31 protein-coding genes are annotated in these 42,805 nt (G+C 38.9%); 26 read left to right on the top strand and 5 right to left on the bottom strand.

Going from position 1 to position 42,805, the window contains the following annotated elements; all coding sequences use genetic code 11:
• Positions 1-346: 346 nt before the first annotated feature.
• Positions 347-895: a helix-turn-helix domain-containing protein gene (locus G7Y56_RS15245; protein WP_165044816.1), complete on the bottom strand. Its 549-nt coding sequence runs from the start codon at positions 893-895 to the stop codon at positions 347-349.
• A gap of 702 nt (positions 896-1,597) precedes the next feature.
• Between G7Y56_RS15245 and G7Y56_RS15250 the strand changes: the two genes are divergently transcribed.
• The 13 genes from G7Y56_RS15250 to G7Y56_RS15310 all read left to right on the top strand — a co-directional run bounded on the left by G7Y56_RS15250 (position 1,598) and on the right by G7Y56_RS15310 (position 21,058).
• Complete coding sequence (locus G7Y56_RS15250) at positions 1,598-2,179, top strand: RNA polymerase sigma factor (protein WP_165044818.1); 582 nt, start codon at positions 1,598-1,600, stop codon at positions 2,177-2,179.
• 256 nt (positions 2,180-2,435) lie between these two features.
• Entirely contained in the window at positions 2,436-3,425 is a 990-nt protein-coding gene (locus G7Y56_RS15255) for a FecR family protein (protein ID WP_165044820.1), read from the top strand.
• Between the two features lie 207 nt (positions 3,426-3,632).
• Positions 3,633-7,088, top strand: coding sequence for a TonB-dependent receptor (locus G7Y56_RS15260; protein WP_165044822.1), 3,456 nt, complete (start codon positions 3,633-3,635; stop codon positions 7,086-7,088).
• 111 nt (positions 7,089-7,199) lie between these two features.
• Positions 7,200-8,588: a RagB/SusD family nutrient uptake outer membrane protein gene (locus G7Y56_RS15265; protein ID WP_165044824.1), complete on the top strand. Its 1,389-nt coding sequence runs from the start codon at positions 7,200-7,202 to the stop codon at positions 8,586-8,588.
• A gap of 19 nt (positions 8,589-8,607) precedes the next feature.
• A complete protein-coding gene (locus tag G7Y56_RS15270; protein WP_165044826.1) occupies positions 8,608-10,587 on the top strand; it encodes a PQQ-binding-like beta-propeller repeat protein in 1,980 nt (659 codons plus the stop codon).
• A 129-nt stretch (positions 10,588-10,716) separates the two neighbouring features.
• Positions 10,717-11,625, top strand: a complete 909-nt coding sequence (locus G7Y56_RS15275; RefSeq protein WP_165044828.1) for a sugar phosphate isomerase/epimerase — start codon at positions 10,717-10,719, stop codon at positions 11,623-11,625.
• A 3-nt stretch (positions 11,626-11,628) separates the two neighbouring features.
• On the top strand, positions 11,629-12,669 hold the full coding sequence (locus G7Y56_RS15280; protein ID WP_165044830.1) for an MBL fold metallo-hydrolase: 1,041 nt from the start codon (positions 11,629-11,631) through the stop codon (positions 12,667-12,669).
• A gap of 18 nt (positions 12,670-12,687) precedes the next feature.
• Positions 12,688-13,584: a glycerophosphodiester phosphodiesterase family protein gene (locus G7Y56_RS15285; protein WP_165044832.1), complete on the top strand. Its 897-nt coding sequence runs from the start codon at positions 12,688-12,690 to the stop codon at positions 13,582-13,584.
• The gene (locus G7Y56_RS15290) at positions 13,577-14,899 is read left to right on the top strand and encodes an MFS transporter (protein WP_165044835.1); all 1,323 of its coding nucleotides are present in this window, start codon (positions 13,577-13,579) and stop codon (positions 14,897-14,899) included. Before G7Y56_RS15285 ends, G7Y56_RS15290 begins: the two co-directional genes overlap by 8 nt.
• A gap of 76 nt (positions 14,900-14,975) precedes the next feature.
• On the top strand, positions 14,976-16,250 hold the full coding sequence (locus G7Y56_RS15295) for a hypothetical protein (protein WP_165044837.1): 1,275 nt from the start codon (positions 14,976-14,978) through the stop codon (positions 16,248-16,250).
• Between the two features lie 357 nt (positions 16,251-16,607).
• Positions 16,608-17,162 (top strand): RNA polymerase sigma-70 factor, encoded by a 555-nt coding sequence (locus G7Y56_RS15300; RefSeq protein WP_165044839.1) that lies wholly within the window; start codon positions 16,608-16,610, stop codon positions 17,160-17,162.
• A 122-nt stretch (positions 17,163-17,284) separates the two neighbouring features.
• Entirely contained in the window at positions 17,285-18,310 is a 1,026-nt protein-coding gene (locus tag G7Y56_RS15305) for a glycerophosphodiester phosphodiesterase family protein (RefSeq protein ID WP_165044841.1), read from the top strand.
• Positions 18,311-18,322: 12 nt separating this feature from the next.
• Positions 18,323-21,058, top strand: a complete 2,736-nt coding sequence (locus G7Y56_RS15310; protein ID WP_165044843.1) for a hypothetical protein — start codon at positions 18,323-18,325, stop codon at positions 21,056-21,058.
• Positions 21,059-21,251: 193 nt separating this feature from the next.
• Here the strand turns inward: G7Y56_RS15310 and G7Y56_RS15315 are convergent, their stop codons facing one another.
• Both G7Y56_RS15315 and G7Y56_RS15320 read right to left on the bottom strand, forming a co-directional pair.
• Positions 21,252-22,955, bottom strand: coding sequence for a M48 family metallopeptidase (locus G7Y56_RS15315; RefSeq protein WP_165044845.1), 1,704 nt, complete (start codon positions 22,953-22,955; stop codon positions 21,252-21,254).
• Positions 22,956-23,029: 74 nt separating this feature from the next.
• Entirely contained in the window at positions 23,030-23,239 is a 210-nt protein-coding gene (locus G7Y56_RS15320; RefSeq protein ID WP_165044847.1) for a hypothetical protein, read from the bottom strand.
• Positions 23,240-23,751: 512 nt separating this feature from the next.
• Here G7Y56_RS15320 and G7Y56_RS15325 point away from each other — a divergent pair.
• The 8 genes from G7Y56_RS15325 to G7Y56_RS15360 all read left to right on the top strand — a co-directional run bounded on the left by G7Y56_RS15325 (position 23,752) and on the right by G7Y56_RS15360 (position 31,980).
• Positions 23,752-24,027, top strand: coding sequence for a hypothetical protein (locus G7Y56_RS15325; RefSeq protein ID WP_165044849.1), 276 nt, complete (start codon positions 23,752-23,754; stop codon positions 24,025-24,027).
• 103 nt (positions 24,028-24,130) lie between these two features.
• A complete protein-coding gene (locus tag G7Y56_RS15330) occupies positions 24,131-25,795 on the top strand; it encodes a tetratricopeptide repeat protein (protein ID WP_165044851.1) in 1,665 nt (554 codons plus the stop codon).
• A 139-nt stretch (positions 25,796-25,934) separates the two neighbouring features.
• Complete coding sequence (gene tssD, locus G7Y56_RS15335) at positions 25,935-27,617, top strand: type VI secretion system tube protein TssD (RefSeq protein WP_165044853.1); 1,683 nt, start codon at positions 25,935-25,937, stop codon at positions 27,615-27,617.
• Positions 27,618-27,620: 3 nt separating this feature from the next.
• A complete protein-coding gene (locus tag G7Y56_RS15340) occupies positions 27,621-28,151 on the top strand; it encodes a hypothetical protein (protein WP_165044855.1) in 531 nt (176 codons plus the stop codon).
• A gap of 95 nt (positions 28,152-28,246) precedes the next feature.
• The gene (locus tag G7Y56_RS15345; RefSeq protein WP_165044857.1) at positions 28,247-29,590 is read left to right on the top strand and encodes a hypothetical protein; all 1,344 of its coding nucleotides are present in this window, start codon (positions 28,247-28,249) and stop codon (positions 29,588-29,590) included.
• 20 nt (positions 29,591-29,610) lie between these two features.
• On the top strand, positions 29,611-30,489 hold the full coding sequence (locus G7Y56_RS15350) for a DUF4329 domain-containing protein (protein WP_165044859.1): 879 nt from the start codon (positions 29,611-29,613) through the stop codon (positions 30,487-30,489).
• Between the two features lie 16 nt (positions 30,490-30,505).
• On the top strand, positions 30,506-30,889 hold the full coding sequence (locus tag G7Y56_RS15355; RefSeq protein ID WP_165044861.1) for an NTF2 fold immunity protein: 384 nt from the start codon (positions 30,506-30,508) through the stop codon (positions 30,887-30,889).
• 5 nt (positions 30,890-30,894) lie between these two features.
• Positions 30,895-31,980, top strand: a complete 1,086-nt coding sequence (locus G7Y56_RS15360; protein ID WP_165044863.1) for a hypothetical protein — start codon at positions 30,895-30,897, stop codon at positions 31,978-31,980.
• 79 nt (positions 31,981-32,059) lie between these two features.
• Here G7Y56_RS15360 and G7Y56_RS15365 read toward each other — a convergent pair whose 3' ends face one another.
• Positions 32,060-33,418, bottom strand: a complete 1,359-nt coding sequence (locus G7Y56_RS15365; protein WP_165044865.1) for a lipopolysaccharide assembly protein LapB — start codon at positions 33,416-33,418, stop codon at positions 32,060-32,062.
• A 69-nt stretch (positions 33,419-33,487) separates the two neighbouring features.
• Positions 33,488-33,706, bottom strand: coding sequence for a hypothetical protein (locus G7Y56_RS15370; RefSeq protein ID WP_165044867.1), 219 nt, complete (start codon positions 33,704-33,706; stop codon positions 33,488-33,490).
• A 417-nt stretch (positions 33,707-34,123) separates the two neighbouring features.
• On the opposite strand from G7Y56_RS15370, the gene G7Y56_RS15375 reads away from it, so the two are divergent.
• From G7Y56_RS15375 to G7Y56_RS15395, 5 genes are all read left to right on the top strand, one after another.
• Positions 34,124-35,890 carry a DUF3945 domain-containing protein gene (locus G7Y56_RS15375; protein ID WP_165044869.1) on the top strand — a complete coding sequence of 589 codons (1,767 nt, stop codon included), beginning with the start codon at positions 34,124-34,126 and terminating at the stop codon, positions 35,888-35,890.
• Between the two features lie 27 nt (positions 35,891-35,917).
• On the top strand, positions 35,918-36,175 hold the full coding sequence (locus tag G7Y56_RS15380; RefSeq protein ID WP_165044872.1) for a DUF4099 domain-containing protein: 258 nt from the start codon (positions 35,918-35,920) through the stop codon (positions 36,173-36,175).
• 70 nt (positions 36,176-36,245) lie between these two features.
• Positions 36,246-38,354 carry a type IA DNA topoisomerase gene (locus tag G7Y56_RS15385; protein ID WP_165044874.1) on the top strand — a complete coding sequence of 703 codons (2,109 nt, stop codon included), beginning with the start codon at positions 36,246-36,248 and terminating at the stop codon, positions 38,352-38,354.
• Positions 38,332-38,766: a DUF1896 family protein gene (locus G7Y56_RS15390; RefSeq protein WP_165044876.1), complete on the top strand. Its 435-nt coding sequence runs from the start codon at positions 38,332-38,334 to the stop codon at positions 38,764-38,766. Before G7Y56_RS15385 ends, G7Y56_RS15390 begins: the two co-directional genes overlap by 23 nt.
• A complete protein-coding gene (locus G7Y56_RS15395) occupies positions 38,753-42,709 on the top strand; it encodes an N-6 DNA methylase (protein ID WP_165044878.1) in 3,957 nt (1,318 codons plus the stop codon). The genes G7Y56_RS15390 and G7Y56_RS15395 overlap by 14 nt, the downstream gene beginning before the upstream one ends.
• Positions 42,710-42,805 lie beyond the last annotated feature (96 nt).

Here is a 42,805-nt window from a genome sequence, read left to right on the forward strand (position 1 = left end):
AGGAATTTATAATGTTAATATTTGTTAGTAAAATGCAGGGCTTTATTAGAAGCTCTAGCGGATTTTACTTAACCGGTGGTATACTTTTCAATTATTTTAGTGGACTACTTTTCAATTATATTATACATGCTGACTGAAGGGATGATCGGTTACAGCGGTTTTTACCTGAATCTGAAAGCAAAATGTACAAATCCGATGCCGCTTGAAAAACAGATGTCTCGAAAAAAGGAGAAAGTAGCCTAGTGAATAAGCATTTATAAATAGTAATAACTTCGTGAATTTAGAGTAATAAAAAAGACAGACATTATGAAGTGTCTGTCTTTTTTAAGGTTATATTTGGTTGTATCTATAAATTTTTGCCTGATTTTAACTTATCGAGTTCTTTTTGAACACGGGCTAAATCAGATTCTAGCATTTTGTTTTTCGTAATTTCGAAATTTAAATCTTTGGTAACTAATTTAATAACCTTCTCATGAACCTTACTTAAATCCTCACAAAGCTTTGAATATTTAGGATCAATACTATAATTATATGTGTTGTTGTTTTCTTGATTGTTCGCAATATAGTCATTTAAATTATGATTATTGTTACTTGCTGTATCGCTATTAGTCATTGACGGAGAAAATGTATTATTCTCCAAAACATATTTTTCTACCATATCATCAGGTTGCACTTTTTTGAAAAATTCAATAGGAAGCTGAAATATATTAGCTATCTGCACAAGAGTTTTATCATCTATCGTTTCTTCCTGCTCCAGAATATGAATACCTTTTATGGTTGTATTTAACAAGATGGCAAGTTCATCTTGATTTTTACCAAAAAATGTTCTTGCTCTTCTTACATTCTGTCCGTGATGAGCTTTTTTTTCTTTTCTTTTTACTGTATCTGTTTCCATGGCGTTGTCTTTTTTGTTCAATTCGAGTTGATCATTTCAAATTGCTATAAAAATAGCATATTTTATTTCAACGTTTATTATTAATCCTACAAATTTAATTAAAAAAAGTGATAAAATAATAGGATGCTGCAATTAAAAAGCTGATAATCAACGAAAATAATTTACCGAAAAAGCTAATAATTTACCGAAACATATACATAGATTTGTTTCAGATAAATCATAACCATTATCAAAATACATATATAAACCTAATATATAGAAAACACTATTTATATCAAGAGAAGAGAACAACTATACCAACTTAAACTTACCTAGAGGCGTAGCTAAATTCGGGTTTCATACACATTGTGATATAAACAGAATCTATATTACTTAATTTCGATCAATATTTAAGTTGAAGAATATATTCCCAATTATTTATTAATTTGAAAACTGAATAGTTAGGGTGCAAACAAAGATGATAATGAATGGTATTACAATCCATACTTTATAAGTCTGGGTTTTCCCAATACGCATAAAATAAGAGTATAAATTTATTTGATTACGATGTTCACTATATTCACGGATGTTACAACCGGACACGAAGTGAGAAGATCAGCCTTATTAAGTATTCATAAAAACATAACAAAACCTTTATTAACCTGTAATAATTACTGATTTTCTTCGCAGCTTACTATTAGACGAAATTTGAGAATAGAACTCATGCAAAATGATAAAACAACATATGAACGGGAACTGATCCTCCGTCTGATGAATGACGATCAGGCAGCATTTCAGGGATTATACCTTCTTTACCGGAAGCGTATATTTTCTACGGTCTATGGTTTTATCCGCAATAAAGAATTTGCCGAAGACATCTATCAGGAGACCTTTACTACCATCTGGCAAAACAGGAATTCTTTGAATCCCGATACCAATTTCTCCTCGTTTATTTATACTATCGTGCGTAATAAGGTATTCGACTATCTTAGAAGTATTTCAAAATACGAGCGTTTACCCGAAAGCTTTCTATCTCACACGGCAGATGACAGTGCAGATATACTGGAACAGTTAAAAGCTACTGAATTACAGGATTTGCTTAACGAAGAATTAAAAAAGCTGAACAAACAGCAACGCTGTGTATTTAATATGAGCAGAGAGCAAAATCTTTCATATATTGAAATAGCCGATCATTTAGGCATTTCGGTTTATCGCGTAAATTACCTGCTCAGCGGAGCATTAAAATCCATCCGTTATAATTTAAGCAGGTACGGCATACTGTCAGTTCTTTGGTTATTATTCTAATTTCCTGTATGTTTATTCTCAACATATAATCTTTTTCAGCCTTTCCTCCCCCTGACAACTTCAATTAATAATATGTTGACAAAACATAGTATAATTCTGGCATTTCTTTTTTAATTTGTATTCTGATATATAATTGATAAATGAAGTAAAGTAACAACTTGAATTGTTAAAACAGGTTAATGTTTCACTTGTTACCCTGAACCCTTCGTATATCTTATAAGCAGGGCTATTAAATCTAAAACTGAAAGAATGAATTATGAATGATAAGGAACTACCCGAATACATCAAACGTTTTTTGAGCGGCCAATGTTCGGAAGAAGATTTACGACAAGTTATGCAGGATGTGCAGGAAAACAAAAATCTGGAGATCTATAACGATTATCTCAAAAAGAATTGGCTGGACAGCCTCGATCTTGAAAATACCGCAGAAGAAGAGCAAATCTATAATGAAGAATCCACCCGGTTACTGCAAAAATTAACCCGTAAGCGAACAGTTTTTCAACGACTTAAACCTGTTATAGCCATTGCCGCTTCCATTCTGGTTTTATTGGGAGTGGTTTATGGCAGTCTCAAATATAAGTCGTTCAATCAAATCTGGCAGGTTGACTATGCTGAAATACAAACAGGTGTAGGCGAAACACGTACTGTTACTCTTGCTGACGGAACTCAGGTAACACTCAATGCCTGTTCAAAACTTGTATATCCCGGACAGTTTTTAGAAGACGAGCGCAAGGTTGAGTTAACCGGACAAGCGTTTTTCAAAGTGGCAAGAAACGAAGACAAACCGTTTATAGTGCATACCGACAGGTTTAATGTTAAGGTGCTTGGTACGGAGTTTGATGTCAGAGCGTACACCGAAGATGAAATCCTTTCTGTAAATGTCGAAAGCGGCAAGGTACAGGTCGATATGCCGGAAGCAATGACACGTCTTGTCGCCAATGAAAAACTAATTATAAATACCCTGAATAACAATTACTATAAAGAAACGGGGTCGGGTAATGTAGCCGTCTGGCGTTCCGGAAATCTGCTATTTAAAAAGACTCCGCTAAAGGAAGTCGCCAAAGAACTGGAACGGGTTTACAAATGTAAGATTACATTCAAAGAAGGACAGTCATTCGATAATCTCATTTCAGGGGAGCACAGCAACAAGAGCCTCGAATCGGTGCTTGAATCCCTCGAATACACATCAGCAATATATTATACACGGAAGACTGATACAGATGAGATCATGCTCTATAAAAAATAAAATTCTTTTATCCCAAATCTAAATAACTGAACCATGAAAACAATCAAAAAAAACCCACCCACATAGCCGGAAACAAAGAAGGAGCATTCCCGAAAGAACGCTCCCCGTTTTTTGTCGCAGATCATTTGTTACCAAATCGCAAAAAAAGGCTAAATGAACTGTAACCGTATCTTAATAATTTTTCAATTATCAAAACATCATAAAAATATGAATTTTTATTTAACAATCAAGACAAAAAGTTTACCAAAGTGTAAATTTTTATTCCTGCTGCTTGTTTTCTTATTCTGCAATATATGCCCCCATGCCTATGCACAGCAGGTTAAAAGCGGCAAAATTACCTTAAATGCCAAAAACGAATCCGTTACGACTGTCTTCAATAAAATCTCCCAATCTTCCGGTTATACGTTTTTCTATGATGAAAGCGTTCTTGAAAATATACCTACGTTAACCATTAGTTTTTCAAATGCTGATGTACAAGAAGCACTTAAGAAGCTTACTAGTATAACGGGTCTGGAGTTTGTAATCAAAGAGAAAACAATTTCAGTTATCAAAAAGAAAACTACGGTTGCCAACGAGGTCAAACAATCAAAAAAAACAGTCACCGGAGTTATTACCGATGCAGGCGGAGAACCCATTATCGGAGCATCCGTTACAGTCAAAGGAGAAAAGACAGGAACTGTCACCGATGTAGACGGTAAATTCAACCTTTCAGTACCATCCGAGGGTGTACTTGTTATTACCTATATCGGCTTCTTACCACAGGAAATCACGATAGGAAACAGAACCCGATTGGATATTACATTGCTCGAAGATAATAAACTGCTGAATGAAGTGGTAGTGATCGGTTATGGAGTGCAAAACCGCAGGGACGTTTCCACATCCATATCTTCAGTCAAAGCCGAACAGCTTGAAAATATGCCTGTAACCGATTTCAGACAATCACTAGCCGGAACAATGGCGGGAGTACAGGTATTGCAAACCAGCGGCGATCCCGAAGGCAAGGTCAGCATCCGTGTACGTGGTATCAGTACGGCAACCGCAGGTAATGAACCATTGTATGTCATTGACGGTGTACCTGTGGAACGGGGATTTATGAATATGAATAACAACGATATCGAATCCATAGAAGTACTTAAAGACGCTTCTTCCGCAGCCATCTATGGTAGCCGTGGAGCGAACGGTGTTATCCTGATCACCACAAAAAAAGGGCAATCCGAAAAACTGACAGTGCAGTACGATACCTTTTTGGGAACACAGCGTGTTTCGAGAAAAATACCGATGCTGAACGCTTACCAATACGCAGAACTATCGAGGGACGCACACAACAATGCCTATCTGGATGAAGTACCCGGAGCATCGCCCGATGATCCCAACAGTAAGAGGCCACAGCCTTACCACCGTATACCGCCTGAACTCTTTCCTTATCTGAACGGCGAACAGGGATTAACCGATACCGACTGGCAGGATGCTATTTTCCGTACCGCACCCATGATCAATCACAATATCTCTTTTTCAGGAAAAGGCAAAAATGTCAATTATTTCACTTCCGCCAATTATTACAAACAGGAAGGTGTGGTCATCAATTCCGATTTTGAACGTTACAGTATGCGACTTAATCTGGACGGCAAATTCAATAAATTCAGGTTCGGAGTCAACTTTGCCCCCACCTATTCCCATTCCAACAGGGTAAATACTTCGGGTCAATACACAGATGAAGGAGTTGTGGCATCCGCTTTATCAATGAGTCCCACCTGGCCTGTCTATAATCCCGACGGCAGCTATAACTTTCAGGGTAACGGCTATTGGCGGATAGGTACGGATTATCAGCACAATGAGGTATTAAACCCTGTGGCAATCGCCAACCTCCAGAAAGATCAGGTAGACCGTATTTCCTTACTGGGCAAGACATTCGTCGAATACGAATTCTTTAAAGGATTTACCTATAATATATCGTTAGGGGGAGATTTTTACGGAGCTTATAATGAGAAATTCCGTTCGTCGGAACTACCGCTTCGAGGCTATCAGTATCTGGATGCCAAATCAAACCCTGTAGGCAGCAGCAGTTCTTCGTTTTACTACAATTGGGTATTCGAGAATAAATTCAACTATAATACTGTAATCAAAGAAAACCACAGTATCAATGCCGTTTTTGTACAGTCGGCACAAAAAGAAACCTTCAAGGGTAATTTTGTGGAAGCTACCGATTACCCGAACGACTATATCCAGACTGTTTCGGGCGGTACGGTCAGTAAAGGAAGCTCACAAACCGAACAATGGTCGCTGGCATCTTATCTGGCAAGGGTACAATACAGCTATAAAGGCAGATATATGGCTTCCGCTGCTCTCAGGACTGACGGATCATCACGCTTCGGTAAGAATAATCGTTGGGGCTATTTCCCATCGGCATCTGCCGCTTGGCGTATCAGTGACGAAGGATTCTTCAAAAAAGTTAAATTTCTCAGCAAGGTGGAGGATTTTAAATTAAGAACCAGTTACGGAGTTACAGGTAATTTCCAGATCGGCAATTACGAACACATGGCAACCCTCAAATCGGACGATTATATACTGGGTTCAGGTAACGGAATCCTGTCACCGGGTTATACCCCTTCCAATATCGAGAATCCCGATCTGGGATGGGAACAGACATCAATGGTCAATATAGGCTTCGATGTGACCATGTTCAAAGGATTACTCGGTCTATCAGTGGAATACTATAACAGTGATACCAAAGATTTATTGCTTAATGTACCTGTTCCACATATCACAGGACACAGCACCGCATTGATGAATATAGGAAAAGTAAATAACCGGGGTTGGGAAATTTTGCTGACCTCGCAAAAACAGTTTAAAGATTTCCGTTACAGCGTCTCGGCAAACTACGCTAAAAATACGAATGAGGTTAAAGCACTCGGACCGGGTAATGCTCCGATCATAGCAACAGGAAGTGTCAACCATGCTTATTATATCACTCAAGTCGGTCAACCTATCGGTAGCTACTATTTACTTGTACAGGACGGTATTTTTTCAAATAGCCAGCAACTGAAAGAATACCCGCATTTCGATTCCACACGCCCCGGAGATTTCCGCTTTGTGGATGTGGACGGCGACGGTGTTCTGGATGTCGATAAAGACCGCACCATTGTAGGTAACTATATGCCGGATTTCACCTATGGGTTTAACGGCACACTTGGGTATAAGAGCTTTGATCTGTCTTTTAATTTCCAAGGGGTTTACGGCAACGAGATACTGAACCTGAGCCGCCGCTACAATGATAATATGGAAGGAAATTTCAACGGAACGGTACTGGCTTTGGACAGATGGCAAAGTGAAGAGAATCCCGGTTCGGGAGAGGTCAACAGGGCTAACCGCAAGACAAAAGGCAATAACGGACGTACCTCCACATGGCATATAGAAGACGGTTCATATTTACGCCTTCAGAATCTGGCAATCGGTTATACTCTCCCCCGAAAACTAATTAACCGTATTTCAGCGGATAAACTACGGTTTTATGTTTCAGCTCAAAACTTGTTTACAATAACAAACTATTCGGGTTACAATCCGGAGGTAAGTAACCGTCCGGACAATGCGTTAACACCGGGAGAAGATTACGGAACATATCCGCTTGCCCGTACTTTTACCTTTGGGCTGAACCTTACTTTTTAAGGTCGCAGACCTTTTTGTTGCTTTGGTTGGGCATAACAACGCAAGACAGTTATGTTGATAAAACATCGCATTAAATATTTAACGCTACTTAAATCATAAAAGATTATCACAATGAAAAAGTATAGTATATTATTTGTAACACTATTGCTGCTGGCAACTTCCTGCTCAGACAGTTTTTTCGACCTGAATCCGAGCAATAGTATCGTCAAGAAAGAATTTTATATAACCGCATCCGATTTTAATCTGGCGACAGTCGCCTGTTACTCCAAATTACAGTCGCAGGTGCATTTTTATACCGAATGCAGTGAGTACCGCAGCGATAACCTCGCCCTGAGTGCCCCGACAACAGGAACACAGGACAGGTATGATATCGACCAGTTTCTGGTAACGGCATCCAACGGCATACTGGAGGATTACTGGGCTAACTTTAACAACGGTGTTTTCCGCTGCAACTCGGTATTAGACCAGATAGACGGTGCTGATTTTGATGAAAAACTCAAAAAGCAATACAAGGGAGAAGCCCTGTTTATACGGGCACTTACCTATTTTAATATGTACCGGACATGGGGTGGTGTACCCACAACAACGAAAGTAGTATCTGTCAGTGAATCGCTTCAGATCGGACGTAGTTCCGATGAGCAGATGTATGAGCTTATCGCAGGCGATCTGAAAAATATTATTGACGGACAACTCTTACCCGATTCTTATACAGGGAATGATATCGGGCGTGCAACTTCGGGTGCTGCACTGACCTTATTGGGCAAAGTACACCTGACATTCAGCAAATGGGATGAAGCAAGGAATACGCTTAGTCAGGTCATCGGTAAATACGAACTGCTTACCGATCCTGCAAAAGTATTCGATGTGAATAACAAGATGAACAGGGAAATTATCTTTGCCGTTCGTTTCAACAAGGATATAGTCGGCGAAGGCCATACTATGTGGCACACGACCAATAATCCGCTGGAAGCAGAAAATCCTTCACCCATTTTAATTAAGGCCTATGCGGATAATGATTTAAGAAAACCGCTTATCTCGTATGTCAAATCGGGGAATCAGTATGTTATCAAGAAGTTTTTTGATGAGATAAACCCGTCTACCAATACAGTCGGTAACGACCAGATTCTGCTTCGTTATGCCGATGTGCTGTTAATGTATGCAGAGGCTTTGAATGAGATTGCTTATAATTCATCTGTAACATCTCCGGCTTTCGAATCGTTGAATCAGGTACGTAAACGTGCGGGGCTGTCCCCTGTCGATAATACGGTAGTAACCGATAAGACAAGTTTCCGTAAGGCTGTTATGGCAGAACGCCAGTTAGAGTTTCCTTACGAGGGACACCGCTGGTTTGACATCGTGCGTATGGGCTTTGCAAAAGAAGTAATGCTCAAAGCCGGGCACACCGTTCAGGATTACCAATACCTGTACCCGATACCAAAAACTGCACTGGAGCGTATCAACAACACTTCGCTTTTGTGGCAGAACACGGGATATAAATAATCATAATAAGTAAACATCTATGAAAAAAATAGTATATGCTGTAATAATTACAGTACTCACACTGCTGTGTGCCTGTGAGAACGATTTACCGAAAGCAAATTTCGATATGAAGGAACTTTCCGAACTCAATGCGACAGCCACAGACATGGAGGTCAGCCTCAGTTGGAAGCCTATGGAGGGTACAACACCGACAGGTTACTATATATCGTGGGAGTCCGGCAGTGCGACCGTTAGCGGGGGAGAGAAGAATGTCGGTTCCGATCTACAGAATGTATTAATCGACGGACTGACAAACGGTATATCCTACAAATTTTCGGTACAGCCTGTATACGCAGATCAGGGACGGGGTGGAAAGATATCAGCGATAGCCAAACCCACTTCGACAAGAATAGCGGCAACTAACTTTATTGCCGCAGCAGGGGATAAAAAAGTAAGGCTCAAATGGACAAAACCCGACAGCGAAAACCTGACCGGATATAAACTCCTTGCTTCGCCCGGAACCGAGCCTGTTACCATATCTAAAGATGTAACATCTTATGAAGTTACCGATCTGACAAATGATACTGAATACAGTTTTTCTCTTGTCTGTGTCTATGCTCACGGACTATCGGATGTAGTGGAAGCAAAAGCCACACCCGGTATTGTCCTGCCTGTCATAGTAGCAAATACTACTTTGACTCTGAATGAAACCTGTACTTTTAATTACAATGAAATGTATTTTGTGATGGGTACGGTACAGTCGGTTAAGTGGGATTTTGGCGATGGGAATACCTCGAATGAGAATCAGCCGCAGCATTCCTTTTCAGCATCAGGTAGCTATACCGTAAAAGTAACTGTCACCTATACAGACGGCACATCGGAAAGCGGGACTATTGTTATGACAGTTTCGGGTTACGGCTGGTCTGTAACCGAGATTAAATTCGGGGAATTTTCGGGTTATGTCAAAGTTTCAAATGTAGTGTTCTCTCCCGATGGAAAAACCGCTTATATACCTACCTCTACTCCTAACGGGCACTTATTTGCGATAGATGTCGCCGGCGGAAATGTAAAATGGGCATCCCGGATTGCAACTGTCACCTACGCAGGCGGTGCTTTGGTCGATGCAAACGGTATTATCTACCAATGCGGTACGGATAAGAAGGTGTATGCCATTAATCCTACCGACGGGAGCAAGAAATGGACGTGCGATGTGGACGGTGTAATCGGTGCTTTCCCCGCTTTAGGGGATGGTGTTATCTATTGTGCCACCAACAGCGGAACGGTCTATGCAATCAATACGGCTTCGGGATCGGTAAGCTGGAGCAAATCGGTCGATGGTACGGGCAGTGCAGTAGCTGCCGATGCTTCGGGTAATGTGTATGTCGGAACAAGCAGTGCCGTCTACAAGTTCAATACCACAGGAACACAGCAATGGAAAACAGGATCAGCCCTGAATGTAACCGAGCGTGGAGCTTTTGCCATCAACGGCACAACACTTTATGCTACCTTGAAATCAGGTGCAGGGCTTACAGCCATAGATATGAATAGCGGCACTATAAAATGGACGTATGCCAATGCAGGAGGCAGTGATGCCTACTTCCCGATAATCGGAACAGACGGAACGATATATTTCAATGAAAAAGGAGGTACTTATAAAAAGGTATATGCCATAAATGCCAACGGTTCATTGAAATGGGATAAGGATTTGGGAGCGGCAATGACTTATTGCGGACTAGTCCTTGCCGATAACGGTATGATTTATTGTGCCACACAAGCTAAAACAGGGAATGTATATAAGGTCTACGGATTAAACACCATGAATGGAAACATCGGTTTTACCTATGACAGCGAACAGCAGATTATGGCAGGGGCAACCATCGGTAACGATAAGCGGCTTTATATAGGCACTATCGGAGCGAACAATATCGGATCGTTGATGGCTATACCTATTGAAGCCGGACCTCAAACCTCTTCATGGAGTGTCAGAGGCGGTAATATCTACGGAACCAACAGGAAATAAAGCCTTAGCCCCTCTTAATCTCCCCTAAGGGGAGAAATAGCTCCCGAAGCCAAGGTTTGGGGATGCTTAATGTGTATCATTAATAAGTGGATAGTTTAATCTATCCACTTATTTAAAACAAATTCCATCATGCTAAATAAGATATTATATTTAGGCTATATTTTTATAGCCCTTCCCTTTGTATTATCCGCTCAGGAAATTTCGATAGGCACAACGACAGCCTTATGGCAGAACCCGACAGCGACATCTATGGCAGAAGCAAAGCAAGCCGGTTTCGATTATATTGAAGTCGCCATAAACCAATTCTACCGCAATCTACCGCCACAAGAAGTAAAACCCCGGATATATGAATTTAAAGAGAGAATAGACAGTGCAGGTATAAAAGTCTGGTCTGTTCATTTACCGTTTTCAAAGACACTGGATATTTCAGTGCCTGATGATTCATTGCGAAAAAAGAACATTGAATTTATGGCCGGAATTATAGAGTTGTGTGCCGGTTTTAAACCGGAAAAACTCGTTCTTCATCCAAGTTCCGAACCTATTGAGGATAATCAGAGGGAACAGCGGATAGCAAACTCGATTCAATCCATCAATTACTTACGAGCCTATGCCGACAAAATCGGGGCACAACTGTGTATCGAGAACTTGCCCCGTACCTGTCTGGGAAATACCCCCGATGAGTTGCTGCGTATAGTCTGTGACTTTCCCGAAGTGGGTATTTGTTTTGATACCAACCATTATCTGACAGGTAGCCCTTTTGAATTTATTGAAAAAGCAGGTAGCAGGATTTCAACGATACACGTTTCAGACTATGACGGTATTAACGAGTGCCACTGGATTCCCAGGCAGGGAGTGATCGATTGGGGTAAGATGCTTTTTGATCTGAAAAAAAGCGGATACCGGGGTGTGTTTATGTTTGAAACCACTAAAGACCATGAACTGGGTCAGCGTGCTACATCTGAACGCTTAATCGAAAGTTATAAGTTGATAAAAGAACAGTATACCGATTATGAAAAAACATCAAATTTTAAAAAGTAAATTATGAAAAAGAAGATAACTTATATGTTGTTCCTCTTTGTCTTTTCCATAACCCTATTTAGTTGTGGAGATAAAAACGAAGAACCGGATGATCCGAATCCGGGAGGAAAGAATATTCAAAAAGAAGTGCAGGATTTAGCAAACAGTCTTTGGAGCACATCCTCCGTAAATCCGTCAGATAGCAAACGAAAGTCTTGTTTCGATAAGGTTCAGGGCTATGCCGATCTGTGTCAGGCAAGCTATTTTAAAAACTATCTCAGCAGCCTGTCTGCTGCTGCCGACAACTCTGAGAAATACGATCCTATCCTTGCATTCTACCGGATATCGTTCGATAAGGTTTTGGAAGAAATAAAAACAACACAGGTGTCCGAAGGAAGTGCCGTTATCTGGCAGGTTTATAATATGGGTTACGTTGTTAAAACACCTTCGGGTTGTTTTGCAATCGATATTTCACATAAGTATGCCGCTAAATTAGCTCCATATATTGACTTCCTGTGTGTAACCCATAACCATTCGGATCATTACAGTGCCGAACTTAATCAGGCGATGTTCGATGCGGGTAAACCTGTATTGTCTAATTATCTGAAAGCGGGAGAAAATTACCTGTATACATCGACAAGGGCAACAGATTATACCATCGGTAAATTTCGTATTACTACCAATATGAACGATCATAACAGTACACTGACCAATTTTGTAACCACTTATCAGATAAACTGCGGAGACGACACGGGAAATTTCGTTCTGATGCACGTCGGGGATTCCAATTACAAGGCTTCTCAATATTCCATTAAAGAAAATGTGGATGTAATGATTATCCGTTATGCACCGAATGCTGAAACGGAAAACAATGTAATCGGTAAAACATTGACTCCCATAAATGTACTGATGTCGCATATTATGGAACTGGCTCATGCCGGGGTTGATGAATCCCGTTGGACGCTTGAACAGGGTTTGGAACGTGCATCTAAAATTAATTACGAACAAACGTATATGCCTTTCTGGGGAGAAAAACTAGTCTGGAGTAAAAGTAAACTACACTAATTAAAAGTAAAACAAATTATGAAACGATTAAATATATTTATTCTGTGCATATTCCTTTTTCAAACAATTATAGCACAGGACAAAGCCACAGAAATCAGAAATAAGCTACTCACCAGAGATCAGTCTACGGTACTTGTAGTTGCCCACCGTGGCGACTGGCGAAATGCTCCCGAAAACTCATTACCCGCTATTGATAATGCCATAAAAATGGGTGTGGATTTAGTGGAACTCGATGTACAACGTACAAAAGACGGTATAATTATTCTGATGCACGATCCGACTTTAGACCGTACAACTACCGGAAAAGGTAAGGTTAGCGATTGGACGCTGGATTCTATACAAACCCTTAAGCTGAAAAACGGTTGTGCCATTCGGACGAAAGAGGTTATACCCACACTTGAGGAAGCATTACTTCACGCCAAAGGCAAAATAATGATTAATCTCGATAAAGCAGACCGCTACTTTGATGAAGTTTACCTGTTGATGCAAAAAACAGGTACTACAAAACAAATTGTGATGAAAGGCTCTAAATCGCCGGAGGAAGTAAAGGCACAATTCGGAAAGTATCTGGAGGATGTGATTTATATGCCTGTGGTCGATTTGGATAAAGAAGGTGCGGAAAAGCAGATAGTCACATTTATGGAAGAATTGAATCCCGTTGCTTTTGAATTGCTATACAAGAATGATTCAACCGCTTTACCATTAAAAATGAAAAACTTACTGGAAGGTAAGCACCTTATCTGGTACAATACACTTTGGGATACCTTATGCGGAGGGCATGATGATGACCTTTCACTCGAAGACCCGGATAAAGGTTATGGCTATCTGATCGACACTCTTGGAGCACGTATTATCCAAACGGATCGCCCTGCATATTTAATCGACTATTTAAGAAAGCGAGGTCAGCATGATTAAACAGCTAATAGCTTTCTTCTCACCTGTACCGGAAAAAGAAGAACTTGCAGAAGACAAAAAGTACCTCAAAAAACTACAATGGTCGGTCTTTTTATCAGCTACCATCGGATATGGTTTATATTATGTCTGTAGGCTTAGCTTAAGTGTTGTCAAGAAACCTCTGGTCGATGGTGGTATTCTTACCGAAAATGAACTGGGAATCGTAGGCTCTGCCCTTTTCTTTGCCTATGCCGTGGGAAAATTCGCCAATGGATTTATGGCGGACAGGGTAAATATTAAACGCTTTATGGCTATCGGATTACTTATCTCGGCTTTGGTAAATATCACACTCGGCTTTTCACATTCGTTCTGGGCGTTTGTTATCCTGTGGGGTGTAAACGGATGGGCACAAAGTATGGGTGCTCCGGCAAGCGTTGTCGGTTTATCAAGGTGGTTCACCGATAAAGAAAGAGGTTCATATTACGGGTTTTGGTCTGCCAGTCATAATATAGGTGAAGCATTGACCTTTATAGCTACCGCTTTTGTTGTCAGTATTGCCGGATGGCGATGGGGATTTGAAGCGGCTGGGATTGCCGGATTAATCGGAGCTGTAGTTATCATGCTGTTTATGCATGACAGTCCTACGAGTAAAGGTTTACCTCCGATAATGCCACCCAAAGAGTTGGGTAAATCAGTTGGGGCAACTCAACTCGAAGTTTTGAAGAATCCCTTTATATGGATACTTGCATTATCAAGTGCGTGTATGTATATCAGCCGATATGCCATTAACAGTTGGGGAATCTTCTTTTTAGAGAACGAGAAATCTTATACTTCTGTCGAAGCTAGTAGCATCATTGCAGTATCTTCTGTGTGCGGTATTATCGGTACTGTCTTGTCAGGAATTCTCTCCGATAAATTATTTAAAGGGAATCGGAATGTTCCGGCTTTGATATTCGGTATAGGAAATACCATTGCTATCGCTTTATTTGTGCTTGTTCCAAAAGGTTATTTTGCTATTGATATTTTCAGTATGGTTTTATTTGGACTTTCTATTGGTGTGTTGATTTGTTATCTGGGCGGATTGATGGCTGTGGATATTGCACCCAAGAAAGCTTCGGGTGCTGCATTAGGAGTAATCGGTATTGCCAGCTATATCGGTGCAGGTTTGCAGGATATACTCAGCGGTAGTTTAATCGGAGACAGTAAAACAATGACAGACGGCATTGCCAGCTATGATTTTTCTTCTATCCGCTACTTTTGGATAGGGGCGGCGGCATTGTCGTTTATGTTGTGTGCTACGCTTTGGAAAGTAAAGAAAAAGGATGTAAATGCGTAATACCTAAAAACAAGGTGGCTAATTATAAATTTCCCCTGCTTTAAATAATCATAACCCGAATGACTCAATTCTATCTATGAAATTCTTAGAAAAAGGCTTTCTATCTATTTTCCTTCTGCTTTCTGTTGCAAATAGCCACGCACAAACAACCGATACGCTTCAAGCCGGTTACAGAGTGATTCAGAATCAATCGGATACACTCGAAAACTATATTAAAAAGTCCGGAAATTTTAAAATAAGCGGATATTTTCAGGGGCAATATATTTATGCCGAAAGGGATGCTCCGGTTAAGATTGGCAGTGCGAATGAAAATACGAAGGGAAGTTTCAGCCGTATCGGTATCAGACGTTCACGTTTGAAAGTTACCTATGAAGAGGGTATTGGTTCAGGAACTTTTCAGATTGATATGAGTGAAAGAGGCATTGTTGTACGTGATGCTTTTTTAAGCCTTAAAGACCCCTGGCTAAAAACAGGTGCTTTTCAGGCAGGAATTTACCTGCGTCCTTTCGGATATGAAGTACGCCACTCATCATCCCGACGCGAAACTCCCGAACGTGCAAGAATCTTCACTACATTATTTCCGAACGAACGTGATCTGGGTTTTGGAGTTCAGTTACGTACAAAAGAGTCGTCACCGTTAAGTTTTTTATTGCTTGAAGCTTCTTTAGTCGCAGGTAACGGCGTAATGCCCGAAATCGACAGTAAAAGGGATTTGATCACCCGTTTAAGTGCCTTCCCCCGATTTGGTAAGCATATAACAGTTAATGCAGGTATTTCTTATTACAAGGGTAGTGTTTATCAGGGAACTGAAAATGTGTATCGTATGACTGGAAACGGATTTGTTGTAAACAATAATTCAGGGAATTCAGGAAGTTATGCAAAACGTGAGTATTATGGTTTTGATATCCAGATGGCATATAATCTGGGAATAGGCAGAAGCCAAATCAGGTTCGAATACCTTTTCGGGCAGCAACCAGCTACCCTATTATCTTCCGGAAGTCCTAATAAAGCAGTACGTCCGGCTGAAGATACTTATATCCGTAATTTTACAGGAGGTAGCTTTATTGTAGTCCAGGATATAGGAAAATTGCCAATCTCTATTTTTAGCCGGATTGACTGGTATGATCCTAATAATCAAGTAGAGGGGAACAATATTGGACTAAATGGCACATCAAAAACCGATATTGCTTACAAAACCTTCGGGATAGGAACTCTCTGGAAATATAACAGGGACTTGGAACTAAATGTCTATTACGAGTGGATAAGGAACGAAACCTCACTGAATTTATTGGAGTATAAGGATGATCGAAAAGATAATGTCTTTACTTTTTCAATTTTATACCGATACTGAAAATAAATAATCAGGTATCAGTATTTATTATTAATAAGGGTGTGCTCCTCTTGGGCACGCCTTTCTTAATGCATATTTTGTTCGAGTCTGTGAAGATTTAAAATTAATTTTGGTACGCATCGTTAGTATCTTGAATAGCTTCATATTGGGGCTAATACTTGGATGTATTGTTGGTCTTATCCCTACCATTTAAAAAATAATTCCACAATATTAATCTTAACAAATTCTTTATGAATAAAATAGCACCTTTATTTGGAAAATATATTTAATTTATAGTAATTTACTTTTTCATAAATAATGAATAAAATTCAAGAATTTTATCTATACTGAAAATAGATAATACAAATATCTTTGACCATGGATAAAGAACTTGAAATACAATGTTTAGCCAGTCTTGCTTTGGGTGATCATAAGGCATTTAAAATTTTATTCTTGTTTTATTTTCCGAAAGTCAAATATTTTATAACCAAACTAATAAAGTCAGAAATTGAAGCCGAAGATTTGGCACAGGACATATTTGAAAAAATATGGCTGTTACGAAAAGATCTTTCAGCAATCGATTCCTTTAGTTCATATCTCTACCGTATGGCTGTAAATTCGGTATTGAACTCACTCAAAAAGAAAAAACACCACAAAATCTATTTAGAACATTTACAGCATAATAAGAATAATCAGTTAACTGCCGAAGAGGCAATCTACGCCCGTGAAATTGAACTGTTAATATTACTGGCTGTAAGTAATATGCCGATTCAACGCAGAAAAATTTTTGAAATGAGCCGCTTTCATGGATTAAAAAATATAGAGATCGCTAACCTTAAAAACATCTCTAAAAGAACGGTAGAGGTTCATATCAGTTTAGCTTTAAAAGAAATCCGCAAAATAATCCCTTCTTCTTTATCCTTCTTTTTTTAAACATTTATTATATTATTACATATAATCGTTAAGTGCGTTTAACGGTTTGATTGTCTTATTATATATAAAATCCGGCAACTAATTGCTATGGGTTAAATTTTTATAATTAAAAGTACAAGCTTATGAGACAGTTTATTTTAAAATTCTTAGCTGCCATTCTTCTGTTAATGGCCACTCAAACTGATGTCTTTGCACAGCAAAGATTGAGTATAAACCAAATCGTTCACATTATTAAAAACCAAAGGCTGTATCCGAATTATAATTTGGTTGCGGCACACAGGGGGTATTGGGCGGATTCACCTGAAAATTCACTGGGAGCCTATCAGAAAGCAATTGAGATCGGTGCGGATATAGTAGAAATGGATGTCCGTTTGACCAAAGACAATGAAATGGTAATTTTTCATGATGCCTGCCTTGACAGAGTTACAAATGGTTATGGAAAGTTAAGAGACGAGAACTGGAGTTATGTGTCAAGCCTGAACCTGATAATGCCGGACGGTACAGTTACTACAGAGAGGGTACTTAGACTCTCCGATGCACTTGATGCTCTCAATGGAAAAGCTGTAGCATCTATCGATATCAAGGAAGGAGGAGCTGCTTTCAATGAAACTATGATTAGAGTTATAACAATGGTTAGACAGAAAAATATGCTGAATCAGACGCTGATAAAAGGTAAACTTTCACTTGCTGATTTACAGTCACAGGTTCTGGCGCCAGCAGGGGTTACGCTTTCAGATTTTATTTATACTCCGATTGCTTTTTCCAATACAACTAATCTTGAAAATTATATAAATAGTTTTGCAGCCAATCCTAATATATATGCCTTTGAACTGGTATATAAACAGTCTGACGATTTTATTCTTAATTTTATTTCTATACTACAACAAAGCGGAATTTGGATCGGACAATATTCTTTCTGGCCTGAAACTAGTTTTGGAGTTTTTGCTGAGAAAATACCACTTACCGATTGCGATGTGATTACCCGGGATTATAATTTTCTGGATAATCCGAATAGTCCACCTAACGCATGGGATGATGGTCGTGGAGATTGGGACTGGCTTTTATCTAAAGGTGCTAATTATATAATAACCGATAGAGGCGAACTAATGATTGATTATCTAAATGAAATTGGAAAAAGAACCAGATAATAAAACAGAGTTATGAAAAAGAATTTATTCATTTATATATGCTTATTACTGGCAGGTTTTTTTACTCAAATAGTTGGACAAACATTACCGAATCCTATACGGAATTATCCACTGAATAATGGGAGTCCTGTAGACATTGCCAGAGGTAGAAACGGTACGATCCAAGGAAATATAAGTGCTATTGCCGACCGTTTTGGTATAGCGGCAGGAGCTATGCGCTTTGAAAACAATACTCATATAGACACACCTCCATTTTTCATAGGAACAGATCCAACTGAAAATTATAAAAATGGTTTTACCATTTCATTCTGGACATTTATTGATGAGAATATTTCCAAAAATCAGGGGATAAGACCTTGGTCTGATAATGATGTGACTTTTCAGGCATTTTATGCCAGAAGCGGATCTGCTTTGGTTAACAATACGCTGTTAGGTTTTCAACGAATTCGTGACCGTGCAGTTATAAACCGACATACTGCCGATCAAAATAATACTATAAGAGATTGGAGGCTATGGTTGTGGGATCCGGTAAATTTCACAAACCGAATTGGGTGGTATCAAGTAGTTTTGGTATATGAGAGGGCAAAAATGACAACCTATATTTTCTATCCCAACGGACAATCTGAAAGTATGTCGCATTATTTCAGCTTACAGGATTTATCTAATGTAACATCTTGGGGGCTAGGGAATATTAATCAAGGCAATAATTTGCCATTTAGGAATCTTGATGATTTCAGAGTCTTTGCCCAGCCTCTGACAAGGGAACAGGTACGCGTTTTATACTCACGGGAAGCTGTTCCAGGAGGAATGTACAGGGTCTCAAATGCAGCTAATGAATCGCAGTTTATACACACAGTAGGTAGGAATGTAAATCCGGGAGCAAGACTTGAATTATTAAATACCTCAAATACAGAATTAACAGCACCATATCAATGGGTTTTCGAACCTGTTAGCGGACAGCCGAATGTATTTAGAATTCGGATGGGTTATACAGAAGACTCATATGTCCATTTAGTTGGAAGATCCACAGGGAATGGAACACGAATTGAAACACTAGCTTTAAACTCTTCATTTCCAGATTTCTATCAATGGTTCGTGGAACCCGCCGCAAATGGTACGTTTTACATACGTTCCAATGCTAATCAAAGTATGTATTTGCATCCGGCAGGAAGGTCCACAGTCAACGGCACGCCTCTTGAAATACTTAATTTGAATACATCTTTTGATCAGTTTTATCGTTGGCGTTTAAATCTTTCAAAAACACAATTTGAATTAAGTGATGCTTCATTACAAGCTACAACTCACTTGATTGTTCCATCATTCAATACATTCCTTGAAAACCAGCCGCAGAATACGAATGTCACTAATGCTGATCCAATTAAAATTGGTAGAGAAAGTAATCCGAATCCGTTTTTTTCAAGTTGGCTAGTTACTAAATCAAAAGATGACAGTTATCTGGTACGAACTGCCAATACTAATGATAGGTTCTGGCATCTTTTTCAGGGGAATGTATCAAATGGAAACTCTGTACAGGTATTGAATATGGGTGGTAATAATCCGAATATCTTCAGATGGGTGTTTGATCGGGATGTCATCAATCGTTTTGGACGTCGCTATGAAGTACGACCGGCTCTAAATCAGAACTTAGCATTACAGTCAGATGCAAATGCACCTTTAAGGCAAAACAGTAACTTATTTATTAGACAAAGACCAACTCAAAATCAGGATGGATTATCATGGCAATTATTTCCATTTCGAAATTCGCCTCCGGTCAATAAACAGGTCTATCGGATAGAGCCGGGTATATATAGAATAAGTAGCCAGGCTAACCAGTCATTATTCCTTGCCACTCAAAGCTTTTCAGCCAATAATTCGGCTAGATTAAGTATACAGAATTTTTCAGAGGAAAGATTTACCAACTTTTATTGGGATATTGATTATGAAAGAGACGCTCAAAATAATCCCGTCAGAGATGGAGCATATTTAATAAAACTCTTCGGAACTGATAACAGGTGTATTCATACGGTTGGAAATAGTTTGAATAATTCTACTGATCTTGAAATCTTTGGGCTGAACACAGTACATATGGGAACATATAAGATGTTTATTGAACCTGCCGGAGGTGGAAATTACAGGTTGAGACTGGCAGGTAACAGAGATTTGTATATGCATTTATGGGGTAATAATACAGGAGCAAATACAACAGTCGAAGTATTGCAGTTCAACTCTCAGTTTGCTAGCACCTATGGGTGGAGGTTTGATAGAATAAACATAGAAGCTCCCCTTGCTACCGGTAGATATAGATTAGCCCTGGCAGCAACTACAAATCCTCAAAGGTTCTTACATACCAGAGGTCGTTCTAACAATAATGGAGCAAGGCTTGAAATCTTAAATTTCGAACAATCCTTTGCCTCTCATTATTTATGGCTTATCGAAAAACAGACTGATAATACCTATATTTTACAGCGTAGTAGTGTCAACAACAGATATGTTCATCCGGTTGGACGATCGGTTGGAGATGGAACTAGATTGGAGATATTAGAGCTTAATAATGATCATGCACGCTTGTATAAATGGATTATAGAGAGAGGAGTAACTCCTAATTCTTTTAGATTCAGGTTAGTCGATTTTCCGGGACGGTTTATGCACACTTCGGGAAATTCTACAGGAAATTCTGCTGAAGTGGAGATATTAAATTTTAATAATAATTTCCGGCAAACTTATGAATGGATACCAATAACACCTTAATTCATTAAAGTTAAATACTAAGAAGTGAATATCCACTTCTTAGTATTTATTATTTTATATAATTGTAAATGAAATCTATACGGTGTTTGTAGATAATATTTTTTAGTTACATTATCCTTAAGTGATAAATATACCATTTAAAGTATAACAGCATTTCAAGAAAGGAAACGGTGCTGGCATGAGCAGATACAATTTACATTTCATTTTCACTAGAATCTACCAATTCTTTCAAATATATGCTACTTTGTCTAAGGTTCTTTCTTATAGCTTTTAATTGGTTATCAAATAATTCTTCGTCTTTCGATTCATCCAAACCCAATATTGCGAATATGTCAGCCTTGCTGTATTCATATTCAATAAGAATAAATATTAGCAGTTGCATTTCGGGAATCTGACTTATTTTAGAAGTACTGACACTTAATTTTCTTAAATAATCCTTTGCATATTGAACCAGACTTTGATTCGACTTATATTTAATATCTGCGACCATCTTCTTGATTCGTTGATACAATTCAGGTTCTTGCTCTGCACCTAAATCTTCCACCAGTTCTTGTACATCCCTGTCTATTCCCGCCCAATCATGGATTAAATGCTGGTGAATATTTTTCATCAAAGAAAATCTTTCTAACTTTTGTTTCAATATCTCATTTTCCGAATTAAGCAATTTGTTTTCAGCGTCAACTAATTGACTTTGTTTTAGCTCCTTCTCAAATTTCAGACGTTTGTTCCTTAATAATAAAGCAGCTATAAAACAAAGAAAGAAAGCCAAGCCGAAAGTTATCCCTAATATTGTTATCAGTTTTTGGTGTGCTTCGGCAGATTCTTTTTCTATAACATATCGCTGATACCTTTTTTCTGTGATGAATAACTTCTCTAACCAGCTTTCGTCAATGATCTTCTCAATTACCTTTTCTTTTAATTTAGTATAATAGAATGCTTCCTCATATTCTCCGTTCAATTTATAGAAATCTATCAACGAAGAGTATATGTTCCGTAATGCAATATTGTCATTGATCTTTGACAGACCGCTTTTTATTATATCAATGTGAGTTTGGGCAATATCAGGTTTGTTAATTTGAGTATTTAACCTTGCCAAGTTAAGATGAATACTGAAAACTTCTTCTTGATTTTTTGTTTCATCCAAAGCCTTATACAAATATTCTTCCGATTTGCCATAATCCCCTTTTTCCCATAAGACCATACCCTTTAAAAAAGTGAAAGTGGTTTCATAGTCGGAGTCATTAAGCTGCATTGACAGTACTGATCCTTTTTCGAAATATACTAAAGCACTGTCTAAATTAGTCATATCGTCGTATGTACGTCCGATCTGCTGATAGGATAAAAGGCGATATTTTTCTGAGCCTTCTGTTTTAGTATAATACTTGTACGCCTCTTTATAACGGACTAATGCCGTATCTTTTATTTCTTGTATATAATATAAATTACCGATGCAGTGAAGGCTTTTAGCAATCATCAAATCGTCGTTAGTTTTCCGTGCGTAGTATTCAGCCAGTAGATACGATTCGAGTGCTTTATCATCATTTAACCTATCGTATGATACCTTGCCAGCACTAAAATTTGCCAACGCTGCTTTATGAGGATCGCTCTTTGCATTAAAATATTCCTGTGCTTTGAATATCAATGTATCGCTGGTAATATCTTGCTTACTTCTGATTTTAGCATCTGTTTTGGTAAGAATATAAAGCATATAATTTTCTTCGTCCATTGTTTCAGGATTAGGAATAGACTCCAGCAAGATCATTGCATCTTCTGGTTTGTCATTTATGATATTGCGAGCCTGATTTAATATTTCTGCTTGACTATTTTCTCGGCATGACGAGAGCAGCATACTTAACATCAGGAATATTAAGTAATTAATTTTACCTTGTTTTTGCATAAAAAGGGTATGTTTATTTTGAAGAATAGTTTGCTGAAAATATTATTGTTAAAAAGGATTATCCAGCCATAGTATTAATTTATATTCTGTTTTAATTCTTGGTTATCATATAAAATACTGTCTCGGCAAATGATTGTTGAATCTATCCTATATTCTTTATATACCGGAGTAACTGGTCTTCCACCACTTCCAATCCCATCCGATTCATCGTCACCTAATTTATCACAGGATGCTAAACAGAATACAGCCCCGCATAACATTAGGGCGAAAAATAATCTTTTCATTTCAGGCATTTTAGTATTATAGATTTAGTGTATTTGTGCAATAAAAGTATTACAATAACACCACCAAATCAATATCCTCTCATAAGTGTGAGAAGCATTGGAATATAGTTTATTGGAAATTAGATTATTAATGTGCCCTTAGTTGTAAATTGTGATAGTCATGTGGTAGCAGATTAAGCTAAATCCCGCATTTATTTAGCAGGAAATGCACCATAATACAAATTCATACACCAACTTTTTCACGAAAAAATGGCAAGTCAACGAGGGAAAATTGTAGTTTTTATTGACTTTTCGGAAAAACCGATTAAGAAAAATCTGTATGATAAGCACACTTGCTATCTGGTATATATTTTAATATAAGTTATTTAGATTGCTTTGGTTTTAACAAAAATCTATATAGGGTAGTTGGAGTATTGTTTTTTGCGTTATAGCGTACTAAATTTGCAAGATCGAAGACTAACTAAACTAAGCCTAAATTAATAAATAATTCCAAATTCCCAAAATTCTTTATTATGAAAAATAAGTACCTGTTAATTTCTATTTGTACACTTTTTTTTGTGACCGTACTATTTTGTTCCTGCTCCGATTATGATTATGATAATATGGGTGACGGAAACACAAGTGGCGATGGGATGCCAAATATACAAAGTAAAAAAAATATCGAAACCGAAACCGATATTTCACTGCAATCAAACAGCGATACTATTGCAAGCCCGATAGCCATACCATTTACCACAATCCCTGACGATGGTAATACAGGTGGTGACGGTATGCCTAATAGAAAATGATAAAATTAGCTATTATCAGCTAAACTATTTACAAATCTGACAGTATTAAACATTAATAGGTTTGGGGATTTCCCCTTACCCTAGAAGTTAATATCCTTACCTTATGATAATTTCAGTAAAAAAATATATCCTTTTCCTATTTACTCTGTTCTATCTGATTTCTTGCAAAGAAACTACGCCATCTTCCGATTTGTTAAAACAAGCTGAGGACATTGCATTTACACACCCAGCCGATGCGGTAAAACTACTTGAATCCGTAGACAATCCCAGTGGAATGGATAAAGAAAATTACATGCAGTATATTGTAACAATGGTACAGGCTAAATACAATAATAAACAGAATATCACATCTGATACATTGATTTTTGAAGCCCAAAAATATTTCAACGAAAAAAATAATACAGAAAGAGCCGCTAATGCTAATTTTTATACGGGTATAGTATATTGGGCGAAGGATATGCCCGATAAAGCCCTGAAATATTTTCTATTTGCGGAAAGAAATTCACGTCAAGTTAAAAACAAAGAACTTGAAGCCAAGTGCCTTCACTCTCTTGGGTATATCTATTACCAGCAGAATATGGTGGATAGTGCAATTGTTCATTATAAAAAAGCCCTTCAATGCTATGGCGACGACAAGGAATCAGCTATTAATAGAATAAAGCTCAACTCAGGATTGGGGCGTTCCTTTGACTTAAAAAACAATCTCGATTCAGCACTCCACTATTTCACAAGAGCAATCGAGGTAGCTAATATAATAGATAATAAAAAATATCAGGGAATCGAAGCGTACAACATAGGATTTATTTTATTCCGACAAAAACAATACGGGAAAGCTAAAGAGTATTTTAACGAAGCCATACAAGAATCATCCAGTACAGTTGATAGCCTTAAAATATTTCTGAACTACTCCCTACTATATAACCAGACACAACAATTGGATTCGGCAAAGTATTATATTGACCTGATAAATAATCGGTTGCCAAACATAAAAGACAATCAGCTATTAGTAAGTATTTACGGCTCAATGTCCGACTATTATTTACAGACAGGAGATTTCACGAAAGCCCTTCATTTTAAAGATTTGCAGATGTCAACCGATCAGAAGATTGCAGCAGCAAGAAGTACTGAAAAAATTCTCGATGCGGAAAATAAATATAATCTATATCTCAAAGAGCAGGAACACAAAGCAGAAAGAAAGTTCTTTGTATTGCTGCAATTCACTGTATTTATTTTGATGGCACTAGCTTTTGTTTTCTGCCGAAAACGAAAATACAAACGGCTAAAAAAGCTGGAAGAAAAAGTTCACTCTTTGACGCAGGACAGACTATTTGAAAATAGTATCGCGAGTAAAAGTTACCTTGAAAACGTATATGAACATTTCATCATCGGGTGGTCTGACATAGAAGCCAAAGTCAAACAAATATTATCGACAGGCAGGGAAGAAATAGACATAGAAATTTATGTTGAAATCAAGGCAATGGTTGACGTTTTGAAAAAACAAACCAACGAGCAACTTCTCAATGTAGCAAAAGATTATCTTTCAAGTGACCTTTATCTCGGTAAAAAATTATCAACTACGTTAACCGATAACGAATTAATTATATTGATGTTATGTCACCTTCAATATTCGGAAGAAGCCATTGCATTTATAATAGAAAGCAAAAGAAATACATTCAATCTTGCTGACATCAAATGGAATATTGAGCGAAAGTTAAATAAGGCGGGAATGAACGGTTTTAATATAAAAGCACTGTTATATCCTGAGTAGATTTTTTATTTATTCTATTTGGGTAGAATAAATATTTAACAGAAAAGGTTAATTTACAACCAATCTTTATATATTTGTTTGTGGAGTGTTGTATATGCTTCACAAACAATTTCTTCTAACACAATTAATAAAACACACTATGGCATTTAAAGCAATATTGAAAGTAGGAGGAGAAGAACGTACCTTGCTAACTTATCACAATTACCTTTTTGACATGTGGGGTGTCGACTTTTCAAAAGTCAAAGAACTAAATCCTACATATCCTACGCTTTACGATTATATGGCGGTAGCTAAAGCATCGCCCTATGCTTTCAGACGTTACGGCGAACCATTGGGCGGACTATTCGACTTTACAATGGAATCGACCGACGACGACGAGTTTTTCTATCACTGGTTCAAATCAAATCTAAAAGAGGGGCGTACATACCTAAATCATGGTGTCATAGAGCTATACGACTCATGGGACGAATTTATGCCTATGCGACGTATTGAGTTTTGGGATGCGTGGATAACTGAAATTTCGGAACACCATATTGCGTATTCTAACGTACCTATGATACTGGGATTTACACTCTCACCAGCGACTATACGTGTCAATAAACAACTCGTGTTCCAAAAGAACTGGAAGCAGACCGATATAAACCAACAAGGGGGACAAACCCAGCAACAAACAGAACTGTTCGTATCTGAGATCAAATGGCGGGGAAAAAAAGACAATTACGTTTCCCCCGTTTATCGCAAAGACCTAATGCTGAATCATGGAATAGATTTGGAAGTAATTACCAAAGATTACAACGAAGGCGAAAGTTTTGAACTGACAGTAAAACAGAGCAACGGAAGGAGAATCAAAGGACAATCGACGGAGTTTTCTGTAAGTGGTTCGGTAGATGCCGACGGATTGGCGACTATTTCGAATTTCCAAGTAGAATGCGATTTCCAAGATGATAACCAAAATTTCGGAGATATTATTTTCTACCACAAAGACAGAGAAGTAGCACGGTTCAAAGAGAACTTCGGTTGGACGTACATAAAAGAGGGTGGCATTACGAAAGTATTTGTAAATATGGAGTTGCTTGTGGATTATCTTCCTTTTGGTTGTTTAGAATCAGACATTAAAGATGCGATGGACAGTTGTTTCAGAAGAACATTGGAAAATTCGTCAGGAGGGATTATAACAGGTAAGTTATTTTACAGTGGAACAAAAACAAACGAACTACCTCAATTTGTACCCAATGTATATATTATTAAAGGAAATCCTAATGGAGGCTCTCAGGGTGGTTGTTTTAAAGGAAATGTAACGGTATTCTCTGATTTGGAGGAAACCCCTGATTTTTTACAGGAATTTTCTGAAACAATCGTCCATGAGCTTTTCCACGTCACAAGAATCGACCATCCTTTCGAACGAACACAATCAGAAGATACAAAGCTATTTAGCGAAGGCTGGGCGAGGTATTCTACCGCATTATCGACAGACCCAATGATTTATTATAATATTATGAACTATAATTATTGTATTATCAATGGCAAACTACTAAAAAAATTATGGGCAAATAAAAGACCTGAATATCTAACTAAAGGTCAGTTACAACTTATGCTAAGAGAAATTGATTTGCAAAAAACGGGAGAAGGTACGAAACAAAATCTGAATGTAGGCAGTATGATAAAATCGGGTCAATTAAGTGGGGCAGGAATAGATATTCTTCATCAAAACAATCAAAATCCTGACGATTATTCATATTTGGATTACTACTGGACGGTAGGTGTTCCCGGTAAAGTGATAGATGGCTATATGCATAGAGAAACAAGAAATAAACCCAGATAAATTATGAATTATTTGTTTATTATACTGCTTAGTCTAATTTCATTAGGAGCTTACGCACAAAAAGACACGGACAGCTATACTCAAAAAAATGGCTGTACATATTATTTTGATAAAAAGCTAAATAAAAATATTTATACAACTCCGACCCTTAACCCCGAATACAAGAAGGGGGAACACATATTTATAGTCGACTTAATAAATAATATCAATATTCCGCTAGAAGAAATTCACAACATCTTTTGGGAAGAAGGCATAAATACATTACTGTGCAAACTGATAATAAATAGTAACGGCAGTATTTTATCTATGGAAATTATTACCGAAGGAAAGAATAAAGATGAAGATAATCATACAGAACTGGAGAAATTAAAGAAAAGCATTATCAGATCAGCAAAAAAACTACCCAGATGGAAGCCAGCACAATGTAATGGTAAGAATGTAGTATATAGCACTTATTTCGAGATTCGCCAGTCTGCTTTTAAAATGCCTAACTCATTATTGAATAAAAATACTGTAATTCAACACCCAGATTAAAATAATGAATGTATAATGCAAAATAAAATTAAAAACACTTTGCCATTTAAACAAATTTTAATACATTTCGCAGATATTGCCTTTATAGAAATCACATGATACCAAGCAGATACATAATCATTTTATCTTTGCTCGTGTCAATTAATACAATTGCCATATTCGGGCAAGTAGTTGTGAGAACACCACAACCTGCTACACTTTCAAACGGTATCATTATCGGAAATCCCAGCAATAGAAATAATCCGTCCGTACCCAATATCCCGAATTTCCCGACCATTACTAACAATACTCAACGCCAGCAACAGGAAATGTACGAAAGGGACAGGCTGACAGTACAACGCATGAATGCTGAACTCATGGCTGATAATGATTTATCAGGCTTTTCCTCCATACAATACGATTTACCCTCTTTTGCTGGAGAACAAGGAACGGAACAGTACCACCAGACAGCCACCAAGCTACTCGATATGCTGCAAGGTAAAACACCACTTAACCTCAAAGAAGCAGTATTCTCCGTAGAGAACGCCTTCTTTGAAGGAATGCTAGACCGCAGCAAGTACGAAGAAAATATTTCCCGAATGGCTACCATTGCCCAATTAAAAGCCAAGCAGGACGGTTACAACTGGAACAATCCCGAAGCAAAAAACATCATGCTCTTTCGTGTGATGTCCGATACACTCAAAGTCAAACTCCACATGCACGAAAAGGCTTCCACATCCTTTCCCATGCAATATGACTTTGACGATTACAGGGGAGAAAAAGATTATTCAAAAATGTTTGTCACAAAGCTAATCAACAGCCATACGGGACAATGCCATTCCCTGCCATTGCTCTACCTTATCCTTTGCGAAAAAGTCGGAGCAGAAGCAAGCCTCGCCTTCTCGCCCCATCACTCCTACATCAAATTCAAAGACAGGCGAAATAACTGGCATAACCTCGAACTCACACAAGGCAGAATGACAACAGATGCCTTTATAGTCGGTTCGGGATTTATTAACGCAGTAGCCATAAAGAACAAGGTATATATGGAAGCTCAGACAAAAAAGCAAGTTATAGCACACTGTTTGTCGGATTTGGCAGCAGGATATGTACACAAATACGGATATGACCCGTTTGTCATTCAGTGTGTAGATTCTGTATTGGCGTATGCTCCGGGCAACACATCGGCTTTAGCGATGAAATCCAATTATCATTCAATACGTTTGACATTTACGGCAAGTCAGGTCGGAAGTCCGCCCCCGGATATACTAAAAACGCAATATCCGCAAATCTATAAACTGTTTGAAGAACGGAACGCCTTTTACCACCGTTTGGATGAAATAGGCTATGTTGAAATGCCGAAGGAAGTGTATGAGACTTGGCTCAACTCGGTAAACCAAGAAAAAGAAAGAAGGGAACACGATATAAGGTACAAAAATGCGTTACGAATGATTGAATGATAACTTAAACAGAACGATACATGAAAAGGACAGTATTATTTTTAAGTATTTTGTTTATTTTCGGCTCTGCTATCCATGCACAGAAGGACATCTTTAAAAAGCATGGTTTCAATAAAGAACCGCTTACACTCAGTAAAGGCAAATACAAAGAAACCTTTACCAATGAAGATGTGATGCAGATAGGTACAGTACTAATTGATACCCGCACGGAAAAGATAGTTGAATTTCTGGAAGAAGATACGACCATGTTTGCCTATAAAGCGGAAACAACAAGCCGTTTTCTGACGATTGATCCACATGCCGAACGGTATTATAATTGGTCGCCCTATGTTTATTGCTATAATAATCCAATGAGATTTATTGACCCTGACGGGAGAGATCCGGGTGATAAATTTAAGACTAAAAGAGAAGCAGCGAAAGATTGGGGGAAATATTATAATGGAGCTTCAATAATAAGAGGAAATGAAATGTCATCAACAATATATAAAACCGGGTCTGGTAAAAGTACTGTTTATAGTTATACAGAAGCAATTGAAGGAAAAGCTAGTAAAACAAAGAGTGGAGGTTCAGGAACTCCTAATGGGACAGAGAAAGCAGCGATCATACATTCTCATGGCAATTATGATGAAAAGTATGAAAATAACAAATTTTCTAATACTGATAAGCGGAATAGTTATAATCAAGAAGTAAATAGTTACGTAGCTACGCCCAATGGGACATTACAAGAATACGATCCATACACAACAAAAGTTAATGTTGTTTCCACTGACTTACCAAGCGACCCTAAAGATCCTGACCGAAAGAATGATGTCAAACCCGTGGATATTCCAAAACAGAAGGCGGATGAAGAAGCTAAGAAAAAAGCACCCCCAGTATATAGAGGATATCATGGAGAATAATATAAAAACTTACATTATGAAAAGAATATTTGCAGTACATATAATTATTATTTTGTTTCTAATATCTTGTGAGGGAAATAGAAATAATGAAAACGAAATTAAAAATAGTGTCAAAATAGAAAATGAAGATAAGGCAATACCTGCTAATACTGAAACAAAAGGCTATTGTCCCAAAGATGGATTTATCCCAGATAAAGAGACAGCCGTTAGTGTTGCAGAGATAGTTTTAGTAAAAATATATGGAAAAGAAGTTCTTAGCCAAAGACCATTTTTAGTTACCCTTAAAGATAATATTTGGATAATAGAAGGACATCTGGAGGAAGATATGGATGGAGGCGTTGCATATATTGAGATTGACAAACAAACGGGTCAAATTAGAAAAGTTGTACATACAAAATAAGTAATATGAGAATAAAGATATTTCTTTTATTGATGTATCTCCTTTCAAGTAGCAGTATCTTGAAAAGTCAGGAAATAACCCCTCCCGATAGTATCTTCGGGCAAGCGTATAATTACATCAATGGCATGTTGAACGATGATATACCATTGAGTTTTAAAGATGCGGTTTTTAGCACGGAAACAGCTTATTATGGAAGGACATTAAATCTTGAAGCGTTGAATGAAGAATATAGTTTATTACTGAATTTGGTAGAGAATATATCCAATTCCAATTTAATTACCTATACAGGAAAAGATGCGGGAGCAGTAACAAAATACGCAGCTATATTTAAGGTTTTGACAGATACGGTTTTAGTACCCGTTAACTCCACACTTGTTTATGAACATACACCCTATACCTACGATTTCGACGACCCTCTGGGACAAAGAGACTGGAGTAAAATGTTTATTTGCAATCTTCTGGAAACAGGAAAAGGCAACTGCCATTCATTACCCTATTTATATAAGATACTTGCGGAAGAACTGAATGTACCCTGCAACCTAGCCTTTGCCCCCAACCACATTTATATAAAACTGTTCTCCGAAACAACTGGATGGTATAATACAGAGCTTACAAGTGCCACATTTCCCATTGACGCTTGGCTTATGGCTTCGGGCTATATAACCATAGATGCCATACGCAACGGACTATACATGGACACCCTTAGTAATAAGCAAGCCGTAGCCAATTGTCTGATAGACTTGGCACATGGTTATCAGCACAAATACGGAAAAGAAAACCCCGAATTTGTAATACAGTGCTGCAATACCGCCTTAGAATATCATCCCGCAAATATAAACGCTTTGCTGACAAAAGCCGAAGCACAAAAGTTTTATATTCATTCCCTGATGAAAGCTAAAAACCTGAAAAAGCCCGAACAGCTTTTTGCAGACCAGACCATAAAAGATATGTATTCAGAAATGGAGTCGATTTATATTGAATTACATAAATCGGGCTATCGCCGTATGCCCGAAGAAATGTATTCGAAATGGATAGACCTACTCAGGACTGAATCAAAAACATACACCAATAAGAAGATGAAAACGATTTGAAACTTCGTAAAGAGTAGTAAAAAGAAGCACCGCAGAAAAAAAATCCCTGCGGTGCTAAAAAAATAATTGATTGTAGTATTTATTTCTCTCCTTCTTCTTTTTCTTCTTTTTCTTTTTCAATCTCGTCTAAAATAGCTTTGAGTTCCGCTTCGGAATCAAATCTTGCCTCTTTAGAATGTAACGCACCTAAGAGAATATCATATTTCTCTGTAAATCTCCTTATTTCCTCTTTCCCTTTTTGGGTATCTCTATAATTTAGATATACGAAAAATAGAATAATTAGCAATATAATCAGCACTCCTAAAATAATCCAAAGTCTCTGTTCCCTTAACGTCTGAGCCTCTATTTCTTTTTGTGTAAGATAGTAGTTTTTATCAGCTTCCAATAGTGCGGGAGCATTAGCCTCCTTCTCAATCTGATCTTTAGTAACTTTTTCCAGATTACTATACCCTAATGCTTGTTCGAAGTTCCCTGCTTGTTTATAGTACTCAGAGAGGGCAGCATACATTTCTTTTATTGTATGTAAGTTTGTAACGCTGGGTAGGCTCGCCATAACCAAATCAGTGTATTGTTTGGCTGACTTAGCGTCCTTTATCTCATTGTATATATTCAACAAATACAAATTTATCTTTTGTATCTGTCTTTCGCCCGTAATATCCATATTCAAGGCTGATTGATAATATTCGATAGCCTTTTCATACTCTCGTTTGCCGTAACAGGTTGCACCTAAATTAAGGTAAAGCTGACTTTCTTCAATCGTATTTTTTTGTTTTTTTGCAAGAATCAAGCCTTTCTGAAAGTATAAGTATGCACTATCTAATTTATTAGCACCTTCAAAGGTACGACCTATATTAGTTAACGTTGTTATAAGCATTTGGGAAGTCAGGGGAGTACCCTTATTTGACTTTTCTATGTTATTGTTTATAGATAATGCTTTCTGATAATTTACAATAGCACTATCCAACATATCCCTCTCAAAGTATATATAGCCTATATTATTCAGGCTCTTTACAACAAGTAAATCATTACTCGCTCTTTGTGCTTCATCTGCCGAGTACATAAAAAACTCCAGAGCCTTTGGCTGCATACCGTTGAGATAATAAATCTGTCCCACATAATAATTAGCTAAAGCCAATTTTCCGATATTTCCTTTCTGTTCGAAATATCGTTGTACTCCAAATATAAGTGTGTCCCCCGATATATCTTTTCGAGCCTCCGATTTCGCTCTTATATAAGATAAAACATATTCCATGTAATCATCTTTATCCATTTTTTCGGGATTCTTGATGGAATCAAGCAGGGAAAGTACTCTATTAGGATTCGTCTCAAAACTATCTTGGGCTAATTTTAATAAGGCTGCCGATTCATTATTCTTGTTGCATGAGAAAAGTAATAAGCCAATGAATAGATAAAAAAAGAGTTTTGTGTTTGGTTTCATATTATGAATGAGTTTGGCAAAGGATGAAAAACGGTTTCAGTAAATATTAACTGAAACCGCTATTATATATTATGGTCGTAGATACTCTTTATTCGAAATACTATCGGTTTGTGTAATTTCATTTTCCAAAGATTCAATAGAAGTTGTTTCTATTGTTCTTACTTCCATATTCGCATCCGGTAATACTCCACCGCCATCTGTACCACCAACACCCATCTCATCTTTTTGGCAGGAAGTAAATAAAAATGCTGCAAGGCTAATTACAGTTAGTATTGTTTTAGTTTTCATTATTATATAATTGTGCGTTAAAGGTTAATTTAATCTATTAAGAATTGAGAATAAATTACGCAAATAAAAACTATTGTTTTTGAATAGCCGCATCAAATTGTAGGTTTAATATTTAAAATCTCAATTTTGAGGAAATGGTTAGAAAAAAAAGAGAAAACTATCCCCACCAGCACATCACCGCTAAAAATAATTGTAAACATAGTATAGCCCTACTGCTAATTAAGACTAATCATTTTGCATATTTCTAATTCTCTAACCTATCAATCGCAATTATACCTCTCCTATTTATTATCCCTAGTGAAATCTGATGAAATCTGATGAAACGTGAAGTCATTAATCTGAAATACAGAATATTAAATACATAAGTCTATTATATTTGGTTTGTCAAAATATTTTTAACACTTAAAAAATGTGCGTATGGCAAATCAACAAAACAAGGCAAAAGCCCTCAAAAACGAACCGGCAGAAACTCCGGGTAAAAATCACATCTTCATCGCAGATAACCAGAAACAAACGGTTGATGCCGTTAGTGGCGTCGATGAGAAAGGCAAGCTCAAAACCGTTCCTGCCCAAAAGAAGAATCAAAAGGATTTTCTGGAAATAGGAAACAACTCTGATGTGATCGATCTTGTAATAACGGCACTGAAAAACTTTCAACGACAAGCCAAAGACCCTAATCGTTTTAATTTATTCAAGTTGCCAACAGAAATCTTTAAGGAAGCAAAGGCAAACCTGAAAGAAATTTTCTCCGGATTCTTCTCCAAAGACGCAGAAAAATCCCGTATAGACCCGGAAGACCTGCGTGGCGCCGCAAATCAAAACAACAGTAAACAATCAAAAGAAAAGGAAATGGCAAAAACAAATCAAACCAATCAGCAAGAGCCTATCGGCGATGTGAATACCGACAAGAAGTATCGCATTATGCCGGGTATGGTAGACTGGAATGCCCTCAAACAAATGGGTATCTCCAAAGAACTTTTAGAAAAGAAAGGATTCCTGGATTCTATGTTGCAAGGGCGTAAAAGTCCGGATACGATGTATCTGAATATCAACATGGGCAAAATGACTTTCCAGGGAGATGCCAAGCTATCACTCCAAAAGCAGGATAACGGCACATACAGTCTGAGGCTGCACCCTGTCAAACTCGAACCGGAGTTCAATACGCCTTACAGGGGACACGCTTTTACTGCGCAGGATAAGCAAAACCTGCTGTCTACCGGTAATATGGGCCGGGTCGTGGATCTGATCGGTAATGATTTTCAGATGACACCTTCGGTTATAAGTCTGGACAGAAAAACAAATGAGATACATTCTTTAGCCGCCGCCCATATTTATGTGCCCGATAAAATTGCAGGGGTAGAACTTCAAAAGCATGAAATCGAAACATTAAAAGCCGGAGAAGCAGTAAAAATCGAAGGATTTGTCTCCAAAGCCGGAAAGCCGTTCGATGCTGTAATCCAGGCGGATGCCGTAGACAGAAGGGTTGCTTTCCAATTTGACAATGAACCGGGAATTTACAATAAACTTGGTGGGGTGGAACTGAGCAAGCAACAACAGCAAGATTTGCAAGCAGGTAAGGTCATCCGTATGGAGGATATGACACGCAAAGGTACAGGTGAGCAGTACGATGCATATGTGAAACTCGATCCGGTTGGCCGTCGCCCTGTTTTTACCAGTTATAACCCCGATACTCCGGAAGGAGCCAGAGAGATAATTATTCCCAAATATGTCGGCAGCGTAAAGCTGGAAGCTGATGACCGTAAAGATCTGGCCAAAGGCGGAGTCGTTTTTGTAAAAGACATGACTGATTATTCGGGCAATATAACAGATAAATTCATCAAGATGCACCCTGAATCAGGGAAAGTAATGATGAGTAATTTCCCCGATGGCTTTGACGAGAACCAAAAACCAAAACTCGATATTCCCAAAGAATTGTTCGGTGTAAAAATCTCATCGGGTATGCGGGCAAAAATCCAGGACGGAAAAGCTGTAGAAATAAAAGGTGCTGTCGGTACCGATGGAAAGCCAATGCCATTGTGGGTAAAAGCCAACAGAAGCAATACGGCGATCAATACGTTTCACTCCGATCCGGATGCCAAGAGGAATCAGACACAGACGGCTGTCATACCGCGGACTCCGGAACAATCCGAAACAAACAAGAAGGCTTCGGGACAAAGAATGTAATAATCACAATTCTAAATCAACTAATTTATGAATAAGAAAAAGTTTAAATCCGAAGATATAGACTGGGCTGAAATGAATGCTATAGGCATCAGTTCTGAGTTTCTGACTGCGAACGGAGCAATGGATAATTTCCTTGCAGGGGAAATGACGCAGCCGCTGAATATGGATATCATACTCTTGGGCAATGAACTGAATATCGATGCGACCCTCCAGCTCATCGAAAAGGGGAATAGTCCTATCGTAAGTATTGTATGTATCAACAAAGACGAATTCGAAATAGAATAAAAGAGTATTAACCAACTGTAGCACAAGGGGAGGTTTGAAAACACTCCCCTTGCTATAAAAACAATAAACCATGATAGTCATATTAGCAGAAAAACCATCGGTAGGAAAAGATATCGCCCGTGTCTTAGGGGTTACACATAGCAAAAAAGGACATATGGAAGGCGGCGGTTATATCGTTACCTGGGCTTACGGGCATCTTGTGTCACTGGCAATGCCGGAAGATTACAGGGCGGAAAAATATTCACGTGAAGACCTGCCTATCCTGCCTGAACCCTTCAGGCTGATCCCCCGTAAAATCAAAAGTAAAACCGGATACCAAACGGATGAAACAGCGTTAGAACAACTAAAATTAATCGGAAAACTGTTTGACAAGTGCGAGCATATCGTTGTAGCCACTGATGCCGGACGGGAGGGCGAACTCATATTCAGGTTTATTTACCACTACCTTAAATGCAGCAAGCCTTTCTCACGACTGTGGATCAGTTCTTTGACAGATACAGCTATCCGTGAAGGATTAAACAATTTGAAAGACGGTAAAGAGTATAACAGTCTTTTTCTGGCGGCAGAAGCCCGAAGCAAAGCAGACTGGATGGTCGGCATCAACGCCAGCCGTGCCCTTAGTTTTAGTACCGGGGATAATAATAACTCTTTAGGACGTGTCCAGACACCTACACTGGCTATGATCTGTAAGCGATACTCGGAACATTCGAACTTTAAGCCGCAACCTTTCTGGGAACTTCTCATACATATCGTATCAGAAAAACAATTCTATGTGACAGGTACAACCCAGTATTTTGACTTGCATGACGCTGAAGATATGTACCAACTTTTGAAATTACATGATCATGCAAAAGTTGTGAAAGTGGAGAAAAAAAATGTGTCTGAACAGGCTCCTTTGCTGCACGATCTGGCCAGCCTTCAAAAAGCGGCAAACACCAAATACGGATACAGTGCCGACAAGACCCTCTCTGTTGCACAACGCTTATACGAGCAAAAATACATTACCTATCCGCGTACCGGCAGCCGCTATATTCCGGATGATGTCTTTGAAACCATTCCCGCCTTGCTGGAAGCATTGAGGACTTATTCTGTATATAGTAAACAAGCGGAGAGCCTGTCGAATAACGAGTTAAATAACAAAAGTGTCAACGGCGAAAAAGTGACGGATCACCATGCCCTGCTTATAACAGGGATTATCCCCGATAACCTGAACGAAACGGACAAACATATTTATGACCTGATTGCCGGCAGGACTATCGAGGCCTTTAGCAAGCCTTGCCTTAAGGACACAACGGTTATTGATTTGGATTGCGGAGGAATTGAATTCCGTACAAAAGGCTCGGTTATCGTAGAGAAAGGATGGCGGTCTGTATGTGATGAACCGGAAGAACAGAACGAAAAAGAAGAGAATCAAATTCTGCCCGATATTGGGGAAGGAGATACAGTATCGGTTCAGAACCACAACATGATACAGAAAAAGACAAAACCCAAACCCCTGTATACCGATGCGAGCCTGCTCACGGCGATGGAAACCGCAGGAAAGGAGTTGGAAGACCAGCAGGCGCGTGAGGTATTAAAAGGATTGGGAATAGGTACACCTGCTACCCGTGCCGCTACAATCGAAGTGTTGCTTTCAAGAGGCTACATTACCCGGGAGAAGAAAAACCTGATACCAACCAATAAAGGCATGGAAATCCATAAAGCGGTCAAAAGTATGCGTATAGCCGATGTGGAAATGACAGGTAGTTGGGAGCTGGCTATTAACAGGATCGAAGCCCATCCCGATTACTATGATACATTTCTTGAAGGTATGAAAATCCATACCAAACAAATGACCGATGAAATTATCAGTGTCAATCTAAACAAAGAGAATTACCTGGAGTCTCCATATATCTGCCCGAAGTGTAAATTAGGAAAGATGGTTTTTTACCCTAAGATCGTCAGGTGCAACAACTCGGTTTGTAAACACATCCTGTACCGGAAGAAAAATGAAGTGGTGCTTAGCGACGAGCAACTTTCCCAGTTATTCAAAAAGGGTCGTACAGGTCGTATTAGCGGGTTTAAAAACAGGCACGGGCAGCTATTCGAGGCTTCACTGACATTTGATGAAGCACATAACCTGATGTTTGATTTCTCGGACCCTAAAACCAAAGGAAATGGCAAGAGGAAAAAAACGTGAGTTATCCTATTTCCGTGCCGCCCTGCTTCGCTTTCTAAGGGAGTATCATCCGCTTATCGCCATGAACTCACAGCTTGTCGAAATGCGGGCACAGACAGCGGAGGATATATTCTATAAGCTTGTACATGAAGGAAAAGATCAGCATACAGCACATTCGATAGCTCTTGAAGAGCTGTATGCCGGGCTGGAATTTTCGCTGTATTACCTGATTAACGACATTATTTGTCTGGACAGAACAATCCCTGCGAACAAACGCAGGGCATTGTCCGCCAGGCTGCTGCCGATATGTGACCCGATATTGGAAAAGTACGCCGATACGGATTTCTATGAAGATGAGTTTGCTTTGCGCATGCTGGAAGCAGAGGTTAAAGAAACAATCATACAATACCTGAAAACGTATGGCATTCAATAAGAAAACACACCTGTTGAACAATATCACTGCGATTGAAACCGCATTTGAGATTGAAAGAAGCGGAAAACCCGCTACCCCGGCACAAAGAGAGCTACTAAAAAGATTCTCCGGATTCGGAGGGCTTAAATGTATATTAAAACCATGTGAATCTGAGCAGGACAGGCAAAAGTGGAATGATTCCGAAAAAGACCTGTTTGCACTGACAAACTATCTTTACCATGTTATCCGGCAGGTAAGTACCACTCAGCAAGAATATAAACAGTATACAGACAGTATGCGTTCATCCATCCTGTCTGCTTTTTATACTCCGCCTGAAATCGTAAAAGCCATTGCGGATTCATTGAGCCATACAGGTATTAAAATCAATACCTTCCTTGATCCGAGTGCAGGTACAGGGAAGTTTACCGAAGCATTTGCAGACAAAGGAGTCGGTACATCCGTATCTTTCGAACTAGACCTGCTGACAGCCAAGGTACTCAAAGCCCTGCACCCGGATAAGAAAATAATCAATGACGGCTTTGAGAAACTGCCTGCCGACTATGAAAATTACTTTGACATCATATCTTCCAATATACCCTTTGGCGATTATGCCACCTTCGATCCGGCGTTTGGCAAAGAAAATAAAGCCAGGCACAATGCCTCGAGGTCCATCCATAATTATTTTTTTGTAAAAGCCATAGACGCTGCCCGTGAGGGAGGAATCATCGCCTTTATTACTTCGCAGGGAGTGATGGACTCACCGGGGAATGAAGATGTGCGCAGACTGATGATGGAAAACTGCAACCTGGTATCAGCCATACGCCTGCCTAATAACCTGTTTACAGACAGTTCGGGTATACGCGTGGGCAGTGATCTGATCGTCCTTCAGAAAAATACATCCAAGCAGGAGTTAAATGCAAGGGAGCAGGCATTCATCGCTACACGCAGCTTCTCAAACGGGATCAAAGTCAATAATTACTTTATGGATTTCAGCCATATTGTGCACACTGAGCCGAAGGTCGGCAAGAATCCGTATAATGGTCAGCCTGCTATGGAGTTTTACCACGATGGTAGTATGGCGGCAATAGCCGCTGACCTTTCAGGCAAGCTGACAAAAGACTGTAACCTGTTTCTAAATCAGGACTTGTATAATAAGAACCAGAAAAATAATATTGATGAGGAACTGACAAGCCAAAATAGTAATCGGGTCGAAGAAGAACCACTTATCAGCCTCTATGACCTGTTTGGCATACCCGAAGAAGAACGCACACAGATAGATGAGAAACAACGCAGGCGGGTGGTACAGTCAGTTAATGATGAATCCAAACCTCTGACCTATGAGGAGCTGGACGATCCGATGTCTACCGTCATTATGACAAAAGATGCCCGTCCCTACTCAGGTGATGTGGAGTCATTTTATAAAAAAAATACGCTTATAACCGATAAGGGACAGATCGGGTATATCAGTTATAAGGACAATCCAGATGAGGATCGTAAAACCGTAACGTTCAACCCTATCGATGTGCCGGCATCACAGATTGCCCGTATCAGGGATTATATACCATTGCGGGACGCATATCTACAGCTTTACGCTTTTGAGTCGTCCTACGAAAAAGAAAGCGAGGGACTTAGAAAAGACCTGAATGATGGCTACCAGGCCTTCGTTAAAAAGCACGGAGACCTGAATGCAAAAGAGAATATGCGTTTTATTTTACTCGATACGCATGGCAGGGAAGTATTAGCCCTGGAATCTTTTCAGAACGGACAAAAACAGTTAGCCGATATCTTTAGCCGTCCCGTGGGCTTTATGACCGATAAAAATCTACTGACTGAAAAACCGGACGAAGCCCTTGCTTCTTCGCTTAATAAATTCGGGGCAATCGATCTCGGTTATATGGCCTCTGTCAGTGTTATGAGTGAAAAAGAACTCATTGATAATCTGGAAGGCAAGATATTCTATAACCCGCTGATAAGCAATTATGAATTTTCGACTTCTTTTGTTTCGGGCGATGTCCGGGAAAAAGCAGATGATATAGAAGAATACATCAAGGCAAATCCCGGCGATCAGCAGATGGAGCATTGTCTTAAATCACTGAAAGTCCTGCGGGATGCCATCCCCGAACAGATACCCTTTGCCGAACTGGATTTTAACTTCGGCGAAAGGTGGATACCCGCCGGATATTTTGGCCAGTATGCAGGAGAACTCTTAGGAACGAAGATAGGTATCGATTATGTAGCCGATCTGGATAACTTTTTTGTTGAAGCTGATGATGAACACACCATTGAAATCAAGGAAAGGTATTCATTGGTTACAACAGACAAGATGAAATACGACGGGCTTGACCTGCTCGGTTATGCCCTTATCAATACCTGTCCGAGTATTACCAGAAAAGCAAAAATAGACGGGCAGGAAGTCAAGGTTCCCGATACGGAAGCTATCCAGCTTGCCAATTCTAAAATAGATGAAATCCGAAACGGCTTTATGGACTGGCTTACCCGCCAATCACCTGAAGTAAAAAATGATTTACAGGATTTATACAACAAAAAGTTTAATTCACGGGTAAAACCCCTGTATGACGGTAAGTTTCAGACCTTCCCGGACTTACAACTAAGGCCATTGGGTATTCCCGGGTTATACGACTCCCAGTATGATGCCACCTGGATGCTCAAATCCAATGACGGGGGCATCGTCGACCACGAGGTAGGCACAGGCAAAACCTTGACAATCTGCATCACAGACTATGAAATGAAACGCCTGAAGATGGCAAATAAACCCATGGTCATCGGTCTTAAATCCAATGTCCATGAAATTGCCGATACCTTCTCGAAAGCCTATCCGAACGCAAAAATACTGTTTCCTACCGAAAAAGATTTTGAACCGGAGAACCGCAAACGGCTCTTTAATAACATCAAGAACAACAACTGGGATGCTATAATCCTTACCCACGACCAGTTTATTAAAATACCGCAATCTTACGAAATCCAACGAAGCATATTGCAACAGGAACTGGACTCCGTGACTGAAAACCTGAAGGTATATGAACGCCAGAGCGGGCACGCTGCAACAGGCGCACAGATAAAAGGACTCGAAAAACGCAAAAAAAATCTGACTGCCAAACTCCAAGAAGTTCAATACAGGATCGACAGGCGTAAGGACGATCATGTTGTGGATTTCAAACAAATGGGTATCGACCACCTGTTTGTCGATGAATCGCATATTTTTAAGAATCTTCAGTTTACCACCCGCTATGACCGTGTGGCAGGCCTGGGTACACCCGAAGGCAGTCAGAGAGCTTTGAACCTGCTCTTTGCTATACGCACCATACAGGAGAAGAAAGGTAAAGACCTGTGTGCCACTTTCCTTAGTGGAACGACCATCAGTAATTCTCTGGTTGAATTATACCTTATCTTTAAATACTTACGTCCACGGGCTCTTGAAAAAATGGGTATCCGCACCTTCGATGCCTGGGCAGCTATTTTTGCCAAGAAAACCACAGACTTTGAATTTACCGTTACCAATGAAATCAAACAGAAAGAACGCTTCCGGTATTTTAAAAACGTGCCGGAGCTCGGAAATTTCTACAATGAGATAACCGATTTCAGGACTGCCGACGAATTGAAAGTAGACAGGCCGGAGAATATCATTACCTTAAAAACGATACCTCCTACACCCGAAATGCAGGAGTTCTTGCCCAAACTGGTTGATTTTTCCAATTCAAAAGATGGCGGGTGCATCGGCAGGCCGCCGTTGAGCGACGAAGAAAAAAAAGCCATCGGGCTGATTGTTACCGACTATGCCCGTAAGATGTCACTGGATATGCGGATGATCGATCCCGAAAAATACCATGACCACCCTAACAACAAAGCCTCCCAATGTGCGGCAATGGTAGCCGAATTCTACAAAAAATACGATACACACAAAGGAACGCAATTTATCTTTTATGTAAAGCCTATCATTATGTAAAGTAAAACAAGTTGGGTAATTTAACATATTGATAACAATTTCTTTATATAAATACTTTACATAATGACTTCGCATAATTATATTGTTCTGATAATT

The organism is Dysgonomonas sp. ZJ709 (genome assembly GCF_011039195.1).
Lineage (GTDB): Bacteria > Bacteroidota > Bacteroidia > Bacteroidales > Dysgonomonadaceae > Dysgonomonas.

Coding starts and splice junctions, on each gene's coding strand:
- G7Y56_RS15295 (WP_165044837.1), top strand. CDS start 14,976: ATGAAATTCTTAGAAAAAGGCTTTCTATCTATTTTCCTTCTGCTTTCT.
- G7Y56_RS15275 (WP_165044828.1), top strand. CDS start 10,717: ATGCTAAATAAGATATTATATTTAGGCTATATTTTTATAGCCCTTCCC.
- G7Y56_RS15300 (WP_165044839.1), top strand. CDS start 16,608: ATGGATAAAGAACTTGAAATACAATGTTTAGCCAGTCTTGCTTTGGGT.
- G7Y56_RS15305 (WP_165044841.1), top strand. CDS start 17,285: ATGAGACAGTTTATTTTAAAATTCTTAGCTGCCATTCTTCTGTTAATG.
- G7Y56_RS15340 (WP_165044855.1), top strand. CDS start 27,621: ATGAATTATTTGTTTATTATACTGCTTAGTCTAATTTCATTAGGAGCT.
- G7Y56_RS15375 (WP_165044869.1), top strand. CDS start 34,124: ATGGCAAATCAACAAAACAAGGCAAAAGCCCTCAAAAACGAACCGGCA.
- G7Y56_RS15250 (WP_165044818.1), top strand. CDS start 1,598: ATGCAAAATGATAAAACAACATATGAACGGGAACTGATCCTCCGTCTG.
- G7Y56_RS15350 (WP_165044859.1), top strand. CDS start 29,611: ATGAAAAGGACAGTATTATTTTTAAGTATTTTGTTTATTTTCGGCTCT.
- G7Y56_RS15320 (WP_165044847.1), bottom strand. CDS start 23,239: ATGAAAAGATTATTTTTCGCCCTAATGTTATGCGGGGCTGTATTCTGT.
- G7Y56_RS15315 (WP_165044845.1), bottom strand. CDS start 22,955: ATGCAAAAACAAGGTAAAATTAATTACTTAATATTCCTGATGTTAAGT.
- G7Y56_RS15380 (WP_165044872.1), top strand. CDS start 35,918: ATGAATAAGAAAAAGTTTAAATCCGAAGATATAGACTGGGCTGAAATG.
- G7Y56_RS15270 (WP_165044826.1), top strand. CDS start 8,608: ATGAAAAAAATAGTATATGCTGTAATAATTACAGTACTCACACTGCTG.
- G7Y56_RS15370 (WP_165044867.1), bottom strand. CDS start 33,706: ATGAAAACTAAAACAATACTAACTGTAATTAGCCTTGCAGCATTTTTA.
- tssD (WP_165044853.1), top strand. CDS start 25,935: ATGGCATTTAAAGCAATATTGAAAGTAGGAGGAGAAGAACGTACCTTG.
- G7Y56_RS15330 (WP_165044851.1), top strand. CDS start 24,131: ATGATAATTTCAGTAAAAAAATATATCCTTTTCCTATTTACTCTGTTC.
- G7Y56_RS15280 (WP_165044830.1), top strand. CDS start 11,629: ATGAAAAAGAAGATAACTTATATGTTGTTCCTCTTTGTCTTTTCCATA.
- G7Y56_RS15360 (WP_165044863.1), top strand. CDS start 30,895: ATGAGAATAAAGATATTTCTTTTATTGATGTATCTCCTTTCAAGTAGC.
- G7Y56_RS15390 (WP_165044876.1), top strand. CDS start 38,332: ATGGCAAGAGGAAAAAAACGTGAGTTATCCTATTTCCGTGCCGCCCTG.
- G7Y56_RS15290 (WP_165044835.1), top strand. CDS start 13,577: ATGATTAAACAGCTAATAGCTTTCTTCTCACCTGTACCGGAAAAAGAA.
- G7Y56_RS15255 (WP_165044820.1), top strand. CDS start 2,436: ATGAATGATAAGGAACTACCCGAATACATCAAACGTTTTTTGAGCGGC.
- G7Y56_RS15385 (WP_165044874.1), top strand. CDS start 36,246: ATGATAGTCATATTAGCAGAAAAACCATCGGTAGGAAAAGATATCGCC.
- G7Y56_RS15365 (WP_165044865.1), bottom strand. CDS start 33,418: ATGAAACCAAACACAAAACTCTTTTTTTATCTATTCATTGGCTTATTA.
- G7Y56_RS15245 (WP_165044816.1), bottom strand. CDS start 895: ATGGAAACAGATACAGTAAAAAGAAAAGAAAAAAAAGCTCATCACGGA.
- G7Y56_RS15345 (WP_165044857.1), top strand. CDS start 28,247: ATGATACCAAGCAGATACATAATCATTTTATCTTTGCTCGTGTCAATT.
- G7Y56_RS15310 (WP_165044843.1), top strand. CDS start 18,323: ATGAAAAAGAATTTATTCATTTATATATGCTTATTACTGGCAGGTTTT.
- G7Y56_RS15265 (WP_165044824.1), top strand. CDS start 7,200: ATGAAAAAGTATAGTATATTATTTGTAACACTATTGCTGCTGGCAACT.
- G7Y56_RS15325 (WP_165044849.1), top strand. CDS start 23,752: ATGAAAAATAAGTACCTGTTAATTTCTATTTGTACACTTTTTTTTGTG.
- G7Y56_RS15395 (WP_165044878.1), top strand. CDS start 38,753: ATGGCATTCAATAAGAAAACACACCTGTTGAACAATATCACTGCGATT.
- G7Y56_RS15285 (WP_165044832.1), top strand. CDS start 12,688: ATGAAACGATTAAATATATTTATTCTGTGCATATTCCTTTTTCAAACA.
- G7Y56_RS15355 (WP_165044861.1), top strand. CDS start 30,506: ATGAAAAGAATATTTGCAGTACATATAATTATTATTTTGTTTCTAATA.
- G7Y56_RS15260 (WP_165044822.1), top strand. CDS start 3,633: ATGAATTTTTATTTAACAATCAAGACAAAAAGTTTACCAAAGTGTAAA.